This window comes from Methylobacterium sp. Leaf118 (genome assembly GCF_920984675.1).
Classification (GTDB): domain Bacteria; phylum Pseudomonadota; class Alphaproteobacteria; order Rhizobiales; family Beijerinckiaceae; genus Methylobacterium.
In genome coordinates this window covers 57,672-113,242 of the sequence record NZ_CAKLBV010000003.1, presented here as the reverse complement: position 1 = coordinate 113,242, position 55,571 = coordinate 57,672, and the positions used below count along the sequence as shown (strand labels likewise).

Annotated in this window: 54 protein-coding genes, 1 tRNA gene, 3 pseudogenes and 1 riboswitch (1 of these 59 only partly in view); of the genes and pseudogenes, 24 read left to right on the top strand and 34 right to left on the bottom strand. The window is 67.1% G+C overall.

Annotated features, from left to right (window positions below; translation table 11 throughout):
* Nucleotides 1-142, bottom strand: the 5' end (the start) of a protein-coding gene (locus tag LW587_RS02490) for an OsmC family protein (protein ID WP_232628021.1). The gene continues 425 nt to the left of window position 1, outside the view; only the first 142 of its 567 coding nucleotides appear in the window; it begins with the start codon at nucleotides 140-142; the stop codon falls past the left edge of the window.
* A 158-nt stretch (nucleotides 143-300) separates the two neighbouring features.
* Between LW587_RS02490 and LW587_RS02485 the strand changes: the two genes are divergently transcribed.
* Nucleotides 301-1,230: a LysR family transcriptional regulator gene (locus LW587_RS02485; protein ID WP_232628020.1), complete on the top strand. Its 930-nt coding sequence runs from the start codon at nucleotides 301-303 to the stop codon at nucleotides 1,228-1,230.
* A gap of 56 nt (nucleotides 1,231-1,286) precedes the next feature.
* Here the strand turns inward: LW587_RS02485 and LW587_RS02480 are convergent, their stop codons facing one another.
* The 3 genes from LW587_RS02480 to LW587_RS24120 are packed head-to-tail and all read right to left on the bottom strand — an operon-like array spanning nucleotide 1,287 to nucleotide 2,500.
* Nucleotides 1,287-1,637, bottom strand: a complete 351-nt coding sequence (locus tag LW587_RS02480) for a 4-fold beta flower protein (RefSeq protein ID WP_232628019.1) — start codon at nucleotides 1,635-1,637, stop codon at nucleotides 1,287-1,289.
* 49 nt (nucleotides 1,638-1,686) lie between these two features.
* Nucleotides 1,687-2,175, bottom strand: coding sequence for a universal stress protein (locus LW587_RS24125; RefSeq protein WP_332839816.1), 489 nt, complete (start codon nucleotides 2,173-2,175; stop codon nucleotides 1,687-1,689).
* 4 nt (nucleotides 2,176-2,179) lie between these two features.
* Nucleotides 2,180-2,500: a hypothetical protein gene (locus LW587_RS24120; protein ID WP_332839815.1), complete on the bottom strand. Its 321-nt coding sequence runs from the start codon at nucleotides 2,498-2,500 to the stop codon at nucleotides 2,180-2,182.
* 165 nt (nucleotides 2,501-2,665) lie between these two features.
* Between LW587_RS24120 and LW587_RS02470 the strand changes: the two genes are divergently transcribed.
* From LW587_RS02470 to LW587_RS02455, 4 genes are all read left to right on the top strand, one after another.
* The gene (locus LW587_RS02470) at nucleotides 2,666-2,896 is read left to right on the top strand and encodes a hypothetical protein (RefSeq protein ID WP_232628018.1); all 231 of its coding nucleotides are present in this window, start codon (nucleotides 2,666-2,668) and stop codon (nucleotides 2,894-2,896) included.
* Nucleotides 2,897-2,905: 9 nt separating this feature from the next.
* A complete protein-coding gene (locus tag LW587_RS02465; RefSeq protein WP_232628017.1) occupies nucleotides 2,906-3,535 on the top strand; it encodes a PRC-barrel domain-containing protein in 630 nt (209 codons plus the stop codon).
* A gap of 63 nt (nucleotides 3,536-3,598) precedes the next feature.
* Nucleotides 3,599-4,168: a hypothetical protein gene (locus LW587_RS02460; protein ID WP_232628016.1), complete on the top strand. Its 570-nt coding sequence runs from the start codon at nucleotides 3,599-3,601 to the stop codon at nucleotides 4,166-4,168.
* Nucleotides 4,169-4,217: 49 nt separating this feature from the next.
* Nucleotides 4,218-4,463, top strand: a complete 246-nt coding sequence (locus tag LW587_RS02455) for a hypothetical protein (RefSeq protein WP_232628015.1) — start codon at nucleotides 4,218-4,220, stop codon at nucleotides 4,461-4,463.
* 369 nt (nucleotides 4,464-4,832) lie between these two features.
* Here the strand turns inward: LW587_RS02455 and LW587_RS02450 are convergent, their stop codons facing one another.
* The 8 genes from LW587_RS02450 to LW587_RS02415 form a co-directional block, all read right to left on the bottom strand.
* Nucleotides 4,833-5,183 (bottom strand): hypothetical protein, encoded by a 351-nt coding sequence (locus LW587_RS02450; protein WP_232628014.1) that lies wholly within the window; start codon nucleotides 5,181-5,183, stop codon nucleotides 4,833-4,835.
* Between the two features lie 202 nt (nucleotides 5,184-5,385).
* Nucleotides 5,386-6,996, bottom strand: coding sequence for a DUF2235 domain-containing protein (locus tag LW587_RS02445; protein WP_232628013.1), 1,611 nt, complete (start codon nucleotides 6,994-6,996; stop codon nucleotides 5,386-5,388).
* Between the two features lie 17 nt (nucleotides 6,997-7,013).
* Nucleotides 7,014-7,382 (bottom strand): DUF6527 family protein, encoded by a 369-nt coding sequence (locus LW587_RS02440; protein WP_232628012.1) that lies wholly within the window; start codon nucleotides 7,380-7,382, stop codon nucleotides 7,014-7,016.
* Nucleotides 7,383-7,384: 2 nt separating this feature from the next.
* Nucleotides 7,385-8,782 carry a ThiF family adenylyltransferase gene (locus LW587_RS02435; RefSeq protein ID WP_232628011.1) on the bottom strand — a complete coding sequence of 466 codons (1,398 nt, stop codon included), beginning with the start codon at nucleotides 8,780-8,782 and terminating at the stop codon, nucleotides 7,385-7,387.
* Between the two features lies 1 nt (nucleotide 8,783).
* Nucleotides 8,784-9,641, bottom strand: a complete 858-nt coding sequence (locus LW587_RS02430) for a multiubiquitin domain-containing protein (protein WP_232628010.1) — start codon at nucleotides 9,639-9,641, stop codon at nucleotides 8,784-8,786.
* Nucleotides 9,642-9,729: 88 nt separating this feature from the next.
* Nucleotides 9,730-13,089, bottom strand: a complete 3,360-nt coding sequence (locus LW587_RS02425; RefSeq protein ID WP_232628009.1) for a UvrD-helicase domain-containing protein — start codon at nucleotides 13,087-13,089, stop codon at nucleotides 9,730-9,732.
* 2 nt (nucleotides 13,090-13,091) lie between these two features.
* Entirely contained in the window at nucleotides 13,092-13,652 is a 561-nt protein-coding gene (locus LW587_RS02420; RefSeq protein WP_232628008.1) for a hypothetical protein, read from the bottom strand.
* Entirely contained in the window at nucleotides 13,649-14,302 is a 654-nt protein-coding gene (locus LW587_RS02415; protein ID WP_232628007.1) for an RNA polymerase sigma factor, read from the bottom strand. The genes LW587_RS02420 and LW587_RS02415 overlap by 4 nt, the downstream gene beginning before the upstream one ends.
* 236 nt (nucleotides 14,303-14,538) lie before the next feature.
* Here LW587_RS02415 and LW587_RS02410 point away from each other — a divergent pair, with 236 nt between their 5' ends.
* The 4 genes from LW587_RS02410 to LW587_RS02395 all read left to right on the top strand — a co-directional run bounded on the left by LW587_RS02410 (nucleotide 14,539) and on the right by LW587_RS02395 (nucleotide 18,552).
* Nucleotides 14,539-15,807 (top strand): phospholipase D family protein, encoded by a 1,269-nt coding sequence (locus LW587_RS02410; protein ID WP_232628006.1) that lies wholly within the window; start codon nucleotides 14,539-14,541, stop codon nucleotides 15,805-15,807.
* Nucleotides 15,808-16,333: 526 nt separating this feature from the next.
* Nucleotides 16,334-16,687, top strand: a complete 354-nt coding sequence (locus LW587_RS02405) for a hypothetical protein (protein ID WP_232628005.1) — start codon at nucleotides 16,334-16,336, stop codon at nucleotides 16,685-16,687.
* Between the two features lie 44 nt (nucleotides 16,688-16,731).
* Nucleotides 16,732-17,637: an extracellular catalytic domain type 1 short-chain-length polyhydroxyalkanoate depolymerase gene (locus LW587_RS02400; RefSeq protein ID WP_232628004.1), complete on the top strand. Its 906-nt coding sequence runs from the start codon at nucleotides 16,732-16,734 to the stop codon at nucleotides 17,635-17,637.
* Nucleotides 17,638-17,691: 54 nt separating this feature from the next.
* The gene (locus LW587_RS02395) at nucleotides 17,692-18,552 is read left to right on the top strand and encodes a transglutaminase family protein (protein ID WP_232628003.1); all 861 of its coding nucleotides are present in this window, start codon (nucleotides 17,692-17,694) and stop codon (nucleotides 18,550-18,552) included.
* A gap of 76 nt (nucleotides 18,553-18,628) precedes the next feature.
* Here LW587_RS02395 and LW587_RS02390 read toward each other — a convergent pair whose 3' ends face one another.
* A complete protein-coding gene (locus tag LW587_RS02390; RefSeq protein WP_232628002.1) occupies nucleotides 18,629-19,792 on the bottom strand; it encodes a sensor histidine kinase in 1,164 nt (387 codons plus the stop codon).
* A 144-nt stretch (nucleotides 19,793-19,936) separates the two neighbouring features.
* Here LW587_RS02390 and LW587_RS02385 point away from each other — a divergent pair.
* Nucleotides 19,937-20,317 (top strand): annotated as a pseudogene (locus tag LW587_RS02385) (response regulator).
* Nucleotides 20,318-20,405: 88 nt separating this feature from the next.
* On the opposite strand, the gene LW587_RS02380 reads toward LW587_RS02385, so the two are convergent.
* Entirely contained in the window at nucleotides 20,406-22,421 is a 2,016-nt protein-coding gene (locus LW587_RS02380) for a hybrid sensor histidine kinase/response regulator (RefSeq protein WP_232628001.1), read from the bottom strand.
* A 316-nt stretch (nucleotides 22,422-22,737) separates the two neighbouring features.
* Nucleotides 22,738-22,934: riboswitch (cobalamin riboswitch) on the top strand.
* Nucleotides 22,935-23,057: 123 nt separating this feature from the next.
* Between LW587_RS02380 and LW587_RS02375 the strand changes: the two genes are divergently transcribed.
* Nucleotides 23,058-23,303, top strand: coding sequence for a hypothetical protein (locus LW587_RS02375; protein WP_232628000.1), 246 nt, complete (start codon nucleotides 23,058-23,060; stop codon nucleotides 23,301-23,303).
* 147 nt (nucleotides 23,304-23,450) lie between these two features.
* Here the strand turns inward: LW587_RS02375 and LW587_RS02370 are convergent, their stop codons facing one another.
* The 3 genes from LW587_RS02370 to LW587_RS02360 all read right to left on the bottom strand — a co-directional run bounded on the left by LW587_RS02370 (nucleotide 23,451) and on the right by LW587_RS02360 (nucleotide 24,895).
* Nucleotides 23,451-23,843 carry a hypothetical protein gene (locus LW587_RS02370; protein ID WP_232627999.1) on the bottom strand — a complete coding sequence of 131 codons (393 nt, stop codon included), beginning with the start codon at nucleotides 23,841-23,843 and terminating at the stop codon, nucleotides 23,451-23,453.
* A 310-nt stretch (nucleotides 23,844-24,153) separates the two neighbouring features.
* Complete coding sequence (locus tag LW587_RS02365; RefSeq protein WP_232627998.1) at nucleotides 24,154-24,462, bottom strand: DUF4506 domain-containing protein; 309 nt, start codon at nucleotides 24,460-24,462, stop codon at nucleotides 24,154-24,156.
* A 70-nt stretch (nucleotides 24,463-24,532) separates the two neighbouring features.
* Complete coding sequence (locus LW587_RS02360) at nucleotides 24,533-24,895, bottom strand: hypothetical protein (protein ID WP_232627997.1); 363 nt, start codon at nucleotides 24,893-24,895, stop codon at nucleotides 24,533-24,535.
* A gap of 595 nt (nucleotides 24,896-25,490) precedes the next feature.
* Between LW587_RS02360 and LW587_RS02355 the strand changes: the two genes are divergently transcribed.
* On the top strand, nucleotides 25,491-25,733 hold the full coding sequence (locus LW587_RS02355; protein WP_232627996.1) for a hypothetical protein: 243 nt from the start codon (nucleotides 25,491-25,493) through the stop codon (nucleotides 25,731-25,733).
* Between the two features lie 668 nt (nucleotides 25,734-26,401).
* Here the strand turns inward: LW587_RS02355 and LW587_RS02350 are convergent.
* Nucleotides 26,402-26,590, bottom strand: coding sequence for a hypothetical protein (locus LW587_RS02350; protein WP_232627995.1), 189 nt, complete (start codon nucleotides 26,588-26,590; stop codon nucleotides 26,402-26,404).
* Between the two features lie 226 nt (nucleotides 26,591-26,816).
* Between LW587_RS02350 and LW587_RS02345 the strand changes: the two genes are divergently transcribed.
* From LW587_RS02345 to LW587_RS02320, 5 genes and pseudogenes are all read left to right on the top strand, one after another.
* Nucleotides 26,817-27,329 (top strand): DUF3280 domain-containing protein, encoded by a 513-nt coding sequence (locus tag LW587_RS02345; RefSeq protein WP_232627994.1) that lies wholly within the window; start codon nucleotides 26,817-26,819, stop codon nucleotides 27,327-27,329.
* A 347-nt stretch (nucleotides 27,330-27,676) separates the two neighbouring features.
* Nucleotides 27,677-28,638 (top strand): IS630 family transposase gene (locus tag LW587_RS02335; protein ID WP_232627992.1). Its coding sequence is split into 2 segments (ribosomal slippage): nucleotides 27,677-28,028 and nucleotides 28,028-28,638, totalling 963 coding nucleotides; the frame shifts between segments, so codons are not numbered across the junction.
* Entirely contained in the window at nucleotides 28,635-28,868 is a 234-nt protein-coding gene (locus LW587_RS02330; RefSeq protein WP_232627991.1) for a hypothetical protein, read from the top strand. The genes LW587_RS02335 and LW587_RS02330 overlap by 4 nt, the downstream gene beginning before the upstream one ends.
* 1,778 nt (nucleotides 28,869-30,646) lie before the next feature.
* Nucleotides 30,647-31,246 (top strand): phasin family protein, encoded by a 600-nt coding sequence (locus LW587_RS02325; RefSeq protein WP_232627990.1) that lies wholly within the window; start codon nucleotides 30,647-30,649, stop codon nucleotides 31,244-31,246.
* A 238-nt stretch (nucleotides 31,247-31,484) separates the two neighbouring features.
* A pseudogene (locus LW587_RS02320) lies at nucleotides 31,485-31,676 on the top strand (integrase core domain-containing protein); the annotation flags it as partial.
* Between the two features lie 151 nt (nucleotides 31,677-31,827).
* Here LW587_RS02320 and LW587_RS02315 read toward each other — a convergent pair.
* Entirely contained in the window at nucleotides 31,828-32,073 is a 246-nt protein-coding gene (locus LW587_RS02315) for a hypothetical protein (protein ID WP_232627989.1), read from the bottom strand.
* 504 nt (nucleotides 32,074-32,577) lie between these two features.
* On the opposite strand from LW587_RS02315, the gene LW587_RS02310 reads away from it, so the two are divergent.
* Complete coding sequence (locus LW587_RS02310) at nucleotides 32,578-33,291, top strand: Crp/Fnr family transcriptional regulator (RefSeq protein WP_232627988.1); 714 nt, start codon at nucleotides 32,578-32,580, stop codon at nucleotides 33,289-33,291.
* A 158-nt stretch (nucleotides 33,292-33,449) separates the two neighbouring features.
* On the opposite strand, the pseudogene LW587_RS02305 reads toward LW587_RS02310, so the two are convergent.
* From LW587_RS02305 to LW587_RS02260, 10 genes and pseudogenes are all read right to left on the bottom strand, one after another.
* A pseudogene (locus tag LW587_RS02305) lies at nucleotides 33,450-33,644 on the bottom strand (integrase core domain-containing protein); the annotation flags it as partial.
* Between the two features lie 304 nt (nucleotides 33,645-33,948).
* On the bottom strand, nucleotides 33,949-34,380 hold the full coding sequence (locus LW587_RS02300) for a hypothetical protein (protein ID WP_232627987.1): 432 nt from the start codon (nucleotides 34,378-34,380) through the stop codon (nucleotides 33,949-33,951).
* Nucleotides 34,381-34,506: 126 nt separating this feature from the next.
* A complete protein-coding gene (locus LW587_RS02295; protein WP_232627986.1) occupies nucleotides 34,507-36,387 on the bottom strand; it encodes a hypothetical protein in 1,881 nt (626 codons plus the stop codon).
* 925 nt (nucleotides 36,388-37,312) lie between these two features.
* Nucleotides 37,313-37,537 (bottom strand): hypothetical protein, encoded by a 225-nt coding sequence (locus LW587_RS02290; protein WP_232627985.1) that lies wholly within the window; start codon nucleotides 37,535-37,537, stop codon nucleotides 37,313-37,315.
* Nucleotides 37,538-37,732: 195 nt separating this feature from the next.
* The gene (istB, locus tag LW587_RS02285) at nucleotides 37,733-38,464 is read right to left on the bottom strand and encodes an IS21-like element helper ATPase IstB (protein ID WP_232628064.1); all 732 of its coding nucleotides are present in this window, start codon (nucleotides 38,462-38,464) and stop codon (nucleotides 37,733-37,735) included.
* Entirely contained in the window at nucleotides 38,464-39,963 is a 1,500-nt protein-coding gene (gene istA, locus LW587_RS02280; RefSeq protein ID WP_232627984.1) for an IS21-like element ISMdi27 family transposase, read from the bottom strand. The genes istB and istA overlap by 1 nt, the downstream gene beginning before the upstream one ends.
* A gap of 58 nt (nucleotides 39,964-40,021) precedes the next feature.
* Nucleotides 40,022-40,264 (bottom strand): hypothetical protein, encoded by a 243-nt coding sequence (locus LW587_RS02275; protein ID WP_232627983.1) that lies wholly within the window; start codon nucleotides 40,262-40,264, stop codon nucleotides 40,022-40,024.
* Between the two features lie 3 nt (nucleotides 40,265-40,267).
* Nucleotides 40,268-41,194, bottom strand: a complete 927-nt coding sequence (locus LW587_RS02270; protein ID WP_232627982.1) for a three-Cys-motif partner protein TcmP — start codon at nucleotides 41,192-41,194, stop codon at nucleotides 40,268-40,270.
* The gene (locus tag LW587_RS02265; protein ID WP_442919080.1) at nucleotides 41,191-42,123 is read right to left on the bottom strand and encodes a DUF5131 family protein; all 933 of its coding nucleotides are present in this window, start codon (nucleotides 42,121-42,123) and stop codon (nucleotides 41,191-41,193) included. The genes LW587_RS02270 and LW587_RS02265 overlap by 4 nt, the downstream gene beginning before the upstream one ends.
* A 132-nt stretch (nucleotides 42,124-42,255) precedes the next feature.
* Nucleotides 42,256-42,329, bottom strand: a tRNA-Gly gene (locus tag LW587_RS02260).
* Nucleotides 42,330-42,528: 199 nt separating this feature from the next.
* Here LW587_RS02260 and LW587_RS02255 point away from each other — a divergent pair.
* The 3 genes from LW587_RS02255 (at nucleotide 42,529) to LW587_RS02245 (ending at nucleotide 46,436) form a co-directional block, all read left to right on the top strand.
* On the top strand, nucleotides 42,529-43,587 hold the full coding sequence (locus LW587_RS02255) for an ABC transporter ATP-binding protein (RefSeq protein WP_232627981.1): 1,059 nt from the start codon (nucleotides 42,529-42,531) through the stop codon (nucleotides 43,585-43,587).
* Between the two features lie 137 nt (nucleotides 43,588-43,724).
* Nucleotides 43,725-44,702 (top strand): extracellular solute-binding protein, encoded by a 978-nt coding sequence (locus LW587_RS02250; RefSeq protein WP_232627980.1) that lies wholly within the window; start codon nucleotides 43,725-43,727, stop codon nucleotides 44,700-44,702.
* Nucleotides 44,703-44,798: 96 nt separating this feature from the next.
* Nucleotides 44,799-46,436, top strand: a complete 1,638-nt coding sequence (locus tag LW587_RS02245) for an ABC transporter permease (protein ID WP_232627979.1) — start codon at nucleotides 44,799-44,801, stop codon at nucleotides 46,434-46,436.
* Between the two features lie 455 nt (nucleotides 46,437-46,891).
* Here LW587_RS02245 and LW587_RS02240 read toward each other — a convergent pair whose 3' ends face one another.
* From LW587_RS02240 to LW587_RS02225, 4 genes are all read right to left on the bottom strand, one after another.
* Nucleotides 46,892-47,161 (bottom strand): hypothetical protein, encoded by a 270-nt coding sequence (locus LW587_RS02240; protein ID WP_232628062.1) that lies wholly within the window; start codon nucleotides 47,159-47,161, stop codon nucleotides 46,892-46,894.
* Nucleotides 47,162-47,334: 173 nt separating this feature from the next.
* Complete coding sequence (locus LW587_RS02235) at nucleotides 47,335-48,522, bottom strand: GNAT family N-acetyltransferase (RefSeq protein ID WP_232627978.1); 1,188 nt, start codon at nucleotides 48,520-48,522, stop codon at nucleotides 47,335-47,337.
* Nucleotides 48,519-49,823 (bottom strand): lipopolysaccharide biosynthesis protein, encoded by a 1,305-nt coding sequence (locus LW587_RS02230; RefSeq protein ID WP_232627977.1) that lies wholly within the window; start codon nucleotides 49,821-49,823, stop codon nucleotides 48,519-48,521. Before LW587_RS02230 ends, LW587_RS02235 begins: the two co-directional genes overlap by 4 nt.
* Entirely contained in the window at nucleotides 49,820-50,974 is a 1,155-nt protein-coding gene (locus tag LW587_RS02225; RefSeq protein WP_232627976.1) for a glycosyltransferase, read from the bottom strand. Before LW587_RS02225 ends, LW587_RS02230 begins: the two co-directional genes overlap by 4 nt.
* 6 nt (nucleotides 50,975-50,980) lie before the next feature.
* On the opposite strand from LW587_RS02225, the gene LW587_RS02220 reads away from it, so the two are divergent.
* Complete coding sequence (locus tag LW587_RS02220) at nucleotides 50,981-52,255, top strand: DUF1972 domain-containing protein (protein WP_232627975.1); 1,275 nt, start codon at nucleotides 50,981-50,983, stop codon at nucleotides 52,253-52,255.
* A gap of 1 nt (nucleotide 52,256) precedes the next feature.
* Nucleotides 52,257-53,516, top strand: a complete 1,260-nt coding sequence (locus LW587_RS02215; RefSeq protein WP_232627974.1) for a glycoside hydrolase family 5 protein — start codon at nucleotides 52,257-52,259, stop codon at nucleotides 53,514-53,516.
* A gap of 7 nt (nucleotides 53,517-53,523) precedes the next feature.
* Here LW587_RS02215 and LW587_RS02210 read toward each other — a convergent pair whose 3' ends face one another.
* Nucleotides 53,524-54,519 (bottom strand): Kelch repeat-containing protein, encoded by a 996-nt coding sequence (locus tag LW587_RS02210; RefSeq protein ID WP_232627973.1) that lies wholly within the window; start codon nucleotides 54,517-54,519, stop codon nucleotides 53,524-53,526.
* Between the two features lie 248 nt (nucleotides 54,520-54,767).
* Here LW587_RS02210 and LW587_RS02205 point away from each other — a divergent pair, with 248 nt between their 5' ends.
* Nucleotides 54,768-55,493: a sulfate transporter family protein gene (locus LW587_RS02205; protein ID WP_232627972.1), complete on the top strand. Its 726-nt coding sequence runs from the start codon at nucleotides 54,768-54,770 to the stop codon at nucleotides 55,491-55,493.
* Nucleotides 55,494-55,571: the final 78 nt, after the last annotated feature.

Below are 55,571 nucleotides of genomic sequence, written 5' to 3'. Positions count from 1 at the left end.
GGCGACCCTGCGCCACCGTACGGCACCGCAGCGTCCGTACGGCGGTCGGATCGGCCTTGCCGTCGGAGATCACCGCTTCCAGCCGGTGCCTGTCGCTGGGCGTCGGCGAACCGCCGTCGGATCTCGTCGGTGGTCGTGCCATGAGATTTCCCCTCGTACGGATGGCGAGCGCGAAACATCTCAAATGACTGAAATATTTCCTGCGTGGTTATTTCGCGAGGAGGAGTATAGGCTTACTGAAATGAAAGTCGGCCACCAAAGCCGACGACGGGAGATGCATAAATGGATGGCAGGTGACAGATGCTCGATTGGGACGACTTGAGATTTTTTCTCGCCCTCGCCCGACACGGCACCCTCTCGTCAGCCGCCAAGGTGCTCCATGTCTCGCAATCGACGGTCGGACGTCGCCTGAACTCGTTGGAGGCGACCCTCGCGGTGCGCCTGCTCAACCGCACACCCGAGGGCTACGTGCCGACGCTGGCCGGCAAGGAGGTCCGAAGGAAGGCCGAAAGCCTAGAGGCGGAAGCCATCGCCCTGGAACGGGACGTCACCGGACGTGATACCCGCCTGCGCGGGCTGGTGCGGGTGACCTGCGCCGAGACCATCGCCGCGCACCTGCTGGCCCCAAGCTTCGCCAGGCTGCACGCCGGGCATCCCGACATCATGATCGAGCTGATCCCCAACCCGCGGGAACTCAGCCTGGCGATGCGAGAGGCCGACATCTCGGTCCGCATGCGGCAACCCGAGCAGCACGACCTCGTGGTGCGGCGCATCGGAGGCATCGCCTTCGGCCTTTACGCGACCGCGGGCTACATCCGGGAGCGCGGCGAACTGAACTTCGATGACGGCTGCCCCGACCACCACCTGATCACGCAGATGGAGGACAGCCAGGAGATGACGCAGTCGGCCTGGCTGACCGAGATGGCTCCCATGTCCCGGGTGGTCCTGCAGACGAGCAGCCACGAGGCCGCCGTGCTCGCGGCCGCCAACGGCGGCGGGCTGGCCTGCCTGGCCCGGTTCCGCGGCGACGAGGAATCCCGGCTTATGAGGATAGAGGTCCCGACCGAGCCTCCCAGAGCTGACATCCTGCTGCTCGTGCACAAGGACAACCGCGACACGCCGAGGATACGGACGGTGCTGACCCACATCAGCGAGAGCATCCAGGCGCTCGGCCAAGCGCTTCAGCCTTCCGGTAAGAAAGAGGAGGACGTTAGCGGCGTGGGCGCGTGATGCATGGTGGGAAGCGTGTGCGTCCATGCCGAGGGACGGTACGGACGGCACCGGGGTCAGACGAGTTCGGCGAAGGACCGGTCGGACCATGCTTGCGACGGGGCCGGGCGGGGCGAGACGGGCTCCGGCGTTCCCTTGGCCGGCTTGGTGCCTCTCGGGCCCGCCGTGGTCTTGGTTTGACGCCTCGGCTTCTCCGGGCCGCCGACGGCGTCGAACTCGAACAGGAGGCGGGCGCCCGCCTCGTCCGAGATCCATCCGTCCCTCGTCCAACCGATGAGCCGGCCGGAATAGGAAAAGACCGCGTCGCCGTCGATGTAGGCCGCGGGGGTTCCGTCCCAGAGGTAGACGGAGTGCCCGTCGCGGCAGAAGGCGGCTTCCCGGCCCTCTCGGTCGAACAGTTCTATCATGTGGGGCTCCGTTGGAATGGAATGGCGGCTCCCGCCGGTCGGGGGACGTTCAATTGCTCATCAGGCAGCAGACCGGGGTGTTCTGCAGGACGTCCCGGGTGACGCCGCCGAACATCCACTCGCGCATTCTCGAATGCCCGTAGGCTCCCATGACGAGGAGGTCCGCGTCCTGCCGTACCACGAAACCGAGGATCGCCTCGCCCGCGCCTGCATCATCGCTTCCCAGCCTGTGTGGCGTGACGGCCTGGCCGTGCCGGGAAAGGTAGGCGGCCACGTCGTCCAGGCCTTCGCCATCCCCCGCCGGACCGACGCCGACGAGGAGGATCTGGTCCGACCGTTCGAGGAACGGCAGGCTGTGCAGGACTGCGCGGCGGGCTTCCAAGGTGTCCTTCCAGGCGACGACGACACGTCGAACGCGCAACGACTCCATGCCGGGCGGGGCGATGAGGACCGGGCGTCCGGCCTCCACGACGAAGGGGCCGGGCAGCACGGTGAGGAGACTGGGCTCGGGATCGGGCGTGCCCGAACGGCCCACCACCACGTCAGCCGCCCTGGCCTGCCTGGCCAGGTAGGTCGAGGGATCGGCTAGGTCGGAGCGCCAATCGGTCCGGGCGACGCCCCCGACGTTGCGGTCGAACGTGAGCCGGGCCTGCTCCAGGTCCTGCCCCGCCCGGGGCAACCTCGACGTCCGTGACCTGGAGCGACGCGTAGATGCTGGTCGCGTAGGTCGGAGACGAGATCTGGCGGGCGGCCACGCCGACGAGTTCGGCCTCGAACCGCATGGCGAGGGAGGCCGCGAGCTGGATGCGGTCCGCCGCGGCGGGGCCGAGGTCCACGGAGACCATGATGCTGGCCACGTTCATGTCGGCGCTCCGTCCTTGAGCCTCGGAGTCGATGGCCGGAAGGAAGCACGGTCGATGGTGGGTCGGCCTTGATCCAGGACAAAGTATCGAGGCGGCGGAGCGGTCAGACAGGAGGGGTGGACGGGGCGCACAGCCTTTGGGTGCCCGCCATCCCGGAAACCGATCATGAAACGGCCAGCTAGATCCATCGCCCTCGGGGCGGTCCTTTCGCTCTCCCTGATGGCCCAGCTCCAAGCCGCGGAGGAGCCGAAGGCCGGACCCATGGCAGAGGCGGAGGCCAAGCCGGCTCAGGCCTGCCTCGACCACCTCAAGGCGCTCGACACCCGGATGGAGAAGGACGGCTACTGGCTCGGCGGGTCGGGCTACGGCTACGGCTATCCCCTCGGCGGCTACTGATTCGGCGGCATGGCCGGGAACAACGGCATGGCGATGGGCGCCGCGTCCGCGATGATGGGGTACGCGAACGCCCGTCCCGGATACGAGGTACGGGTGCTCCTCTCCGCCGCGGACATCCTGGCGCGCCACGGCAGGCAGCAGCCGTGCGAGGACGTGCTGGTCCAGATCCAGGCCAGCTACGACCAGTACAAGACCGGCATGCAGGGTCGTGACCTACGGGTCGCGAACGCCCTCGGCTTCCGCAATCAGGAGCTTTCGCTGGCGCAGCCGGTCGTGGGCCGGGCCGCCGCCTTCCGCTCGGACGACCTGCTCGGGAGCGAGGTGCGCACACCGGGCAATGTGGCGCTCGGCAGCGTCGACGACATCGTCATGGGGGCCGATGGCGGCGGGATCGCCTACCTCGTCGTCTCCCGCGCTGGTGTCTTCGGCCTCGGCGAACGCCACGTCGCGGTGCCGTGGGACCAGTTCAAGGTCTCGCCGAACCTGAACATCCTCGTCCTCGACACGACTAAGGACGCCATGGACCAGGCCCCCCGCATCGTCGAAGGCAGGTTCGTGAAGGCGGAGCCGTTTGCCCAACAGACGACTAAGGCGGACGCCTACTGGACCGCCGCCGTGAAGCCCCCGCGGACGGACTGAGCCGCGTATCGACCGGCCGACGGCCACGGCCTCCCATCCCCGAAGACATGATTGGATCTCACTATGCGTACGACGACGGCACTGACGGCGACGTTCCTCGCCCTGTCGACGACGACAACCGCGATGGCGCAAACGCCGACGGCACCCTCGACGGATGCCGCAGCGACGATGCGGGAGGCCGGCCGCGAGGCGAACAAGGCCGCCGATGCGGCCCGCGAGGCGGGCCGGCTCGCAATGCAGGCCTCGAAGACGGCGCTGAAGGACGCCCCGAAGCAGTCCGCCGACATGATCGGCAAGTTCGCCACCGACGCCGCCGAGGCCGCGACCCGCGCCGAGACAAAGATCGGCGAGGCCAACCGGGCGGCGGGGGTCGCGGCGAATGCCTCGATGCGCAGGGCCGCGGATTCGGCACGGAAGTCCGTCGAGGCGACGCGACTGGCGGTCCGAAAGTCCCAGGAGGCCGTCGGGGCTTCGATCAGCTCCAACATGGCGGCGATGCGCCAGGCGGCATCCGGGGCGCGCGCGTCCATCGTAAGGGCCGCCACGGCCACTGCGAACGCCGCACGCGCCGCCCGCGAGGCTGCCAGGACAACCTGGGACCGCGACATGGCGCAGATCCAGGTTCGCGGCTGAAGACGGTTGAACGGGGCCGGCGGAACGCGCTCTTCGAGGGAGTTTGACGATGCCGATGAGCAAGATGGCACGGGCGTGCGAGGAAGCCGGGCACCAGCACGACAGGGCCGCCGTCCATTACCGGCATTCGGTAAAGCACCTTTCGAACGGCGAGCACGTCGCCGCCGCGAAGGAGCGGAACCTTGCCCTCGGCCACTCCGAGAAGGCCCAGATCGACGAGGTCGGCCTTCGACCCGATGGGGTGGCCGACGATGGGCGGACCAGGTCCGAGGCGGCCTGGCACTTCATGGGCTGACGCGGCCGCGCGTTGGGGTTCCTACCACCAGCGAACAGGAATCCCCCCATGGCGAACTTAAATAGTCCCGACCGCCCGAACCCGACGTTCCCCGACCCGTCGCTAACGCATCCGCCCAGTCCCGACCAGAGCCTGCTTCCCGAGCCGAGCGGCGTGCCTGACTTCGGACCTGACGAGATACCGTGCGGCCGCCGCCGGGTCAGTCATGGCCGCCGCTTTGAAGTCCGCTCTTACCTTCAAAGCGGACATCCGAACAGGCAGAGAGGAAGGTCCGAAAGGGGTCAGAAGTTCGCACGCCGCTTATGCTGCTGTGCGCCATCAGTGGACCTTCAGCTGCAACCACGCGAATGGCCGCTTAAAGCCTGATAGCTACCATTGAGATGGAATGGTCGCTCCGGCGGCCACATCCAGGACCTTGGCTGCCTCCTGAATCTGCCCGCTGGCCTCGTCGATGGCGCGCCGGACCGAGAGGGCCGTCAACGCACAGGTGATGGCCACCGCCATGGCCGCCAGCAGCGCCCCGGGGGTGAGGAAGCCCGCCACCGGTGCCGGTTCAATGATCTTGGGCCAACGGCCGTCCGAGGCTGCGTCGAGGCAGCCGTGCCGGTCGAGTAAGTAGACGGTGCGGCCGCAGGCGTTGCGCCGCTGGACTGCACGGTCGCGCGGTACCGCCGCGTCGTGCCGGTTGCCCCCAACCGACCCGTGCGGGTTGCATAGCATCCTGCGGCACCCGACGAACCGGTGCCCTCCACCTGCCGCCAGGCCCTCCACTGTGAGCCTGTTCCGACCACCTGAGCAGGATGACCGGTCACGCTCCGCCCAACCTCTGGGAGCTGCCGGCATTCCAGGGCGTGCAGAGCCAGGATGCCTCGACGGACCGCCCCGGGGCCGCCCCGCGTCGCGCCAGGCAGTTTTCTGACGCTCACGACACGGCCGCGGCAAGCGGTTCCTCCTCGGGAGCCTGCGCTCCCGTGGCTCCCTCATAGTAACGCCTGAACCGCTCATGCCGGGCCAGGACGTCGGGCCTGTAAGGCCTGAGCCCGTCGCACTGGACCACGGGCCCGGCGGCGAAGCGCGCGTCGACGCTCGGGTGGACGGGGGCGTCCGGCTTCAGGTCGCGGGCTTCCTCCTCCCACGACTTGCCCTGCGCCCACCGCCGGATGCTGGCCGGCACCCACGAGGCCTCGGTGCGCGCGGCGATGGTGTCGCGCATGCCGGCCACCTCGCAGTGCTGCGCGCCGGTCGGCGACGGGTGCAGCCGCAGGCGCGGGATCGACATGACCTCGACCGGATGGTGCATGTCCGCCACCGCCGGCATGCCGTCGACCTTCAGCCCGTCCGGGATGCCGACCACCTGCTCCAGCATCCACTTCAGCGCAATGTCGGACAGGCGCGATTCGGTCTCGTCGTAGCTTCCGCCGATGTCGGAATGGTTGCCCGCGAACCAGACCTGCCGGAACTGGCCAGGCACGCCGGCGGGGCGCGGGGGGCTCGCCTCCGTGGTGCCCCACTTCACACGCCGGAAGTCCGCCCGGCGCTCGTCGATGGCGATGGCCGCCCGCGCGTAGCCGACCTGCGCGCTCAGGTAGCGGTCGAAGTTCTCCCCCTTCCATTCGGCGACGTGGCTGCGCTCCTGCCCCGCGGCCGGCCAATTCTTGATCGTCTTGGTCCTGGCCGCCCGGAGCCGGCGGGCCACCACCCAGGCAACGCCACCGGCGGCGAGCGAGAGCAGCGCGGCGACGCCGATGTCGACCTTCCAGAACGGGCCGCCGAGCAGGAACGAGAGACCGCCGGCGAGCGCCGCTGTTGCGGTGATGGCGAGGCCGACCGGGATGATCACTGCGGCCGCCAGACCGGCCTTGATCAAGGACCGCTTCGCCCCGGCGACGCCGAGGGCCGCGACCGTGTCGAACGTCCCGATGAAGTACGGCTCGACGTTGGACTTGCGGTCGGTCGGGTCGCCGGCGTGATCGGGATGGTGCGATGCGTAGGTGTCGCGGAAGCGGCGGGCGAGCTCGGCCCGTTCGGCGTCGAACTCGGCGCGCGGGTGGCCGGCACCGTGCTCCAGCACCGTCCCTACCGCCTCCCTGGCGATGTCGGCGGTCATCTTGCGGAACGGCAGGAGCGGGCCCTCCTTCCCCCGGGTCGGGACGCCGCAATACATCAGCAGGTTCGCCACGCACCGGACCGTGTAGGCCCCGCGGCTGAAGCCGATCAGGAACACCCGGTCGCCGGGCTCGTAGTGGTCGATAATGAATTTGTAGCAATCGGCGATGTTCTGGGCGATGCCCCGCCCCGAGAGCGAGGCCGCCATCTTTTGCGCGAACCGGACCGGCGCCGTCAGGGCGGTGGCGCCGATGTCGGTGCCGAGGCCGGGGTCGTAGAATGCGACCTGCTCGGCAGGGTCGATGCCGCTCTCCGGCCCGACCTTGCACACCCGGTACATCTTGTAGACGTTGCTGACGCGCTGCTCGGGGCGGACGCCGCCGTCCTGCCCGGTCCCATCCGAGAAGACCACGATGTTCTTGGGCATTCGTTCCTCCTCCGTCTTCAAGTACGCGCGCCCCGACCGAGGGGCCGACCGCCCTCGCACCAATCCACCCGCCCACCGTTGACGTGAAAGTGGCAGGCGCAGTCGTTCGTCTGATGGACCGAGGGCCGCACGGTCGGGCGGTGGAGCCAGTCGAGCGCGACGGACCAGCGCGGTCGACGCCGCGGGTTGAGCGAAAGCGGGATGAGCGCGCCGCAGCCCCCGGGGCAGCGGAAGCACGCCCATTTCTCCACGCCCCCGTCGACGACGAACACGAGCTCGCCGTCCCGGACCGAGGCGTCGTCGGGGTAGCGGGACGTTCGGCGCGCGATCAGGTCGTAGCGGACGAGGCCGAGCGCACGAAGGAGCCCTGCGAGGTGGCGCATCATCGTCAGCCCGCCCTGTAGAGGAAGGGGAGGACGTCGCCCCGGCCCCACAACCCCGTGCCGGCGCACACCTCGCATCCCGCACGCGGCGTGCACGTGGTTGCCCGATCCTCGACGGCATCGAATCGACGCTGTCGCCCCGTGCGCATGCCGCCGTCGCCCCGGAAGCCGGTGAGGGCCTGCAGCAACTCGTTGACGGCCATGCAGGCGGTCTCGGTCGTGAACGTCACGACAGCCGGCGCCGGATCCCCACCTCCCAAGACGTAGGCCTCGGCCTTCCTGGCCTCGTACGCGGCCGGGTCGGTCCGGCGCAGGGCCTCCTCCATCGCTCGCCGGGGATCGACGAGACCTCGGCACATGAGACAGGGGGCACCGGGGCCGGCCAACGTCACGCGACCGGCCATCTCGTAGGGCCGACCGTCCCGCGCCGGCATAATGCGCAATCCCATGTCGATGACGGGGATGCCGTAGAAGTAGGCGAGGCGGTTTAGGAAGAGCCGACCGTCGTGGTCGTCCGTGCACCCGAAGACGACGTCGCAGGACCGGAGGGCGTCGCGAGCGGCGGCGTCGCCGACCCAACCCTTGAACGTGGTGACCTCGACGCCGAGGCCCGCCGCCTCGATCTCCCGCCGGAGCACCTCGACCTTCGGCACCCGGCCCTCGACGTCGGTGCGCCGCGAGCCGTGCACCCGGTTGAGGTTGGTCAGCTCGACGACGTCGTCGTCCACCAACAGGACGTGGCCGATGCCCAGGCGCGCCAACAGCAGGGCCGTCGGGCTCCCCGTGCCCCCGCAGCCGACGACGCCAACTTTGAGCGCCCGAACGAGGCCGTTGAAGGTCGGACCGAAGAGCCGGGCCTGCCGGTCGAGCAGCGGGTCACCGTCGCCGCCGGCGAGCCCGTGAAGCCGGATGCCGCGGCCGACGACCGCCACCCGTTCGCAGGGCTCGGCTGTCGCGGGGGCCGTCCAGCGCCGGGCGCATACGCTCCCGTCGCCCCCGAGCACGACGCTGGCGAAGCCGTGGCCCGCTCCCGAACGGTTGCCGACGATGCGGAGCAGGTCGCGCTCGTTCGCATCGTCCTGATCGGAGAAGAAGGCATGGCTACCGGGGTGGGTGTGCACGATAGCCAACGTCAGGCCCTGCTCTTCGGCGGCCTTCAGGAGCCGGACGAAGGAGCGCGTCGACCAGGTGACGTGCAGGCCTGAGGCCGAGACCTTGTCCTCTTCGGGCACCGGGACGGCCCGGTGCGAAACCATGCGATGGCGCCGGCGCCCCGACCAGGGATCGGACCCGATCTCTGCACGCCCGAGGAGGAGGTAGGCGGCGGCCTCCGCGCCGTCCGGCGTAGCAAGCAGCGACCGAAGTTCGGCCGCGTGGGCCTCCAGAAGGACGAGGTCGAGCATCTCAGGCGGCCTCGTCGAGGGCGCGCTCGATGCGCTTGACCATCGTGTGGATGCCGTCCGTGCCGGGACGCCACTCGTAGTTATGCCGGGACCACCGCTGCCACGTCCGGCCGCCTGCCACGTGCGGGACGGAGGTCTGGCGCGGATCGATCCCGGTCGCGGTGAGCTTCAGCCACGGGTAGGCGTACCACATGTCGATCGGGCAGTCGGGATAGCCGGGCGGCAGCAGGAGGAGGATGTCGGCCTTCTCGGCGCCGAACTTCCCCGCCGGCAGGGGGAAGTCGCGCAACACGATCCCGCGCTGGCCTCCCTCGACGAGGTCCTCGTAGGCGATGCCGCGGTTGTCGAGGTAGGCCGCGTCCCGGGGCGGGAGGAGGACCGAGAGGCCCTCCGTCGTCTGCGCGATGGCGGTGAAGAAGCGCTCCACGCCCTTCTTGGTCAGGTCGACGAGGTCGGCGTCGCGGATCAGCAGGTCTTCGCCGCCGCGGATCTCCTGGTAGATGTCGTGCCGGGCCGGATCGACGCCGGCCAGAATCTTGAGGACGCGTCCGCTGACCACGGTCTTCCAGACCTTCTCCTCGCTGTCTAGGATGAAGCGGTAGGTGGCGTCGGCCTTCAACACGACGACCTTCTCGGCCCCGTGCCCGCGGAGGTCGAAGAGCTCGTCGAGGCCGACGTCCTCCAGCCGTCCGTCGGACAGCATCGCCAGGGCGACGTAGTCCTCCACGGGGCGCATCCCCGCGGCCTTGATCAACTGACGCCCCGCGACCTTCGGATCGTCGATGACGTGCTTGGTGAAGTTCAGGTTCTCGTCGCCGATCTCGACCTCGAAACGGTCGCGGCCGTGCTGCATGTTCATGATGGTCCTCTCGTTTCGCCTGAGGGCCATCGCGTCGGACCGCCCCTAACCCCTCAGCGAAGCGGGACCGTTGGATTCGGTAGTGCCGTCAGAAAGAATCCTCCGCGGTGCAGATGAAATAGAATTGGCAGGTCGGGCAGTCCCGGCTGGTGCGCGTCCGGAAGTCCCCGCGCGCGATGCCATCCAGCGCCGCGACGTAGCCGTCCAGCTCCGTGCCGTCACGTTCCGGTTCGATGGGATCCGTCTCGGCGGATGCGGGGTAGAACGCCTCCAGCCTGACCGTCCGACCGGGGAACGTCGCCTCGCCCGCGGCGGCAAGGAGCGCCCATATCGGCTTGCCGGCCTCCCCCTTGGTCTTCCGCCCCGTGCGGAAGCGCCGGATCACGATGGTCCCATCGGGCCTCTCGACGACGCGGTCTGGCCTGACCACGACGGTCTGCCCAGCAAGGACGACCGAGAGGACGCTCTCGATCGGTGCATCGTCCGCCGACGCCGCTCCCACGGCGTTCACGACCATGCGGCGCGCCTCGGCGAGGTAGATCTTGGAGAAGCCTCCGACCGGCCCGCGCTCGGGCCAGACGGCGGCGAGGCGGTCCAGCGCCGCCGCCGGCGTCACGATCTCGCCCGCGACGGTCCTGTCGCCGATCCAGGCGAGGATCCGCCTCACGCAGCCGTGGAAGCGGAGGTAGTCGCTCTTCGCCGCCAACGCCGCCAGCCCCTCGACCACCTCGTGACGGTAACGGGCGGGGCATTTCGCGTACGTCTCAAGGTGGCGCTCCTCATGCGCCTCGCGCGGCGGGACGACGACGGGGTCGATCGGGCGCGCCGCCGGGACGTAGGCGGCGACCGTCCGCGTGGCGCCGAGCACGGCGGCCAGCGAGCCGAGGAACTTGGACGGGTTGCTGTTGCGCTTGTCCGTGTACCGCTTGGCGCTGCTGACGGTCAGCACGTTCCTGGCGCGGGACAGGGCGACGAAGAACAGGCACTGCTCCTCCGCGGCGTGGTCGGGCGGCGGGATGTCGAGGCGCTCCAGCCCGATCGGGGCGGGGCACGGCACTGGTCGGCGCGAGCCAGGGACGTAGTAGGTGGCGACTTGCGGCAGGTGCACCGCCGCGAACTCCAGGCCCTTGGAGGCGTGGATGGTCATCATCCGAACGGCAGGGAGGCCGTCCGCCTCCGGCGGGATAGTCCGGAACTGCCGATCGTCATCCAGCCGTTCGAGCCGCCGGATCTCCTCCAGGAACCGGCGCCGTCCCCCGCGACCCTTGGTGGCGTCGCGATGCTCCCGGGCGAACTTCAGGAGCTGGTAGATCGCGACCAGGCTCTGCCGCGAACGGACGTCCGAGGCCTCCAACAGCGGCCTGAGGTAGTCGCTCGCCTCCAGCAGGTAGTGAGTGAGCATCTGCCCCGCTGTGGTGGCCCACGTGGTCCCGGCGAGGTGCTCCGCCAGCAGGGCGAGCCCAGCGGCCCCGCGCGGCGAGACGCCTGGGATGGCGTCGGCGCGGGCGCAGGTCGCGATGACGTCCTCGTCCCGTTCGGCCGCCGCGGCGATGACCTTCAGCGCATCCTCGCGCGACGCACCGTACTGGGGAAAACCGGCCACGCGGACCAGCCCGGCGCCGGCCGGATCGGACCCGAGCGACACGAGGGCGAGGAGGTCCCTGATCTCCGGCCGCTCGAAGAGGTCACCGAGGTAGAGCACGGGCACGCCGAGATCCTGCAACAACCGGCCGAACCGGGCGAGGCAGAGGTGCGTGCGGGCCAGGATGGCCTGCTGGTCGTAGGGGATGCCCCCGGCGCGCAACCGCTCGATCCGGTCGCGGACCGCCGCCGCCTCAGACGCGAGGTCGGGCGCCTGGAACACCTCCACGGAGCCGACCCGTCCCCGATGGGCGGTCCAGCGCGCGGCTGGCTTCGGCGCGGCCGCCATGCCCTCGCCGAAGCGCTCGAAGACGCGCACCACCGTCTCGCAAGACCGATAGTTCGTCTTGAGCTGCAGGCGTTCGGCCCCGGCGTACCTATCGGTGAAGCTGCTGGCGTTCGCCGGGGCCGCGCCCCTGAAGCGGTAGATCGACTGGCGCGGATCGGCGACGACCCAGACGTTGCGACCGTTCTCCGCCAGCTGGTCGAGCAGCGACGTGCTCGCGGAATTGACGTCCTGGTACTCGTCGACCAGCACCCGGCCGAACTTGCCGCGGACGACGTCGCGCACGTCGGCTCGCTCCGCGAGCAACCGGGCGGTCCGGTAGACGAGGTCGCCGAAATCTACGGCCTTCCGCTCGCGCAGGGCCCGCTGGTACGTCGTATAAACGCGGGCGACCTCCATGGCCTTGTCGCCCCGGACGACCTCCTCCGGGGAGACCGCGGCGGCGCGAGTCGCGCGGGCGGCGGCCTCGTACTCCTCCTCGGAAACCATCTCGTCCTTGGCACGCGAGATGGCGCGCAGGATCGGCCTGAGCTCGACCGTCGGGTCCCAGAGGCTCAGGTAGTGTCGGAGGTCCAGCTCGGGGAGCATGCCCTCCAGCATGCCGAGGGCGCTCGTCTCGTCGAGGACCTCGAAGTCCGGGGGCAGGTCGGCCGCGCCGTGGTGCAGCCGAAGTAGTTCAAGGCCGAAGGCGTGGAAGGTGCCCACCCAGATCAGGGGCGCCGCGGCCGGGTCGAGCGTCTCGATCCGCTCGATCATTTCGCCGGCCGCCTTGTTCGAGAAGGTCAGCGCGAGGATGGACGATGGCGGTGTCTCGGCGTCGAGCAGGAACTTCACGCGCGCGACGAGGGTGCGCGTCTTGCCGGTCCCAGGACCGGCATCGAGGATCAAGGGACGGTCGTCCCACTCGGCCGCCTCGCGCTGCTCGGGATCCGGCGGGGGACCGGAGCCGGACCGACCCTCGACGTCCGGCGGGACCAACGGCGGGAGCAAGAGCGCCCGGATGGCCTGCATCCTGACGAACTCGACGGGCAAGCCCATCTCCGCGGCGATCGCCGAGGGCCTGTCCCGGCCGGCGACGAGGCGGTCGCGCAACCGGTCGGCGGGTAGGAGGAATTCCTGGGCGAAGACGTCGGCCTGGACCTCCAGCCGCTGCTGGGGCGAGTAGGCCACGATGCGATCGGCGCCTGTCTCGACGGGACTGCCGCCGAAGCCCGCCTCCGTCGACCGGATCATGAACGCCGATTCGTCGTGGAGCCAGTGGTGGCCGATCTCGTGCGCGGCGACGACCGCCTCCTGGCTCGGGTCGAGGCCGCGCGCGAGGCGGACGAAGCCGCCGTCCCGCTCCAGCGCCCCGAGCACGCCCGGGCCATACACGGTGCCAGGCTCGAAGCGATCGACTTGAAGCCGCGCCTTCCGTAGCCCGGACTTCACGAGAGCCGCGGCCGGCGTCAGCCCGTTCGCGGCCGAAGCCTCTTGGTGGCGCTGGCGCGCCTTCAGCCTGATGTCGCGCCAGATGTCCACCGCTATGGCCCTTCAGCGAGCCAGAACGCCTTGCGTTCCGGTTCCATGTCGGAATCGTTCACGGCCTCCTCCCAGGTCCTGCGCCGGCCGGCCTCCGGCGTGCCGGTGGCCTTGAACGCGGGGCTCGCCGAGCGATCGTGACTGTTCGCGATGACGGCTGCGAGCCACTCCTGAGCTTGCCGGAGGCGCTCCGCCGCCAATCGGGCGAACCGGGCCGGGACGGTCAACGGTTCGATGCCGCCGGCGTTGAGGTCGAAGACGATGGACCGCGCGATGTCGAGATCGTCCGCGAGGTCGCGCAACGACGTGCCGGCTTTCCCCGTTACTTCCCGGAGGCTGGGGTGGACTGCCTCCGCCTGCGGGACGGCCACGGCGTCCGCCGCGGGCGGTTCGTCCGCGAGCGCAGCCCGCTGCTGCATATCGACGATCTCGACCGCGTGGGCCCTGATGTCGTCGGCGAATTGGGGATACCGTCCGGTCCAGCGAGCGACGAGCTCAGGCGTGACCGCCTTGGCGGCACGGTGGAACTGGAACAGGACGTCGTCGAGATCCTCGGTATTCATGGCTTCGATCCAAGCTGTTCGCGCAGAAGCGCGACGGCCTTCTTGATCCAATCCTCCGCCGTTTTGGGCGAGACGCCCAGCATGCGCGAGACGCACTCGCCCTTCGACGAGACCGGGAAGCCGGCACGGTGGAGCAGGAAGGCCCTGCGGAATTTTTCCGGGAGGTTCGCGATCAGGCTTTCGACCGTCGCGGCCTCTTCCGGCGTGAGGCCGACGGCGTCGGCCGGTTCGAGCGTCTCGCCCGTCTCCTCGTCGAGCGGCAAAGGCTCGACGCGCGCCTGTTGCACCCGCCAAGCCCTGTGGCGGTCGGTCAGGCGCTGCTGGAGCTTCGTGTAAAAGGCCGCCTCGTAACCCGCACCGTCCTTGGCCGCGGGGTCGAGGATGGCCGTGGACATATTCGAGACGATCTCGTCGACGGCGTCGAGACCGCCGTTCGGCATGTCCTTGCTCGCCCGTTTCGTCAGAAACGGGCGAGCAAGGGCGCGCAGGTGTTCCAGGAGCCTGCCCCGAAGGCGCTCGTCCTGGAGCTCGTCGGGACGACGGCACGCCGCCACGATTTCCTCAGGCCCACAATCCGCAAGCCGTCCTGCCTCGGCCAAGTCCTTCCAGTCCTGCCGGGATCGGCGGACCGGACCATTTTCGTCTTCCAATGGACGCTCCTGCGGGGAGGGCCTGCCGCATGAGCGAACGGACGGACCCGTATTCGGTAGGCGGTCGAAAAAAATCTTGGTCGGACCCGCGACGCGGATAGGATGCCACCACACCGCTCTGTTATTCAACTTGAGCGTATGCGCAGTTCGTCGCGGACCCGAGTGGGCATACGTCGAGGCGGCGAAACTTTCGGCGGTGTCGAATGACTGCCGCCCGGGCGGAGGACGGTGTTCACGTGCCGCGCATTCACACGAACGGCCCTGGCAAGGATTATGTCGTCAAGCCGTTTGAGCGGCTCGCCCAGGGGGCATTCCAAATACAGCTCGCCGCCCCGTACTTTACGCGCCACGACCTCGTGCTGGCGGCCGCGAAGGCTGGCAAGACGGTGCGGCTGCTCATCGGCCTCAACGCCGCCACCAGCCCAGCGGCCGTGTCCGCGGTCGTCGATGTGCCGAACCTACAGGTCCGGTTTCTTACGGATCGATTCCACGCGAAGGTCTACCTATTCGACGGGGTCGCGCTCCTCGGCTCGTCGAACCTGACGGACGGTGGCCTGATCCAGAATCGGGAAGCGGTCGTCAGCCTGGATCGGGAGGAGGATTTCGAGGCCGTAGAGGAGGTCCGGGCGCTGTTCGTCGAACTGTGGGAGGCCGCCGACGTCCTCACGCGGGAGAAGGCGCGCGATTTCCGGCTGGCGCACGAACGGGTGAAGCGATCCGGGCCGGCCCCCGACGCAATGATCGAGGCTGCCGTCGGGCGCGCCCATCCACCCAACGTGCACGTCGCGAGCTTGGTCCGAAATCGCGAACGCATGTTCCTGGAGGGGCTGCGCCGGACCGTCTACGAGGAGTACCGTCCCGCGTTCACAGAGGTCGACGGGCTCCTCGATGGGGCCGGCTTCCGCCGTAGCGAGCTGGCCGGCATCGGTTCGCTCAACGAGACGAACCGCTTCCTCAACTGGGTGCGCCTGAGCCATGTCCAGGGCGATGCCGCCTGGCGTGCCGCGCCAGTCCTTCCTCCCGTAGAGCGACGCTCACGGATCCTGGCGCTCGGCGCGGAATGGGCCACGACATCCGACAGCAAGGTGTATGACGGCTACGTCGATACGGTTCAGACCGTCCGCCGCGTCTTCGGCTCGCGCGAGGTCATCGATGGCTCCGGGCGTGAGGATCTGACCGAGGGCCTGATGGCCCTGCACGCGTTCTACGAGCAGCTGCGCTTCGTGAAGGGCGGGGCTGCGAACCTGCCCGCGGCGTTCTGGACGGCGAACGCGAACGACGTCAGGAAGGTCCAGCGCGGTCTCGGCAATCTGCTTTATGGCAGCGGCGACTTCGTCGAGCGTCTGCACGACGCGCTCTACGATCCCGCGCTCAAGCTTGGATACTTCGGGCTCTTCTGCGCCCTTGAACTGTTCGGCACGGTCCGACCCGAACTCTGCTCCCCCGTCAATGGCCGCATGGCCAAGGCGTTGAGGTACCTAGGGTATGCCGTGCACGCGACTTGATGGCGACGATCGCGCTTCTTCTGCGCTGACGCACATCTTTAGCGATAGCTTTGACGGGCCGGCAATCGCGTCACCGCAGGGGCGGGCTTCAATTATTAGTCGCGCGTCAAAGGACCCATGCCCTATCTCGTTCGTAGCACGAATCCTTCTGATGTTATGGCCGCTCGCGAACCGTCTGCTCCAGATAGAAAAGCAGACTTTCTAGATGACACCGTGCGAGGTCAGCAAAGGGTCAGGAGTTCGCGCTCCTCTTGTTCAGCAACGCGCCACAAACGGACCTTCGCTTGTGGGCGGTTGAAGTTCCGCTCCTGGAACGAGACCGTACCAAGCCTCGGCCGAGACCTAGAATGTCGTGGCTGAGACGCTGGCGCGCATCTGACCTGCGTTTCATGTTGCATTGCAACAGGTGGGGCCGAAGGCCGTTGTATAAGGGCTACCCTCGCATCGATAAGTGAGGGACGGCTTCGGGGCGTTCGCTCGCCGAGCGAAGCCACGGAGCTGCCACCTCATTGAAAGTCCCCTTCCGATGCGCTTCGTAGCCACCCTCACGACGCTTGCACTCGCCCTTTCGCCGCTTCCGGCGCTGGCATCCTCCTGCGCCGAGCAGATCGGGACCATCGAACGCCGCCTCGACAGTGCAGGTGCTGTGGAGATCGCAGGCCTTAAGGCGGGCCATTCGCTCCAGGCCGGTTCGCCCCGGGGCGTGCAGGGTGCTCGCCTCGACGCACCGAGCGACCCCGACTTGATTTCGACGGCGAACCGTGTGGCAGCGGCCAGGACCCTCATCATCCGCGCGAGCGACGAGGACCAGCGGGGCGATCAGCGCGCCTGCGAGAACACCATGACCGAGGCCAAGGGCATGATTGGCGCCCTGCCGTAGTCAATCTCGTCGCCGTCGGCCGATCCCTTCTCGAAAGCACCGCGATGACACTCCTCGCAGACGCGTCGACGACGATGTCGGGGCTGGCCATCGACCGGCCCCGCGCGCTCGCACGCCGGTTCGGCAACTCTGCCGGGAGCCGAGCTTACGACCTCTTCGTCCCCTCCGGATACGAGGGAGCCCCCCTCCCGCTGGTGGTGATGCTGCATGGCAGCTCTCAATCATCGCGCGACTTCGCCATCGGCACGGGGATGGATCGGTTGGCGGAGGAGCAGAGCTTCCTCGTTGCCTACCCCGACCAACCGAGGTCGGCCAATCTCGGCAAGAGCTGGAACTGGTTCAGGAATGGGGACCAGAAGCGCGACGAGGGCGAGCCGTCCATTCTTGCCGGCCTGACGCGTGAGATCATGGCTGAGTTCAATGTCGATCCCGCGAGGGTCTACGTCGCTGGCCTGTCCTCAGGTGGGGCTGCCGCGGCGGTCATGGCGCTGGCCTACCCGGACATCTATGCTGCCGTGGGCATACACTCTGGGCTGGCGGGTGGTTCGGCAGGCTCGACGTCCGTGGCCTTCTCCACGATGCGCCGAGGCGCCTTGCTCCGGCCGCGTCAAGCAACGCATCCGCTACCGACTATCGTCTTCCACGGAGACCGCGACACGACCGTCTCACCGGTCAACGGCGATCAGGCCATCGCCCAGGCGCAGCCCGATGGGGACCTGAACATCACCACCGTCGATGGGCGTTCCAGCGGCGGAATGGCGTACACGCGAACGATCCTGACCGAGCCGGATGGCATGTGGTCGTCGGAACAGTGGGTCCTGCACGGCGGTGGTCATGCCTGGGCCGGCGGCCACCCGGCCGGCTCTCACACCGATCCGACCGGTCCTGATGCCAGCCGCGAGATGCTGCGGTTCTTCATGACACACGCGAAGGACGGCGGAGCGTACTGACACTGACTGCCCGTCCGGATGAAACAGCCCGAAGCGGTTCCTGAGGAGCGTCCCTTGGTCGATCTACGCATCCACCACCGGACGACCTACCGTTACAGGCAACCTGTCGAACTTGGCCCGCATCGGCTGATGTTGCGCCCGCGAGAAGCTCGGGACCTAAGGCTCCGTTCGAGCGACATCACAGTGACGCCGGATGCAACGGTGACTTGGGCCAGCGACGTTGCCGGTAACGCGGTCGCGACCGTTACCTTTGCAACACCGTCCAGCACACTCGTCATCGATAGCGCAGCTCAGGTCGAGCTTTCCGCGGCTGCCTACCCGGTCTTCGACATCGCCGCCTCGGCCATCTCATTTCCCTTCCGGTACTCCGATGACGAGTGGACGGACCTCGGAGGACTCACGGTTCGGCAGTACCCTGATGGGGATCGCCTGCAAAACTGGGCGCAGGGCTTCGTTGCCGGCTACCCCACCGATACTCTGTCGCTTCTTAAAGACATCAATGCCGGTGTGGGTGCCAGGGTCACCTACGAGGCTCTAGAGGACGAGGGCACACAGTCGCCGAGCCAAACCCTGTCATCAGGTCTGGGCTCATGCCGGGATCTGGCCACGCTCGTCGTCGAGGCGGTCCGGAGCCTCGGCTTTGGTGCAAGGGCTGTCTCAGGCTACTTGCATGACCCCACACGTCGCATGCTTGGATCGGCCGATGCCGGGTCCACTCATGCCTGGGGCGAGGTGTACCTACCCGGCGCAGGGTGGGGCACCTTCGACCCGACGAACGGCAGGGTGGGCGGTGCGAACCTGATCCCGGTCGCTGTGGCGCGTGACATTCGCCAGGCCATGCCGGTGATTGGCAGCTTCATTGGGCCTGCTGATGCCCTCCTGGATATGTCCGTGGCCGTCGAAGTTCACGACTAACGTGCTGCTGAAGTCGTGCATGTCAGGTAGGCTAGCTCTAGCTTGAGCGAGTTGAGGCAGCCAATCCCTACGGCGCCTAGCTCGCCGCCTGGCGCGGCGGCAAATCCGGGAAGGAGATTGTCACGGTCACCCCGGCATCGTTGCGGATGTCGATGTCGCCCGCGATCTGCTGCACCAGCGAGCGCACCAGCCCATAGCCGAGGGACCCCTCTCGCACGCCCGCCATGCCGACTCCGTTGTCCTGAATCACCAGTTCGATCCGACCGGGCTGCGGCCGGCGGACCTGGGCGCGGATCGTGCCGGAACGTGGAGACGGAAACGCGTACTTGACCGCGTTGGTCACCAGCTCGGTCAGTGCCAAGCCCAGCGGAATAGCGCGGTCGGCGCTGACGAAGATCCCCTCCTCCACCTGGGCCTCCAGCCGGATGCGATCATCGCCCTCGGTCAGCGCCTCAAGCGCGGCACAGAGGTCGGCTACGTAACTGCCGGCATTAACCTGCTGCACATGGTCCGACCTACTCAGCAGGTCGTGCGCTCGTGCCATAGCGTTGAGCCGCTCCTGCGTCTCGGCGAACAGCGCTTTGACAGCCGGATCGGCTTGGCGGCGTCCCTGTAGGTTTAAGAGCGCTCCAGCGATCGACAGGCTGTTCTTGGCCCGGTGATTGACCTCGACCAGCAACATCTCGCGCTCGGCCCCGAGCGCCTTCAGCCGCGCATTCGCCGCCTCCAACTCGCGCGTCCGGTCAGCCACGCGTTGCTCCAGCTCGGCAGCTAGCGCCTGCAGCTCTGTCTCGGCCCTAACGCGACGGGTAATATCGAGGTACGACAGGAAGTGGTTGGTGACCGTGCCCTGCCCGTCATCGAGGGGGCTGGCAAACAGCATCGCCTGGAATGGCTTGCCGTCCTTGCAGTACTGCAGGATCTCAAGCGTCGCGTTGCGGCTCTCGCGGATTGCCGCCTCATACTCCTGGACCGTCGCCGGATCGGTCTCTGGGCCGTTCATAAAGTGCGGATCCTGCCCAAGTAGCTCCTCCAGGCTGTAGCCCGACAGCTCCATGAAGGCCTGGTTGGCAAAGACGATTGGGTTGCCCGGCAGGGTGGCGTCGGTGACCATCATCGGCATTCGGGTGAGCCGCACCGCATCGACAAAGATGCCACCGTGCTGGCGGATTGCCTCGATATGCCGCTCGGCGAGGGTGCGCGCTGGGGTCCCAGATAGATCCTGCTGAAATTCGTTCATAGCGGACCCTAGGTGATCCTGCGCGCAGGGGATACTTTTCCGACGCGTCCAAGCAGGTAGTGTGCGACCTCAATCTGGCGGGCCCCCCTCGGTGAATGACGGCGTCCCTGAAACCACGCGCTCCTGACCTCGTTTCCCTCTTCGATGGCCAGCACTAGAACCCCTTCGTCCTCCCTCGTCCTTATTGTTGAGGATGAGGACCTTGTACGCATGATGGCGACTGACATGCTGGAAGACGCCGGGTTCACCGTCCTCGAAGCAGCGAGCGCCGACGAGGCCTTAGAAATCCTGGAAAACCGCAGCGACATTGGCCTGCTGTTCACCGACATGGAAATGCCGGGATCGATGAACGGCTTCGCGTTGGCCGCTCGGGTTGCTGAGCGTTAGCCGCACATCCGCCTGGTGATCACGTCGGGGCGGTGTCGCCCCGCGCCGCGCGATGTGCCGGACCACGGTATGTTCGTGCCCAAGCCCTATCTGGTCGAACAGGTGCTCAACGCCTTTGACAAAGCCGGACCGATTTAGCGGCCTCCCTGGCCACCGTTCAGGAGTAGGGAGATCGGCAGGCTTTCTCCTGCTTGTTCCGCCTGACGGCAGGCAGTACTCGCCTGCGTCAGCTCTGCTTAGGCCTGAACGGGAGCACTTCGCCGGACGGCCGCATGATCGTCACCAACGCGCGGGCGAGGTCGGCCTGTTCGAAGGGCTTGCCCAGGCGGACGAGACCCGTGAGCTTGCCCTCCGGCAGCTCGGTATAGCCACTCGCGAGGATCACCGGCAGTTCTAAGTGAGCCGCGCGGATCGCCTCAATCAGCTGAACGCCAGTCATACCCGGCATAATCTGATCGGTGATCACCAGATCGATGATTTCGGCGGAACGGCGCAGTATGCGCAGGGCCTGCTGGCCTGAGGTCGCCTCCAGCACCTCGTGGCCAAGGTCCTCCAGCATCGCTGATATGTTCATCAGCACCAGCGGATCGTCATCGACCACCAGCACCGTCATCGGGTTCAGGATCGGGAGGTCCGGGTGAGGCGTCTCGTCCTCCTGGCGCAGGAGGTTAGCCTCGGCCACAGGAAGCCACAGCTCAGCAGTCGTCCCCTGGCGCAGCGTGCTCTTGAGTACCAAGCGTCCACCAGATTGTCCGGCAAAGCCGTGGATCATGGAGAGGCCTAGGCCCGTACCCTTGCCAACACCCTTCGTGGTGAAGAAGGGCTCTGTGGCTTTGGCGAGCGTCTCTTCGCTCATGCCCATGCCCGTGTCGGTGACCGACAGGCAGACGTAGCTGCCCGCGGGAAGTCCGGCAGCCTCTCTGGTGCTAATTCGTTCCTCCCGCGCCGAGATCGTGATCGAGCCGCCGTCCGGCATCGCATCGCGGGCGTTGACGGTTAGGTTGAGCAGCGCCAGCTCCAGCTGGCTCGCATCGACGAAGGCGAGCGGCAGCCGTAGCGGAAACCGCGTGCTGACTGGGATGTTCGAACTGATCGAACGCTGCAGCAGCTCAGCCATGCCACGCACGAGTTCGGGCACGTCGACAGGCCCTCTGGTCAGCTCCTGCCGGCGGGCGAAGGCGAGCATGCGCTTGGTCAGCGTCGCACCACGCTCGGCCGCCTGGATCGAGTTCTCGATCAGCTGCAGCAGTTTGGGGTCATTCGGCAAACGCTTACGCGCGAGGCTCAGGTTGCCCAGCACGACCGCCAGCAGATTGTTGAAGTCGTGGGCCACGCCGCCGGTAAGCTGGCCGATTGCCTCCATCTTCTGGGACTGGATGAACCGCGCACGTGTCGCTTCGAGTTCTTGCTGGACGTTGCGCCGCTCGGTGACGTCCCGAGTGATCTTAGCGAACCCTACCAGCTCGCCGTGATCACCGCGGATGGCGTCAATCACGACGTGCGCCCAGAAGCGGGTGCCGTCCTTGCGCACCCGCCAACCCTCGGCCTCGAAGCGGCCTTCCGTGGCGGCGGTCTGCAGGGCGCGAGCGGGTAAGCCCGTGGCCCGATCCTCCTCTGTGTAGAACCGCGAGAAGTGCTGGCCGATGATTTCCTCGTCGGTGTAGCCTTTGAAGCGGTGCGCGCCGCGGTTCCAGCTCGACACCGCACCATGTGGATCGAGCATGTAGATGGCATAGTCCTGAACACCCTGGACGAGCAGGCGGAAGCGCTGTTCGCTCTGCTTCAGCGCGTCCTGCGTCGCCTTCCGCTCGCTCAGGTCACGCGTGATCTTAGCGTAGCCGACAAGCTGACCGTCCGGGCTGCGAATCGGATCGATCAGCACGTGCGCCCACATCAGGGAACCGTCCTTGCGAACGCGCCACCCCTCCTGTTCGAAGCGGCCATCGGTGGCCGCAATGTGCAGAGCTCGGGCAGGCAAGTCCGTGGCCCGATCCTCTTCGGTGTAGAACTGTGAGAAGTGCTGCCCGATGATCTCGTCGGTCGTATAGCCCTTGAAGCGCTGAGCGCCGGGGTTCCAGCTCGCGATATTCCCCTGAGGGTCGAGCATATAGATTGCGTAATCGACAATTGACTCAACCAACAACCGGTAGCGGTCATCACGATCAGCGGCCGTTTCGAGGATCTGAGCAGCCTTTACAACCTGGTTCTGCTGCGCATCAGGGCGAATCTGTTCGTCATTCATAAGGACGACCCTACCACGCCTGATCCGGTATGTTGGATCTTTTGCCAGGTCCGGGGGAAACGTGCGCTTGCCGTTATCGGTGCAAGAGATACGACTACCTCGCGCTAGGAGCTGACGCTGGGCCGACAGGCCCTGAAGCGCCGCTTCCGACCCCGAGCAGACCTACGAAGCCAGCTGGGTATTAAGCCACTATCAAAGTAAAAGTGGACCTTCGCGGGTTACCGCAGGGGACGCGGTCGAGCCGTCCCCATGGTTGGGTACGAAAAGGGTTCTGTGTTTGGTGTTGCTGCAAAGCGACGGATTGCGCAGACGACGGCGGTAACATGCGCGTGACGGTCCCCCTCGGGGATCAAAAGGGAACGCGGTGAGGACGTCAGTCCGATGCCGCGGCTGCCCCCGCAACTGTAAGCGGCGAGCCTTCCGCCACCATGTCACTGGGCAGCCTCGCCCGGGGAAACGGTGAAAGGGCAGCGACCCGCGAGCCAGGAGACGTGTCGTCAGTCGAGGTCACACGCGAAACGCGTCGGGCGAGGTTTCCTGGCGGGTGTCGAAGCTCTTCCTTCCTGCGAGGAGGCGGTGAGCTGAGGCCTCGTTCGCGGCGACGTGCCACTGCCGTTGCCCGAGGCTCCATGTTCCATGCTTTCCGACGCACTCGCTCGTCAATCGAGCGCTCACGTTCGGCCAGGGCGCACGAAACTCACGCCGCTCGCCGGCGTGCTGGTGGGTGAGGAGGTGCGGGCTAGCTCGGGCCTGCTCAGCGGCTTCATCGGAAAGTTCGTCGGCACTGCAGCGGGCGGCGCCGTTGGTGTCATCTCCCTGGAAGTGATGGGCTCGCCATTCGACTATCGGCTGCCGATCGAGGACATACAGAGGGTGGCGTGATACACCATTTCAAATTAAGTCTACATACCGTTCTCCCTACGAGGGCCGCTTAAGATCCCATCTAGAATTTAGATCAGGCACCTCGCGAGGAAAGCAACGACCTGAGGAAGAGACAACGGATGCGGATTGCTGGCAGTTATATTACTACTATTCACGACCAATATTAAACCATACGCTCTCCAGCACCATAGCGCGCCAGTCTGAATGCTGGGAATCCATATGCACAATGTACATGTTGGCTTCATCTAAGGCATCAAGGCCGCCAACAGCGTGAATACGCTCGCCGAGCCGGAGGAGTTCCCGCCAGTAGGAGTCTCCAGTTAGGTCTGCGCCGACACGGCCGAGATCCGGCCCAAGCTGTGCCCTTCCGGGTACCTGCCATGTAGTGAGTACTCCTCCGTCGCGCACGGCACTGAAGGTTGCGCCAACGCGCTCACTCTCAACCATGCTCCGCAGTAGAGCGTCGGTGGCGACCTCCGTGTCAGAGCCCTCATTTCTGTGCACGAACGCCTCCTCAAACCGCTCAACAAAGGCGTTCATCGCCCGATGCCGCCTAGCCCATTGCCGCGCTTATGGCGGTACGTCCGGTCAGGCTTCGATCGCTACCGCAGCAATGTGGAATGCTTGATGTAACGCGCAAATAGCACACTTATGTCATCGGCGTGTGGAGCCGGCGGCGATGGCCCGGCTTCCGACAGATCAACCCCGAACTCTGGTGAGAGCAATTGCACGTGATAGCTACTGATGGCCGCCAGAAATACTCATAAAAAACACGCGGCGAGCAAATTAGTCGCTCACACAAACATTTGCAGCATAGTAACCGCTTTAATAGGCCCGATATTTGCGATAATCAGAGCAGCAGCCGGCCTTGAATCACAATTTCGACCGCTGAACTGCCCTTTGGGTCAGCGAGTACGACCCCGACAGATCGGCCTTTAGACAAAAAGATTCGGGCGGCACCGGCGTCGAAAGCTCGCATCAAATGCGCGGTATCGCCCTCGATCTGCCCGTCTCCAGAATATGTATTTCGGTCGAGATAGCTATCGATCTCATAGCTGACGATGCCGAGGTTGAGCAGATCATCCCCAATCGTGAGATCCCCCCGTCCACGTATTGTACCGAGATATCTAAGCATAGACCGCTTACCAATGCTAGTCATTGCATTAAATTTCCTAATTTCTAGCGATGGAAGTTATCGTAACGTTAAGAAGAATCGAGCCTGTACCAAATTATAGTCGCTCTTTTTCTGCTTGGAGCTCGTCGGCTGTTACGAAAAACAGGGAGGAAAGACAACGCATCGCTTCCACACGGCGATTATTTTCTACATTCTTCCCGTCATTAGGTACCGCCAGCGCTTCCATGAACGCAGCGTCGACTGATTCGTTATCTAGGCGTTCGGCTAGTCGCCGCAACGATTGATGGCCAGTATAGCATGTTCTTGCATCTATTTTTATCGCGAGAACAACATCTGCGACAGCTGGTCCGAGTTCCATGCTTCGATGTCGTGAGTACGCCGACACAAGTGATTGACTTTTCCCAAACCAGTAATATTCAAGACCTGTCAATCTTGGGAGTGCCATGATCAGCTCCATCTTTACGGATTTATCAGCAGCATACTAAGTGGATATTGTTATTATGGTCACTAGCACCGCAAATGTAATTCTAACTTTTTTTTCTACGATTTGGGCCGAGTTCCGCCATGATAGCCGCATCATGGTACCAGGCCGAGCCGGACACCTCAGGTTGTTTTGTTTCTGATTCAGTTATCTCCTCCGGCTTTCTCCGATCGAGGCGTGAAGCCTTCTGATTCGAGTTTGCCGGTTCAACCTTGCCGCCGAAGATCGGAGGCCTGAACAAAGATATGCTCATAGATCGACTCTTTGTTATAAAACTGGCAATTCATTCAGCTTAATATTTAGTGATGATTGGATCGTATTCAACCCGCATAAAATATTAATTTCATAAATAATCGTATTTTTCTTTAGGCGGTCATTGGCAAAAGTTTGTGGAACGAAGGATGTCTCGCAGCGTTGTTTATTAGGGATATAAAATATATGCTAAACTCTTTCCGCTCATATGGCTGGAATTTGTCGTTTACTCAATGTAAGGACGGAAGTCATGGCGACAATACTACGGTTCGGACGTAAAATGCGGCTTCCATCAACATTCGAGATAAAGCGAGAGCTCATGATGATGGTCAAGGCGGATGCTATTGCTGCTGCATTGAAGGCCCAAGAATGTAGTGCAGATGATTTTGCGGACATATTGGAAGAGTTGAATATAAAATATCAAGTTTCGCGAGACAGAGTGAACATGCTTCTCTGTCGTTTCGGGCCAGGGCGGTCCGAGGCGATGGAGGCGGCAAAAAGTCTCAATGCGCGGAAGCATCAGTACGACTTTAGGAACAATGGGCCAAAGGATTTTGCCTAGCAGCCTGCTGCTTACGAAAAGTTGGATGCAGCATGTCGACAACGCTTTTCATCCAGGCGGCGGGCACCTGCGCGGTGCACTCAACTGAGTCGATTGGATTCGTGCTCTGCGTGAGCGAGGCCGGAACGAGCCAATACTGAAGGTAATGCGTCCCAACATCGCCGTGGTGAGGTATGGCAACGAACTTGCAACTCGGCAGCCCTTATCGAAGGTCCGGGAGCGACACGATCCTGCCGTTCAGCATCCACCGGCCGAACCGTCGCTTTCCACCTCAAAGCCATCCTCTGACGGTCAAGCTCCTGAAATTGCGATCGCTCCCAAGTTCGAGAATATGAATTTGATCTGCATGACGGCTATCGCGTGATTGACTTCGGATAGAGCGCCGCTATTGTCTGTCCTGCACCAATCGACGAAGAATATGCGCGGGTCGGGTGCGAGAACGGATGTGAGGTCGCCGTAGGCCCTGCCGCTTCTCACGTTGGAAAGATGCGCTCCGATCGGATGACCCGCTGCGGGGCTTTTTCATCCCCGGCGCATCATGAGCCGCTGCGTCATCCGACAAGCCCAGCTTGAGCCAGGTCGCCCGCATGCAAGTGGAGCGGTGACGAGGGTTGAAGCAGCCTGCTGGAGTTATTGGCGCTACCGCAGCAGGTGGGTGACGAGGCCCATCAGGCGAAGGACCCAAATCCTTCGAATGCATTCGTCGGCGGTGCAGTCGGCTTGCTGCCGTCCTTCGGCAGGGCATCTGCGCCCTCGGTAAGCTGATGGACCATTTGATTAGGTTCGCTTGGGTGGATCTGGTTCGAGACAGAGGCGAGCGGCGAGGCAGAGCGATCGAGCTGCGTGTCTGAAGTCATCCGAACTCCTTGAAAATGCGACCGCGGAAACGGCCAAGCTTCGGATATGCCATGGCGGCTGATTTGCAAACCGTTGCGGGTGTGAACTGCGGGCGGGCGCACTTAGGCAAGGGTTCGTAGAGCTCGGCCGCCTCACCACTCCCGCCCTGCGTCTCGGCACCCTGGATGCGACCTATCTCTCGTTCGCGCGTTCCTTCAGGAGACAGAAGTCTCAGGAGGAACATGCATGAAGCAATATCACGTGTTGGCGGCATTCTTGGCAGTACTAATCGTGGCCACGGCAGCACACGCTGAACCACCAAAAGCGGCTGTTTTCGACTTTCAGCTTGCGAACCTCGGCGCCCAAAGTCCAACCGATGAGGACCAAGCCCGCCTCGGCCCCCTCACCGATTTGCTACGTCAGCAGCTACAGGAGAGCGGTCGCTATCAGATCGTGTCCACGGATCTCGTAAGGGCTGAGGTCGAGAATGGATCCGACCTGCGCAAGTGCGGTGGATGCGCCGAAGATTATGCTCGCAAACTCAAGGCGGATGTCGCCATCACTGGCGAGATCCAGAAGGTCTCCAACTTGATCCTCAATATCAACGTCTACGTGAAGGACCTGAAGGCCGACACGCCAGAGCAAGCTTACAGTGTCGACATCCGCGGCAATAATGACACCTCGTTCGATCGCGGTGTGAAGTACCTCGTGAAGAACAACATGCCCCCCGCAACTGAGGCAGTTTCACCGCAGAAGTGAGGCTGGCTGTGTGCTTGCGGTCTGTGCCGCTATACAGCCCTTAGGAGCCTATCGGCTCCCGAACCCAGTCTGATCTTTCTCAGTCGCTCTCAACGCGTTCTCGAACGCCTTGGCCTCGGTGGGGAACGAACGGTCGGACCTCTCGGTCAGCTTACTGTGCTTCCTGAGGGCCCATCCGAAATGGCCTTCGGGTTTCTTCAGCGGCTCGACCGTGATGGAATAGGGGTGCGGGACTTCGTTCGTCATAGCACCGGTATGCCATGCGGGTCGTCCAGCCACTAGAGCCGTGCCCAAGCGGTTTGGGACGGCTGGAGGGTCGGGATGTTGAGGGGTGAAGGAGGATGCCGATGCCTTCACCGTTGTCCGTCGATCTACGCCAGCGTGTCGTGTCGGCCGTAGCCGCGGGCGCGTCCTGTCATCAGGCTGCAGCCCAGTTTGGGGTCAGCGTGTCCAGCGCCAGCCGCTGGTCGGATCGGTTTCGCCAGGAGGGACAGCTTGCGCCCAAGCCGTCGGGTGGCGATCATGCCTCGCACTGGATCGAGGCGCAGGCCGACCTGATCCTGACAATCTACGAGGCGCGGCCCGCCATCTCCCTGCACGAGTTGCGCGACGCCCTGGCCGAGCGCGGCGTACAAACCAGCACCAGCAGCTTGTCCCGCTTCTTCGCCCGGCACGGCATCACTCGTAAAAAGGGGCGATCCACGCCGCCGAGCAGGCGCGCGAAGACGTAAGGGCCGCTCGCGAGGCGTGGTTCGAGAACCAAGACGCCCTCAATCCCGACAGGCTGGTCTTCCTCGACGAGACCGCCGCGGCCACCAACATGGCACGCCGCTACGGTTTGGCCCCGCGCGGCGCGCGCTGCCGCCTCGCCGTCCCGCACGGGCACTACAAGACCGTCACCGTCACCGCCGCCCTGCGCAGCGATGGCCTGTGTGCCACTGCCCTGTTCGACGGCGCCACCAACGGCACACGCTTCCGAGCCTACGTCGCCGACACGCTCGTGCCTGTGCTCAGGCCCGGCGACACCGTCATCCTCGACAACCTGCAGGCCCACAAGGTGGCGGGTGTGCGCGAGACCATCGAGGCCGCCGGAGCGAGGCTGCTCTACCTCCCGCCCTACAGCCCGGACTTCAATCCCATCGAGCAGATCTTCGCCAAGTTGAAGGCTCTGCTCCAAACCGCGGCGGCCCGCACTGTCCCAGATCTGTGGAATGCCATCCGGCAGGCTTTGGCTCGCTTCACGGCCAACGAGTGCCGCAACTCCCTTGCTGCCGCCGGCTACGATACCGACCTGGCCGTTGCTACGTGACCGGGCACGGCTCTAGCGCCGCGGTGGACTGGACACCGACAGGCCGCCATCACGCCTTCTGCGCCCGCGCCAGCAGGATCGCGGTGCGGATCGCGCCGCACTTCAGGACCGCGCTCGACTCGGGATTGGCCATGACCGAGATGGCCCAAACATGCCCGGCGACGATCCTCGGCCTGATCGCGCGCGAGAAGGCGATCGAGAACCCGTCGCACGAGAGAGAGCGGCCGTGACCCCCTGCTTCGTCGCAGTCACCCTGGCCGGCCTGCTCGCGAGCGGAAAATCGGCAAAGGACGCCCGCGCCTACCTATACATTGGGCCGAGCACGCGCATCAGCCCAGTGGTCACAGCGCCGGGTGATCGGCCCCATGCAAGCACAGAGATCACCATCGGGCCGATCGCGACGTTCGCGCTTGAGACGCCTGAGGAGGCGGTGCAGGCACCGTGCGTGAAGCGTAGGCCGCCGCAGTGATCGAAAACTGACACAGAGACTGTTTTTGACCCGAAGTGCCTATCAAAGCTCAATGAATTGTATTTCAGCTAGAACGGCAACCGAATCGATCCCTGAATGAAAGCACGATTTGGTTATCACCTTGTGCATATTTCTAAAACATACATTATATCAGTATCGGGTCTTATTTTATCGGCGGCACAGATTGTATCATGACTTTGCCTGAAGAGCTGTACAAACAATTAATTCAGAACCCGTGCCCATCTTGCGGCACCATGCATATACGGACAGGAAGATGGTTTGCAATAGCTCCAAAGTACCAATGCTGCCAATGCGATACTACAATATTTTTAACTTATCCGCGTAAGATTGAATCATTCCGCTCGCATCAAGTCAACAAAGAAAAAATTGAGAATTATATAAATATTATAAATAAATATACCCCTTTTGTATCCTTGCTGTACTGACCGATTTTTAGCGATTTGTTCCGAATCAAGGTCAGCAACTCGTTGTAATAGATCTTCATCACGTTGATCGGGGCCGCGGCATCCAACAATCTGAAGACATCGGCCCGGCGCTTGAGTGGACCTGGCCGTACTTCGAGGACTGGTGGTGGACGGGGGCACTTTCGTGTAGAGGTGCGGCGCCGGTGTGACGCGGCGGACTATCGACCCGCCGCTATCCGTCTACCTCATGCCCGCCCTCCAGCGGGCTCTTCCATCTCGATACCCACCTTGCCCCGTTCCGCTCAGCCGCAGCGGAGCTTCCTCTGGCTGCCTCACGTCACAAATCAGACCCCGAATACCGCTACCGTCCGATTTCGGACTGACCTGTCGGCCAACGGGGTTCCTCCGCCGCACGAACTGGAGCAATCATGAAGCCCACCCAACGACGCTACGGGCGTGGCGCGCCTGTACGTCATGAGGCTTGGATTGATCGAAGATCAGCCCGAACGGCTGAGACAATAAGGTGGGCGAGGCGCAAGGGGGCCTCGGTACGTATCGACAATCATCACCCTGCGCTCAACGACAACGTCGTGCAATTCGTGGCTATCGATATAATCTGAGGCTCTTCCAGCCCCGCTCGAATCAGCCGCAGGGGGGCTTTTTGTTTTCCGACTATCTCAGTTCTCCAGGCAGGTAGGTCGGATCGAACTCGGCCGCATCATAGCGGCGCCTCCAGTTCTGGATCACCAATTGGCGATCGTCCAGCCTGACGAGTCCGTCCGTGCGTAGCGTCTTCACCACCCGGATGACATGCACCGTCGTCAGTCCCGTCACATCGGCCAACCAGTCCGGCCATGGGTGCGAAGATATCAACGCAGCCCGAAGGTAATTCTGCAATGAGACCAGCGTGTTAGATTCGAGTATAATTTCTGATTGTTTTCATTTTTCTTCAATTGTATAAAAATTGTGTCGTGGAGGGTTGAAATAGCCCATAAAGGCACGACTTAGGTGAAGTGCAGCAATCGCAGTAGACTGCTTCGCCAGCAAGGTGATCGGTCGAATTCGTCCGCTTGCTTTGTAGAAATATTTTCATGAATACTGGAAGGAAGTCCGCATGGCCCATGAACAGAACGTCAGCACCGCCAAGCAGAACGGTCAGGACGCGCGCATCGCTGAGGCCGCAAAGGCTAATTTCGACAAGGCTGCCGATAAGACCAACGAGCAGAACAAGCAAATCTCCGATGCGGCTCGTGAGGGCGCTAACAAAATCGTTGACTTGCACGAGCGGGCAACCGAGACCACCAAGCAGGTGATGCAGAACAGCATCGAGACAGCCTCCCAGCACACTCGTGAGGCCGCTGATCGCTTCTCGAAGACCCTGGGCTTCTCAGGCCAAGACGGTGAGCGTCTGGCTCAGCAGTCTAAGCAGAACATCGAGGCGGTCACCCGCTGCGGCACGGTGCTGAGCCAAGCCCTCCAAGATGCCTCGCGCAGCCTGTTCGAACTTGGCCAGAAGCAATTCCAGCGCAATCTGGACGGCCTCACCAAGCTGACTCAGGCCAAGACGGTTCAGGAGTTCGCCACCATCCAGAGCGATCTGATGCGTGAGAGCCTGCAGCACATGGTCCAGGACAGCAAGGCGATCACCGAAACCTCCGCCCGTGCTGTCAACGAAGCCAGCCAGACCTTCTCCAGCGTCGCTCCGGCTCGCTGAGATCGGCTGCTGCCGCCAAGCCCGGCAGTAAATTTCTTAACGATGCCAACCTTGACCTGACCGGCTGGCTTTGGACCGGGCTGATTGACATGATCAGCCTGGATCAGAGGAGTTGGGAATGAAGCGAGGACGGGAAGCCGAGCGCGGAGCAGGTCTTGCTGATGCTGCGCCAGATCGAGGTAGAGACGGGGCAAGGCAAGAGCATCGCCGTCGCGTGCAAGGAGGCGGATGTCTCCGAGCGAAGCTACGTGACGAGTACCTACGCCAGGAGATCTTCTACTCGCTGAGAGAAGCACAGGTCGTGATTGGCCTATGGCAGAACACCTACAACCCTGTCCGGCCGCATTCGGCGCTGGGCTACCGGCCGCCCGCGCCTGTCAGCTTCCCGGATCTGGCCTTCCGGCTACCCACGGCCACTACCATGCAATAGCCTCACAACTGGCCCGGTCCAAAATACCGGTCAGGTCAGTGCCACGCCGGACAGCGCCGTCGCGGTCTCGCCCTCGGCGACCCAGTCGGCGACGGTGCGGTCTCTAATCCCCAGGCAAATTATCGCGAGGAGGACGGCACTGCGAGGCCAATTAGGTGGCGAGTTGCCGAACCTCTCCAGCACGGATGTTCATGCGGGCGACGGCCTCTTTAGTCAGGGTGTCCCTGGTCAACTCCGCCCGCCAACCCGCCGGAATCGCCTTCTGAACGGCCTCCTCGGCTTGGTCACGAGGCACGGCGGCCACCCAAAGCTGCACGGTGGGTATGCCGCCGACGCCGCTGTCCATGTAGACGCGAACAATGTGGATGCCGGCGGCAACGTCGTTCAGTCTGTCCATGTGACGAGGATGGCACGATCCCGCGCCGTCACCAAGACCGAGACACGGGTGTGCTCCCGTTCGGGGCAACAGCACACCCTGTCTCCCAAGCGACTGCGCCCGATCAGTGGCAGCCGATCGCAGGCACTAGGCGATCACACCCGTGCAGTTCAATGAACCGAACGGCTTGTGTACCATTCCGGACCATCTCGATTATCAGCTTTCCTACCGAAGGTGGTAGCCGTCTACACGTTCTACGATCAACGTCTACAACTTCGGCCAATGAGTCTTGCTCCGACGGGAAGGCGAGCGGCTCAGCCTGCCGGAGTTTGCATAACGAGCCTCGATGAACAGCCCTCCGTCCTACTGGTGGAAGAGCTTCCGCTAGTGGGCATGGACCCCTCAGCGGTACCCTTGAGCAGGCGGGCTACCGTGTGCTCGGGCCGGCCGCTACGGCGGCCGAGGCGCTGAGCCTGCTGGAGCAGGAGACGCCTACACTCGCCGTCATCGGCATCGCTCTTAGGGATGAGCTCTGCGCCGAGCTGGTGCGCGCTGCGGCAGCGCGGCGTCGCCTTCCTCATGCATTCCGGTTACCGCCAGGACGACCCGCTCGCTGATGCCTTGGTCGATGTGCCCTGGATCATCAAGCCGGCTCCGCCCGAGGACGTGGTGTCGGTCCTCGACGAGCTGTCGCTCACGGCTGCATCCGTCGGACAGGAAGCAGCTGCGGCCCCGCCACCACGACGGGTCGGGCCTAACGCGGTTCGTGCCAATCCGCTCGTGCGCAAGCTGGAGAGGTTTGCGCCTCTGTCGGATGCGGATCGGGCTCTGCTGGAGCAGATCTGCGCAAACCCACGGATCGTCCCGTCGCTGACAGACCTCGCGCGGGAGGGCGACAGGTCCGACGGCGTGTTCGTCGTGCTGTCGGGCTTCGCCTGCCGCCACAAGCTCCGGGTGAGCGGTGCACGTCAGATCAATGCCTACCTCGTGCCGGGCGACCTGTGCGACCTCGACGTGGCGCTCCTGGACGAGATGGATCACACCATCACCACGCTCTCGACCTGCACGGTCGTGCGACTCGCGCCCGAGCTGATCGCCGACCTGCTGACGCACCATCCCCAGATCGCCCGGGCGCTGCGCAAGAACACGCTGGTGTCCTGCTGCCCTCTGCGGCAGACGAGGTCCACTGCAGCTCTATCTGACGCGGCAGTACCAGGCGGACGGCCTCGGCCCACTTAGCGTCCGACCGGCGCTGCGCGTCGGACCGGGCGGCGGCATTGGCCTCCCTGTCCGACACCGGGGCGGGCGTCGGACGGGCCACCGGACGTGGCGGGGTCGGGGTCTCGTGACGCCGGCTGGCCGGGCGGGCCGTGACCTTGCCCCCTGTTTGCCCCCATTCATAACCAGAGTCCGTTCTGGTTTTGGTCCTGTTTTGACCGGGTTGCAAACGCGTTCGGGATGAGGCCGCCGAGGCTCGTGTGAGGGCGGCAGGTATTGTAGTCGACCCGCCACGCCTCGATGAGGGTCCGGGCCGCCGGCAGGCTCCGGAACAGATGCTCGTTCAGGCACTCGTCGTCGTAGCCGCCGCGCAAAGGTCCGCTTTTTCCTCCAAAGCGGATGTCTCAGCCGGTAGGCTCGAAGGTCCGCAAGGGGTCATGAGTTAGCATGCCGTTCGCTCGGTTGTGCGCCACTTGCAGGCTTTCGCTCTTGAGCGCCGGCAGGTCCGACGGGCGGACGATAACGGGGATGGAGCGGTAGCCGGCCATGGGATGCAACCTGATAAGGGACAGGCCGTCCTCATCGAAGGGGGCGGCCTCCCAGGCAGGAAGGACACCCCAAGGTCCGGGCGCTCCGTGCATCCGCCAACACATGCCCCGGCAGGGACGGGCGCGTCGGCTACGCCTTGGCGGCCGGGGGCTGGGCCGGGCGCAAGAGCTTCGCGGTGAGCGCCTTACTGGCCATACGGCGGTCCCAGCCGCAGATCTCAACGAGGAATCGCATGGCCTCGGCGAAAACGGGTTCGACCCGGACGGCGATGCCGCTGAGCTCCTCGCCGTCCTTCATGCGCTCGTAGACCTTGCGTTGGCGCAGGATGCACCGCAGCCCCTGCGCGACGGCGGCGTCGAGCTCGTGCACGCGCTTCGCCTTGGCCCGGGCACGCTGGGCGCGCTTGCGGGCGTTCTCCTGGCTCTGGGTCAGGCGCGTCGCCGGGGACAGGGGCATGCCCGCATCCTCGTCCTCGGGCACGAACGGGCCGGGCGAGAAGCCCGCGAGTTCGTCGGCGAAGGCACTGGCCCAGCGGGCCCGGTCGGCGATGGCGTCGGTCATGACGACAGGATGCCGGTAGGGGACGCAAGGGACCAGAACGCAGAACCCCCGCCGGCGCCGAGACGCAGCAGCGGGGGTTCGAGGCGTGGTGCGCCTACCGGGTCACCGGATGCCGCCAGTGTAGGGCTATGCCCCGCGAGGGACAATGCCGGAAGGCAGGCCGGGCGCGACTTTCGGAGGGAGCGCGGCGGGACGGGCGTAGGGGTCGTGACCCTGCGCGATGAGATCCTCCGCCATGGGACGGAGCATGATGGGCGTGCCCCGCACCTCGGTACCGTCGACGTCGTAGATGACGTGGGGGTGGGGTTCGGGGACGGTGATGACGACGGGGCGGGAGTCGGTCATGTCGAGCCTCATGGCGCAGGGGATGGCAGGGACGGCAGGAGAACAGGCGAACGGGTCTGGGAAGGGCGGCGATGCAGAAGGCGCTGTACGACCCTCCCTGGACGACGCGCAGAGATTAGGTGCGGAGACTGACGAGTACGGTTCGGGAGGGACGTCCGTAGAGGGCCAGAGGACGGCAGGGACGGCAGGTGCGAGGGACGGGGTAGAGCCCGCGTACGAACCCGGCAGGACCGTTCCAGGGCCTTCTACTAGGGGCGCGGGTAAGAGGACCGGCGGGGAGCCGGGGGGCACGGACGAGGCCCCTCCGGCAGGGGCGGCGACCTCCAACAAGGGCGGGGAAGAGGGAGCGAGAGGGACGGCCCCCAGGGGCTCCGCCCCCGGGGCGCCCCCACCAGCGGGGGCATTATGTAGGAACGAGAGAGCCGAAATCCCTGAAACCTTTGGGGAAATCGTGACACGCACACGGTACAGAACCTCGCCCATGATGGCTCGGACCTGAGCCCCCTTCGACGCCGGGACCTGGAAGGAATCGTGGACCGGCAGCGCGGGGATACCGTCCTTGCGGCAGCCCTTCAGGACGTCGAGGCACATGCAGCTGTCGAGGCCCATGAGCATGACGCCGGCGTCCGACCCGAGGTACTCGCGGATGGGCTCGTTGCGGGCCGCGACCTCGGCCACGAGCTTGGTCGTGTAGCGGTAGCCATGCCCCCAGTCCTCGCGGTCCATGAGGGTGCGGGTGATCCCCTCCAGGCCGCGCTTGCAGTTGAAGCCGATGTTGAGCGCGAGCTTGGCCTCGGCTCGGGGGAAGGCCCAGACATCGTAGGGGTCGAAGTCGAGCCAGATGCCCTTCATGGCGTAGAGCAGCGTCGGGTGCAGGGAGGCGAAATCCTCCTCAACGATGACCTCGCCGTTCAGGAGTAGCTCGTTCCGGCGGTCCTTCGGAAGCTGCTGCCACCAGCCGTAGAGGCGTCCATGCCGGTCGAGGCGCTCCCGGCCGAAAACGCGGACCACGCTGGGCACGTCGGTCGGGATCGTGCAGGCCCAAGTCTCGCGCCCGTCCTTCACCTTCCTGGCGTGGAGGTGGTAGGCAGATCGGCGCCAGTTGGCCGGGTCGGCCTTGGGGTCAACCTTGACGTCGAATGTCCGGAGCCACTCGTTCACGTCCTCGACCTCGCGCACGATGCGGGCCGCGCGCTCCGTCCGGGGGAACGGGATCGGGTCGCCGGCCTCGTTCTTCATGACGACAGGCGGGCGCTCGATGGCGTCCATGCGCAGGCCGCCGAGACGGTTCGTAAGCGCGGACCAGGCCCTGAAGGCCGATTGCACGCGCTCGTTCTCGTTGGTGAGCATGTGCGCCCCGGGCGTCTGGACGAAGGACTCGATAAGCCCCTTCGACGCCAGGTCCTCGACGGTGCGGATCATGCGCCGCATCGTGACCGGGGTGCCGTCGTAGCGGCCGGCGGCCCACCAGTCGTGCGACCGGCTATAGGAGATCCAGCGGCCGGAGCCATCGTGCTCGATGGCGGCGGCGGCGATGACCGCGGCCTGGACGGCACGGTCGGACTTCGTCCTGCCCGGCTCCAGGCCGAGGGCCTCGATGGCCGCCTCGGGGGCGGCGTAGCGGAAGGAGAAGGGGGCGTCTTGCCCCCGTAGCAGCGACATGCAGATGACCCGTGACCCGGTCTCGCGATCAGCCGAGGCACCACACCCGGCTCGCGAACCCTCAGAGGTTCGGCGCGTCGCAGGGCTTTGAGAAGGCAGGGGAATCAGCCACCTGGAGACGGCCGGGAAAGCGCCATCGCGCAGGAGGCACGGAAACGGGGGCTACGCAGGCCCGAGCATGCGGATGGGTTGCCTATCGGGATCGAAAATCACCCCGGTCAGGTGAGGCTCCCTGTGCCTCGTGGCCATCCGTTTCCGGCCATTCGCCAGCTTGGAACTCAGTAGCGGTCGGCTGCGGCGCCATGCCGCATACGGGTCGGTCATGGATAGGCCACCCGATCCGTTGTGAAGGCCCCACGACTCAAATGGATGGGCGCGCGGCTTGCACGGCCATGCTCCAGCATCAACCCCCGCCCGTGGGACCACCGTCCTTAAAGGCACTCTGTCCTCACGCCGGCGCAGATCGGCGATTCGTGTTCCGTGGTGGGGCTTCAGGGCATGTTCGAGGACACTGGCGGCAAGGGCCGTTCGCACGACGCGTTCGACGACCTCCCCGACGCCGGGGTCGAGCGCCGGCGGGACATGCGGCCCATCATGCTCACCTGCGCCACGGTGGAGTACACGAACGACAAGGCCGACATCCTCGACCTCGTCCGCCGCCGGGTGGAGCCTCGGCGACCTGCGCGAGGCTGTTGCGGACCTGACGCGGGTCGAGGCCCGGTTCCCACGAGGGGGCTGGGCCTTTCCGTTCGAGCCGCCAGGACCGTCACCAGCGGCTCGCCGGCATGCGCGACGGTGACGATGGACGGCGCCGGGCGGGCCGCGGCGACCGTCAGGCCGAGAGCGCATAGGCCAAGGGCGGCGACGAGCTCGCGGTCGATCATGGGGCCGGCCTTTCGAGGGGGACGGCCCCATGATGCCCCGGTCAGTCGCCAGTCGAAAGCTCGACCTGTCCGCGGGAGGGGCACAGGCCCGACATCGACACCATCACGTCGAGGCCGTCGCGCTCGTCGACGCTCCAGACGCGCATCTGGGCCTCGCCGTACGCGCCGCCGGGCGGTGACCACGTCCCGGCGAGCTTGCCGCCATCGAGCCATGCGGAACCGGCGCCCTGCGCCTCGATGCGCTCGCGGCCGTTGCGGGTGTCCACCGTCCCGCAGGTGACGCTCGTCGTCCAGTACCGCGTCTTCCTGTCAAACAGCGTGGAATGTTGACCCCGGATCGGCGTCCAAAATTGACCCCCTGGATGGGTATGGCGTGACGCCTCTGATCAGCCCGGCGGAGCGGGTCGGGGTGGCGCAGCCGGGCTGATCAGGGATCCGGAAGGCGCGACGGGTAGCCGACCTCAGGCGCGGTTCTTGAAGCGCCAGCTCTCGTTGCCGGTCTCGACGATCTCGCAATGGTGCGTGAGCCGATCGAGCAGCGCGGTGGTCATCTTGGCGTCGCCGGCAAACACGCTCGGCCATTCCCCGAAGGCGAGGTTGGTGGTGACCACGATCGAGGTGGTTTCGTAGAGCTTGCTGATCAGGTGGAACAGGAGTTGGCCGCCCGACTGCGCGAAGGGCAGGTAGCCGAGTTCGTCGAGCACCACGAGGTCGAGTCGGGCGAGATGGTCGGCGATGCGGCCCTGCCGGCCGGCGCGTGCCTCGGCTTCGAGCCGGTTGACGAGGTCGACGACGTTGTAGAACCGGCCCCGCGCCCCGTCGCGGATGCAGGCCCGCGCGATGGCGATGGCGAGGTGGGTCTTGCCGGTGCCAGTGCCGACGACGAGCACGACGTTGCGCTGATGCGCCAGGAACTCGCCGCCGGCGAGATCGCGCACCAGCCCCTCGTTGATCGGCGTGCCGGCGAAGGCGAACTCGGTGATGTCCTTGGCCAGGGGCAGCTTGGCGATCGTCATCTGGTAGCGGATCGAGCGGGCCTGCTTCTCGCTGATCTCGGCCTGGAGCAGGTCGCCGACGATCTGCTGCGGCTCGTGGGTGCGCTTGACCGCGACCTTGATGATCTCGTCGTAGGCCGCCTTCATCCCAAACAACTTCAGCTCGCCCATCGTGGCGAGGATCTGCTGGCGTTCCATCATCGGGCTCTCCTCAGGCTGTCGTAGCGGGCGCAGTCGGCAACAGGTTCGTGGCGCAGCCGTAGACCCTCGGGAGTCGGGAGGGTGACGGCGGCGGCGGGCTCGCGCTGGCGAGCCAGGATGTTGAGGACGATGTCGGCCGAGTGGACGCCCTCGCGCAGCGCCTCGGCACAGGCGGCTTCGACCGCGGGCAGGCCATCGCCGAGCACGGCGGTGAGGATCTCGACCATCTGGCGGTCGCCGTCGGCGCTGCCGGCAAGCTTGCGCCGGACCCGGTCGAGGGCGGCGGGCAGCACCCAGTCCTTGAACGGCGCCCCGTTGCGGAGCGCACCGGGCTTGCGGGCGAGCACGGGAACGTAGTGCCAGGGATCGAACACCGTCTGGCCACGGCCGAAGGCGCGGGCATGCTCGGCAACGATGCGGCCGTCCTGGCGGATCTCGACACGCTCGGCGTAGGCGCGCACCTCGACCGGACGGCCGATGGCAGAGGCCATGACCGAGTACTTGTTGTTGTCGAAGCGCACGAGGCAGGTCGAGGAGACGGCGGCCGGCACGGCGTGGAAGCCGTCGAAGCGGCCGGCATAGGGCACCAGTGCCGCCCGCTCGGCCTCGAACCGCTCCCAGACGCTGCGCTCGCGTTCCTCGGGATGAGGATGGGCCTTGGCGTAGGCGATCACCCCGTCGAGCAGCAGGGCGTTCAGCTCGTCGTAGCTCTTCACCCGGATGCGCGGGGTGAACAGGCGCTCGCGCACCAGCCCGACCTGGTTCTCGACCTGGCCCTTCTCCCAGCCCGAGGCCGGCGTGCAGGCCACCGGCTCGACGAGGTAGTGCGAGCACATCTGCAGGAAGCGGCGATTATAGGCGCGCTCGCGCCCGACGAAGATCGTCTCCACCGCGGTCTTCATGTTGTCGTAGATCCCGCGCTGGCAGGCACCGCGGAAGAAGGCGAACGCCCGGTCATGGGCGTCGAAGACCATCTCCTGGCTCTCACGCGGGTAGGCCCGCACGAACAGCATGCGCGAGTGGCAGAGCCGGACGTGGGCGACCTTGACCGTCGTGGTCACGCCGCCGATCAGCACGATCTCGTGGCTCCAGTCGAACTGGTAGGCCTCGCCCGGGGCGAAGGAGAGCGGCACGAAGGCCGGCGCCGTGATGGCAGTGCGCTCCCGCTTCCAGCCCTTGGCGTAGCGGCGCACCGCGTCGTAGCCGCCCTCGTAGCCGAGCCCGCGCAGCGCCTCGAACACCCGGATCAGGGTCAGCCGCTCGCGCGGCGGCCGGCTGGCGTTCGTGGCCAGCATCCGGTCGAGGTCGTCCCGCCATGGTCCCAGCTTGGGCAGCGGCTGCACCTCGCGCTCGTAGGCGAAGCTGGTGGCTCCCGAGCGGATGACCTTGCGCACGGTGTTGCGGGAGACGTGCAGGTCGCGGACGATGTCCTTGATCGACCGACCGCGGATGAAGAACTCGCGCCGGATGCGCGCAATCGTGTCCACGCCCTTCATCCCCCACCACCCGTCCGGTCGTCCCGGAGGGCAGTCTGCGAGAGCAAGCTTCAGGGGGTCAGAATTGGACGCCGATCCCCCGCATCAGGGGGTCAAAGTTGCACGCCGAAACACAGACGGCGGCGCCGATGCCGTCCGCCTCCGCCCCGTGCGGGCGGACCTCGTGCAGGATGTCGGGCTCGCCGCCGCGGCGGACGACGACCGTGCTCCGGTCCGCGCCGACCATGACGCGGACGGTGACCTCCACGACGCGCCCGGCGCCGGGGCCGTCCTGGGAGGGGTAGAGGGGTGCGTCGCTCATGCCCTACCCGGCCGCCGTGCCCTTGCGCGCTCGCGTTGTAGAGACACGGTCGCCCTTGCTCAGGATGTGCTGCGCGCCGTCCAGCCCCTTCTTATTGGGCCCGGCCCAGACGAGGTAGTACAGGTGACCGCCTTGCGTGTTCCGGATGAGGCGTCCGGGAGAGACGTGTCCAAAAGCGTCCTTCAACTGGCCTCGATACCACTCCAGCAGCCGGATGCCGGAGTCGGCGAGCTTCAGGGTCTCGGCCCCGAACAGCCCAACCCGCTCCTCGTAAGCGTGATCCCACCAGTCCGGTGACCCGAAGAAGGCGTCGAGCGTCTCCCGCCAGTTCTCGCGTATGTCGCCGCTGCGCACGAGGAAACGCTGGATGGCCATGCCCAGCGGGAAGTTCACGAACACTTCGATTGCGCCGGTCCGCGCCAAGGCCTCCAACTTCGACCACGGGATGTGCATGCCAAAGGGGTCGACGAAGACGACCGCGCGGTGGTGCTTCCAGTTGATGCCACTGTCGAGGATGGCTTGGAGTTCGGTGGCTGCATCGCCCTCTCGGACGACGATGCGGCGGGTGTCACCGTATTCCTCCGCCAGCGCCTGCAGCTCGGCAACGCGCTCCGGGTTGCGCTCGATGAAGACGTAGCGCGTGAACGGGTCCTCGATGTCCAGCGCGACGCGGGGCGAGCCTTTCAGGTACTCGACGGCCTCGGCGTCTGCCGCCGGCTCGGTGTCGAACAGGCCGATCTCTGGCGCCGCCTTGGGCTTGGTCCGAACCTTGGCCCGCCCGGGGCCGGCGAACGCGTCGACGTAGATGGTGCCTCGACACCACCAGCCCTGTTTCTTGAGCACCTTGGTGTAGAAACCGAGGTACTCCCCCAGTGCGTCCAGCTTCTCCTTAGCCCAAGGGCCGACACCTTCCTTGGGCTTCTTGCTCATGCGGCGGCAACCTTGGGTAGGCGCGGTGGAACAGGAAACTCGCTCCACTCGCGTCCGTCCAGGCTGCGACCACCGGATTTTGGGCGGGATCCACCCCATTGCTTAAAGAAGAACGCCACGCCGGCTGCGACACATTGGTCGCGGACCTCCCGGACCCACTCGGGGTCCATCGGCCTGGCCCGGGGACCGCTCTCGCCGCCCACGATGACCCAGTCGATGCCGTCGAGGTCGAGCCGGCCGACAGGGCCGATCAGGGGTTCGATGGACAGGAACCGGATGCCGGCCGGCGCTTGGCGCAGATGGCGGATACGTGAGGTCCTCACGCCGTCCTCGACCGATATGCCGCACCAGATGTGTGCCGGGCCCCGGCTGGTACCGTATCGGCGCCGGAGGAAGTCCCGCATGAGGGAGGAGCGCTTTGTCAGGACCTGGAACGTGTGCCAGTGCGCGCGCTCCATCGTATCGAAGACACGCGCGACGAACTCCTCGGGCACCTCCTTGTGGAACAGGTCCGACATGGAGTTCACGAAGATCATGCGGGGCTCGCGCCACGCCAGAGGCTGCTCCAGGCGCGCCGGGCGCAGGGTCAGGTCGAAGCCCGTTTCAAAGGGGTGGCCGGGGACGCCTCGGAACCGCTCCGAAAAGCGTTCAGCGTAGCAGTTATCGCAGCCGGGGCTGATCTTGGTGCAACCCGTCACAGGGTTCCAAGTCGCGTCGGTCCACTCGATGGCGGTCGCATCAGCCATGCTCAAATACCTATCAAAGGTCAGGTCGCCGCGCGAGGCGGGAACGGCGGCTGCGCCTCGCGATGAAGGCATGATCGCCGCCGCGGTAGCGAGGGACCAATAGGCCTCGGACACCTCTGAAATCCGATTGTTCTCACGAGTCGCGGGCGCCTCATGCGGGATCTCCGCCGCCTGTGCCTGCACTGGCTACGTCAGCGTCCCTAGCGGGCCGAAACTGGTATCAGGCTGGTATCACTCGAACGGGTCGGCCCCCGGCAAGGAAAAGGCCGGAGAGCTAAACCCCTGTGCAGGTGGAGCTTTCCGGCCTTGAAACGTTGGAGCGGGTGAAGGGAATCGAACCCTCGTATTCAGCTTGGAAGGCTGCTGCTCTACCATTGAGCTACACCCGCGGCGGCACTGCCGATATCACGCTCCGGCCGGCTTGAGAAGCGCGTGGCTTGCGTCCACAGCCTCTCCGGGGCGGCAGGATGAAGGGGGCGGCGTCCCGCGTTCTCTCTCCAGGCCCGCCTCCCGGAACGACCCTCCGTGTTTCCTCGCCGCCCGACAGTGAAGGCCGCGCCCAGAGCGGGCGCGGATGCACCGAACGCCGTGTCGGGGCTGGACGTCGCGAAGGTGACCCGCCGCTTCGGCCGGACGCTCGCCCTCGACGACGTGTCGCTCTCGCTCGGGCCGGGGGAGATTCTGGCGGTGCTCGGGGCGTCCGGTTGCGGGAAGAGCACGCTCCTGCGCCTCATCGCCGGCCTCGACGTGGCGGATTCGGGGGAGATCGCCGTCGGCGACCGGCGCGTCGCCGGGCGGGGCTGCCACGAGCCGCCCGAGACCCGCGGCGTCGGGCTGATGTTTCAGGACTACGCGCTGTTTCCCCACCTCACCGTTCTGGCCAATGTCCGCTTCGGCCTCGCCCACCTGCCGGGCGCCGAGGCCCGGCGCGTGGCGGAGGAGCGGCTCGCTCAGGTCGGGCTGGCCCACCGGGCCGACAGCTATCCGGGGACCCTGTCGGGCGGCGAGGCGCAACGGGTGGCGCTCGCCCGGGCGCTGGCGCCGCGGCCGCGGGTGCTGCTGCTCGACGAGCCGTTCTCGAATCTTGACGCAGGGACCCGCGAGCATGTCCGCGCCGACACGCTGGCCGTGCTGCGCCGGGACGGCATCGGCGCGATCCTGGTGACCCACGATTCCGCCGAAGCCATCGCCTTCGCCGATCGGATCGCCCTGATGCACCGGGGCCGGGTCGTTCAATGCGACAGCCCCGAGCGGCTCTACGATGCGCCCCGATCCCCGTTCGCGGCACGGGCGCTCGGCGACATCATCGAGATCCCGGGGCAGGCCGTCGACGGTCTCGTGACGACGGCGCTCGGCCCGTTGCCCCGGCCCGCCTCCATGCCGGACGGCGCGGTCCGGGTGTGTCTGCGCCCGGAGGCGATCCGGCTCGGGCCGGTGGGGGAGGGGGTGACCGCGACGGTGCTCGGCCGCGCCTTCGCCGGGGCGCATCTGCGCCTCGACCTAGTGGTCGCCGGTCGCGACGCCCCGCTGCGCCTCCATGTGCCGCCGGAAGCCGCCCCCGGCGACAGAGTGGGGATCCACCTCCTGCCGGCCCGCGCCTATATCTTCGCGGAGACGCCCCCCGGAGAGAGAATCTCCACAATATAATTAGAATATTTAAAAACAAACCCGCCTTGCCGGTCGGCGGGAGACTGTATAACACCCCACCGTTCGGATGGTTTGGGGGAGGTTTCGGCGTGTCGTATCTCGGCAAGACTGGATTTTGGGCAGGTCTGTGTCTTTCGTTGGGCCTGAGTGGCACGGCGGGCGCGGCGGAGGTCAACCTCTACACCACCCGCGAACCCGGCCTGATCCGGCCCCTGCTCGAGGCCTACGCAGCCAAGAGCGGTGTGAAGGTCAACACGGTTTTCGTCGAGAAGGGCCTCGCCGAACGGGTCGCCGCAGAGGGCGCGCGCTCCGCCGCCGACGTCGTCATGACCGTCGATATCGGCAACCTGATCGAACTCGTCGACCGCGACCTCGCCCAGCCGGTGCGCTCGCCCGTGCTGGAGGCGGCGGTGCCGGCCCCCTTGCGCGACGCGGACGGACGCTGGTTCACCCTGTCGATGCGCGCCCGCGTCCTCTACGCCGACAAGGGCCTGACCGACCTCAAGGCCGCCACCTACGAATCCCTCGCCGACCCGTCCTGGAAGGGCAAGATCTGCCTGCGCTCGGGCCAGCATCCCTACAACACCGCCCTGATCTCGGCCTTCCTCGTGCGCCACGGCGCCGAGAAGACCGAGGCCTGGCTGCGCGGCGTAAAGGCGAATTTCGCCCGCAAGGCCGCCGGCGGCGACCGCGACGTCGCCCGCGACATCGCCGCCGACCTCTGTGAGGTCGGGCTCGCCAATTCCTACTATGTCGGGCTGATGCGCTCGGGCCGTGGTGGTCCGGACCAGCAGAAATGGGGCGAGGCGATCAAGGTGGTGCTGCCGATCTTCGAGGGCGGGGGCACCCACGTCAACGTCTCGGGCGCCGTCGTCGCCAAGAACGCGCCGAACCGCGACGAGGCGGTCAAGCTCCTCGAATATCTCGTCTCCGACGAGGCGCAGGCACTCTACGCCAAGACCGACTACGAGTACCCGGTGAAGGCCGGCGCCACGATCGATCCCCTGCTCGCCAGCCTCGGGACGCTGACCTTCGACCCGACGCCGCTCGTCGAGATCGCCCGCAACCGCAAGGCGGCGAGCCTGCTCCTCGACAAGGTCGGCTTCGACAACTGAGCCCGAACGGGGCACAGGGCGCGGGGCACAGGGCGCGGGACGGACGACGCGGCGGGGTCATCGGCCAGGGGGATGACCCGATCCATGCGGGAAACGATGTCGGCGGCGCGCGGTCTCGGCTGGGTGGGGGCGGCGGCGCTGGCGGCGCTGCTGCTCTCGCCGGTCATCTCCCTGGGCCTGTCGGCCTCCGAGGGCGGGGGCGAGCTGTGGCCGCATCTGGCGGCCTACGTGCTGCCCCAGGCGATCCGCGACACGGCCCTCCTGCTCGCGGGCGTCGGCCTCCTGGTGATCGGTCTCGGCACCGGGGCGGCATGGCTGGTCTCAGCCTTCGACTTCCCCGGCCGGCGCCTTCTCGACGCAGCGCTGCTGCTGCCGCTCGCGATGCCGACCTACGTCGTCGCCTATGCCTATCTCGACCTGATGCACCCGCTCGGGCCGCTCCAGACCGGGCTGCGCGGGCTTCTCGGCCTCGCGAGCCCGCGCGACCTGCCCCTGCCGGATCTGCGCTCGCTGCCCGGCTGCATCGGGCTTCTCGGCTTCGTGCTCTATCCCTACGTCTACCTGCCGACCCGGGCGCTGTTCCTGATGCGGGCCGGCACCCTGCTCGAGGCCGCGCGCATGCTCGGCGCCGGGCCGTGGCGCACGTTCCTGCGGGTGGCCCTGCCGCTGGCCCGGCCGGCGGTGGCGCTCGGGACCGGGCTCGCCCTGATGGAGGCGCTCAACGATGTCGGCGCCGCGGAATTCCTGGGTGTGCGCACCCTGACGGTGCAGGTCTACGCCACCTGGGTGAACCGTTCCGATCTCCCGGGCGCGGCGCAGATCGCGCTGGTGATGCTGACCTGCGTCGTCGCCCTCGTCGGCCTGGAGCGGCTGGCCCGCGGTGGACGCGGCTATGCCGGCAACGCCCGCCGCGATGCCGCCAGCGCCCGGCGCCGGCTGAATGGCTGGCGGGCCGGCGCGGCCCTGGCCCTCGGCGCGGCGCCGGTCGCCTTCGGCTTCCTGCTGCCGGCGGGCCATCTCGCCTTCGAGGCGTGGCGGCGGATCGGCGGACACGGCCTGCCCGACGCCCTGGCGTCCCAGACCCTGAACACGATCCTCTACGCAAGCGTCGCGACCGGGGTGACCGTGGTGATCGGATTGCTGGTGGCGGCGACGCCCTATCTGCTGGGCGCCCGCGCCGGGCGGATGCTGATCCGCGCGGCCGGCCTCGGCTACGCCATGCCCGGCACCGTGCTCGCGGTCGGGCTGCTCGGGCCCCTGGCCCTGCTGGATTCCGGCTTGTTCGAGGTCGGTATCGCCACCGCGCTGGTCGGGCTCGGCACCGGGGGCGCCCTCGTGATCGCCTACGCCCTGCGCTTCCTCACCGTGACGGTGGGCGCCAGCGAGGCCGGGCTCGCCCGCATTCCCCGCGCGATTCCTGATGCCGCCCGGGTGCTCGGACGGAGCCGGCTCGCGACCCTGACCACCATCCAGCTCCCGCTGGCCTGGCCGGCGGTGCTGAGCGGCGCGCTCCTCGCTTTCGTGGATATCGCCAAGGAGCTGCCGGTGACGCTCCTGTTGCGCCCACTCAACGTCGAGACGCTGAGCACGCACCTCTACGGCGAAGCGGCGCGCGGCACCTATGAGGATGGTGCCGCCGCCGCCTTGCTCATCGTAGTGATCGGCCTCGTGCCCGTGACCCTGCTGCTGCGGCTCGACCGGGACGCGGTTCTGCGACGGGGCGAGCGGCTCTGATCCCTTGAGGGGGCGTCAGGAGCCCAGGAGGACGTTCACGGAGCCGTACACGGTCACGGCGATGCCGAGCGCGAACACGGCGATCATGGCGTAGGAAATCGGCTTCATCTGCATCGATGGATGGCTCCTGAGACGGCGATGTTTTTTGTGGTCGCGTCGGCGGCGGCCGACGCGGTTCGGGGTGACCCTCCGGCTCGCACAGGCTGTGCCAGGGGGCTTAGGTGCGCTGCAATATCCTCAGACTTGGTCGGAAACGCGACCGCGTCCAGTCTTGCGGCACCCATTCTCGAAAACGTGAGCGAATTTGATCGATAACGTTCCGATCAATCCGGAATCATGCACGATGCTGCAAGACTATCCGGCGACCGACCGTGACATCGTGACACGATTCGACCACGCGGTCGGTCCCGTGCGGCCGGTTCATCGTCGAAAGGTTCCGTCCGGATCGGGCCGTGTCAGCAGCGCGTGCCGCCGGAGGTCTGGCCATACTGCTTGACGGGAAAGTTCTGCTGGTCGGCGTTGCCTTCGGCGGCCGAGCTCATCGGGCACCGGGCGAAGGATCGGCTGTCGTGAACACCGAGCGATCCCGTCACCTCAGGCTCATAAGGCCCGACCGGGACGGACCGTTCCATCCCGGCGACGGAATGGGCGGCCAGAGCGGAGGAGACCGGAGCGCTCACGCCGAGAATGACGGCGGCAACGACGGCGGCAACTCGCATTTTCATTTGGTGTTCATACTCCTTAAGCAGCGACAACCCGGCCTTTCCCAGCTGTTTCTCTCTGCATGGCTCGAATATAGGCAAAACTTATAGTTTCGGATGTGACGCGACGCACGTGCGAAGGCGGATTAAGTCGCGCGCCGGGGTGCGAAAGGCGCGCCGCACGCGGGGTTTTGCGCTCAGTTCTCGTCCGTCGGACCCTGGGCGCGGGAACCCCGCCGCCGCAGCCAGCGCACGCTGCGTCGCACGCGGTCCGACAGAGCGGGCCGGCGCTCGAGGCTGTTCCGGATCGCCTCCGCCGCGCGCTCCAGGGCGAGGGCGGCGCGCCCGCGCAGGGTCAGGGGCACGGCCAGCCCGAGCAGGGCCCGCGCTTCCGGACGGAAGCCGTTCTTGTAGGTTTGCGCGCCGACGGTGAAATCGAAATAGGTCAGGCCCTGCGCCCGCGCCCAGACCATGATGCGCGCGGCGATGAGCAGGCCCGGCGCGAAGGTCCGCCACGGCTCCCCCGCCATGGCCAGGATGGTACCGTGGAAGGCGCCGCCATGGACGAGGCCGTAGGCGGTGGCGATCCACGCGTCGTCGGCCTTGAGGCCGAACACCCGCACGGATCCGGTCTCCGCTCCGGAGAGTGCCGCTGCGCGGTAGAAGGCGGCGGTGCCGGGCAGGTCCAGGGGCTCGTGGCGGCCGATCTCGCGGAAGCGCTCGCGCCGCTGCGCCGCGAGGGTCTCGAAGAGCTCGGCGATCTCCGCCTCCCCCTCGGCAACCACCAGGCGGACCGTGGCCCGCCCGTCGAGGCGCTTGGCCCGGCGCTGCAGGTCCCGGTGGAAGGAGGCGCTGCAGACGCGCTTGAGCAGGGTGTCGGGGTCTCCCTCCAGCGCGACCCCGGACGCCGTCAGTGCGATCGGCCGCGCCTCCGGGAGCAGGGCGAGCGGGTTGGCGACCGGACCGAGCGCCTCGGGGATCCGGGCGAGGCGCAGGAGGTCGCAGGGCGGCAGGGCCCGAAGGACCACCCGCCAGATCGCCGCCGCCTCGCCGGCCCCGGGCGCGAAGCCGGGCGCGAGCAGCGGCGCGGCGTAGTCGCAGACGCCGAGATCGAGCGCCTCGACGATCCGTACGCCCCGATGCCGCCGCTGCACCAGCGGCAGCAGCATCACCGCGTCCCCCGCGCGCCGGATCTCGAGGATCAGCGGCACGCCCCGCCGCGGCGGGCAGAGATGCGCCACGAGGCACTGCGCCCATTCGAGGCGCTGGTAGGCGGTGCAGGCGCCGGTCTCCTGGAAGCGGCGCCAAAGGGGCGCGACCGCGGCGGGATCGGCGTGGGGAACGGCCGCGAAGGCCTCGGTACCCTCGGGCACGGGCGCGCTCATGGAAGTCTCCGCACCAGGGCCGGAACAAGCCGGGACAGGCCGGCGGCGCGCGGGGCCGGCGTCGCGCCAGCCCGGCCCGGAGCTCGACGCCAGCACCAGACCAGGACGATGATTTCGGAGATCGCCACCCCGGCCATCGACCATGCGGGGGCGACGAGGACGACCAGCGCGGTCACCAAAACCATCCCGACGGTGGCGCTGGCCAGTGCCATCGCGGCGAGGTCGCGGAAGCCGAGCCGCGTCTCGATCAGGGTCTTGGGTCCGGCATAGAGCATGGTGAGGGTCACGGTCGCCCAGACCAGCCCGACGATCAGCACGAAGGGGTCCTGCGCGAAGCGGCCCGCGAAGAGATGCGCCTCGATCGGGCCGGCGAGCACGAGGATCGCGCCGCCATAGCCGAGGCAGGCGGCGGTCAGCGCCGCGCTGCCCGCCGCCGCGACGCGTCGCAGGCGTCGGGTCTCGCCGGCCGCAATGAGGCGGGCCATCTCCGGCTGCGTCAGGTTGACCACGACGGTGCCGAGGAGCCGCAGCGGGGAGAACAGCACCAGCACCGCCGCGATCGGGGCGTAGGCCGCGGGGCCGGCGAGCAGGCCGACGAGGAGCATCGGGCCCTGTCCCTGGAGGTTCGCCGTCGCCGTCGCGGCCACCGACCACGCGAAGGCGCGCCAGAGCCGGCGGTAGCGCCGCCCGGCCCGGCGCAGATCAATCCGGATCGGCTCGCGCAGGATCGCGAGGGCCGCCACGAGGCCGATCCCGTGGGCGACGGCGAGCAGCCACAGGCTGTCCCAGAGGAGGGCACCGGGCTCGCCCCACAAAAGGAGCCCGAGGAGCGCCATGCCGCTGACCGCGTAGGCGAGGTCGCTCAGCCCGGCGACGCCCGCGCGCCCGCGGACGATCAGCAGGGTGCGCAGGAAGCTGCGCAGGGACCACGCCGTCACGAGAGCGCCCGCCGCCAGCGCGCCCGCGCCGACGAAGGGCGCGAAGGCGAGGGCGGTCAGGAGGCCGAGAGCGAGCGCGGAGACGACCGCCCCCGTGCCGAAGCTGACGGCCAGCGCCCGGGCGGCCGGGCCCGAGCGCGCCTGCGGGATGAAGGTCGCGGCGGGCACGCCGGCCACGGCCCGCACGAAGGTGAGGGCGACGGCGGCAAGCCCGAACACCATGGCGAACAGGCCGTAATCATGCGCCGAGAGGGCGCGGACCAGGGCGAGGTTGAGCCCGAAATGGAACAGGCTCTGGAGCACCTCGCCGCCGAGCATCACCGCGAAGCGCTGGGCGAGACGCTGGGCCTCGGGCCCCGTCATGGTGCGGTCACCGGCGTCTCCGCCGCGGCCCGAACCGCGGGCATCAGGCGCTCGCGCAGCAGGGCCGCGACCGCGCGCCGGGCGACCGCCTCGGTGAACAGGGCCTCGTAGCGGACCCGACCCGCCGCCGGGAAGCCGCGCCACGCGGTTGGTGCCTCGACGATCCGCGCGAGCGCCTCGGCCAGAAGGTCGGGCCGGCCCGGGGGCAGGCACCAGCCGCAGCCTCCGTCCTCCACGATCTCGGTGAGGCCGCCGATCGCCGAGACGAGGGGCGGGCGTCCATAGGCCAGGGCCTCGATGGCGACGCGGCCGAGGGATTCCGGCAGGCGCGACGGGACCGCGACGATGTCGGCCCAGCGGTAATGCGGGTCGGGGTCGGGCGTGAAGGGCAGGAGCGTCACCCGCCCGGCATGGGCGGCGCTTGCGATCCGCCGCGCCAGCGTCCGCTCCCGCTCCGGATCCTGGAAGGCGCTTCCGACGATGCGCAATTCGATGCGCCGGGCGATGCGCTCGGGCAGGGCGACGAGGGCGTCGAGGAGTACGTCCTGGCCCTTGATCCGGCTCAGGCGTCCCAGCATCAGCACCCGCAGGGGCCGTGCCCCGTCATAGGACGGTGGCAGGGCCTCGGGCGGGCCGGCGATCCCGTTATGGATCACCCGGGCGGGCTGCACGGCCGGCAGCGCGAAGGCCTGCCGCGTCGCCCGGGAATTGAACACGATCTCGGCCCGGCTCCAGCGGGCGAGGCCGCGCAGCAGGGTGCGGGCCGCGCCCTGCGGGATCTCGTGCACGTGCAGGATCGTCCGGCCGGGGAAGAATCGGGCCGCCAGCAGGTGATCGGCCACGACTGCGGTGTTCACGTAGACGAGGTCGGCCGTCGCGAAGCGCCGCGCGGCGGACAGGACGGCGGCGGGAAGCCGCAGCGGACCGAGCAGGGCGAGCCGCCACAGGCCTTTCCGACGGAGAATCCAGAGGTTTGCGTAGTCCACGCGCGTCGCGAGCGGTTCCAAGAGCGTTACGATCGGTCCCGGCTGAGGCAGGACCACCGTCAGGTCAGCGGCCGGAAAGGTCTGGCGAATGGCACCGACGGTTTCGATGAAGCATCGGTCCGAGCCGTAGAGTTCGTAGCCCTGATGGATACAGACGATGCGCATGGACCCATGGCTTTCGAAACGTCCCGGTTCGGTACCGCTCCGGCCGCGGCGGAGCTGTCCGAGCAAACCGCGGGCCTGATCCCGCGGGAGGACGGGTCGCACCGTCCGGCGGTGGCGATCCTCGGCACGCGAGGCATCCCGGCGGCCCATGGCGGCTTCGAGACGCTGGCCGAGCGTCTGGCGTTGTACCTCGCCGGCCGGGGCTGGCGCGTGACGGTCTATTGCCAGCGCGAGGTCGACACGGTCCGGCAGCGCTTCGCCACCACGATGTGGCGGGGGGTCGAACTCGTCCATGTGGAGGTCGGCCTCACCGGGGCGGCGGCCACCCTCGCCTTCGACGGGCATTGCGCGCGCCACGCCGCGACGCGGACGGTCCCGTGCCTCGTCCTCGGCTATAACGGGGCCGTGTTCCTGCCCTGGCTGCGCCTGCGCGGCTGCAAGGTTCTCACCAATATGGACGGGATCGAGTGGCGCCGCCCGAAATGGGGCCTCGCCGTGCGCGCCTACTTCTTCGCGAGCGAGTGGCTCGCGGCCTGGGCCTCGCACCGGCTGATCGCCGACCATCCGGCCATCGCCGATCACCTCGCTACCCGCCGGCCCCGGGGGGCGATCGCGACCATTCCCTACGGGGGCGACCCCGTCGCGGCGGCCCCGACCGCGCCGCTGGAGGTCCTCGGGCTGGCGCCGGACGGCTACCTTCTCAGCGTCGCCCGGATCGAGCCGGACAATTCCATCCTCGCCATCGTGCGCGCGTTCTCGCGCCGCCGCCGCGGGGCGCGCCTCGTCGTGCTCGGCTGTCTCGATCCGGCCAATCCCTATCACCGTGCCGTGCAGGCGGAGGCCGGCGACGAGGTGCTGTTCACTGGCGGGATCTACGATACCGCCATCGTGCAGGCGCTGCGCTTCCACGCCCGCGCCTATCTCCACGGACACCAGGTCGGCGGCACCAACCCGTCGCTGGTCGAGGCCCTGTGGGCGGGCAACGCGGTGATCGCCCACGCCAACCCGTTCAACGCCTGGACCGCCGGACCGGAACAGATCCTGTTCCGCGACGAGACGGAGCTGGAGGCGGCGATCGACCTCGCCCTGACCCAACCGGAGCGCCTCGCGCCGGCCCGGGCAGCGGCGCGACGGCGGGCCGTCGAGCGCTTCCAGTGGTCCGAGGTTCTGGCGAACTACGAGGCGGAGATCTACGTCCTCGCCACCGGTCGGCACGCGTCCCCCGGTCCGGCATCCCGGCCGGCCCTGAACCGCCCCGCGGCCTCGCCCGGCGCCCGCTGAGATGATCTCCCGGCGCGCCCTCCTCGGTTCCGCGGCGCTCTCGGCCGTGGCGCCGGTTCCGACCCCGGCCGCGGGTCCGGCCCGGGCAGCGGGTCCCCGGCTGCGCCGCGGCATCAGCCTGTGGCCCTGGTTCTCGCTCACCAAGGAATATTCGGCCCCGCGCACCGACTATGCGTGGCCGCCGTTCCAAGATCAGCGGCCGGTCCCGCGCCGGGCCGATCTGCAGCGGATCGCCGAGGCCGGCTTCGATTTCGTGCGCGTGCCGGTCGATCCCGGGCCGTTCCTCGCCTTCGAGGGCACGCCGTTCCGCCGCCGCCTCCTCGAGGAGCTCGACGCGGCGGTCGGCCTCTGCCTCGAAGCCGGGCTCGCCGCCGTCGTGAATCTCCAGATCAACGAGGCCACCCATCACTGGACCTCGCGCCGGTTACTCGCAGACCGGGAAGCGCCCGGTTTTTCCGCCTACCGCGCCCTCGCGGCGGAGGTCGCCCGGCGGCTCGCCGGGATCGACGGCGCCCGGACCGTGCTGGAACCCGTCAACGAGCCGCCCCAGTCCTGCGGCGCGCCGGCCTGGGAGGCGGTGCAGCGCGACCTCCTGACGGCCGCCCGCGCGGCGGCCCCCGGGCTCGCGCTCACGGCGACCGGGGCCTGCGGCAGCATGGTCCCGGGCCTGCGCGCCCTCGATCCCGCCCCCCTCGAGACCTTCGCGCCGCTCACCTACGTGGTCCATTTCTACGAGCCCTACCTCTTCACCCACCAGGGCGCGCCGTGGATGCGCGGCGAGCCGTTCTACCGGTCGCTGAACGCGGTGCCCTGGCCGGCGAGCGCCGGGACGCTCGAGGCGACCCTGGCCGCCACCCGCCGCCGGATGGCGGAGGATTCCGGACGTTCCGCCGCCGAGAAGGAGGCCGCCTGGACCCAGACCGAGGCCAAGATGCGCGAGTATTTCGCGGCCCGGCCCGACCGTCGGTTCCTAGCCCAGGGCCTCTCAGGTGTCCGCGATTGGGCCCGGGCCCATGGCATCGCGGCCGACCGCGTCCTGATCGGCGAATTCGGGGCGCTCCGCAGCGACGCCCGCTACGTCGCCGCGGGCGCCGCCGACCGGGTGCGCTACCTGCGCGACCTGCGCGAGACGATCGAGGCATACGGCTTCGGCTGGGCCTACTGGAACTTCTTCGACGGGTTCGGCCTCGTCACCGACGACGCCACCCGCGTCTTCGACCCGGAGATCGTCGCCGCCCTCGGCCTGCGGATGCCGGGGTGAGGGGGCTTCACCGCGCCGGCGGCGCACCCTTCGGGTCCAGCACCTCGACGATTCCGGACTTGTCCCCGCCGGGGCGCGGGCTGCCCGTCAGGGTGTAGATGCGGCCCATGTAGGTCACGGCGCCGAAGCCGTGGCGGGCGGTGGGCAGGCGGGCGAGACCCCGCCAGACATTGGCCGGAAGGTCGAAGGCCTCGACCGCGTCGTAGGTGCGGGTGTTGGATTCGCCCCCGATGACGAAGACCTCGCGGCCGAGCACCGCCGAGGCGACACCGCTGCGCGCGGTGGGGAGCGCCGCCGCCTCGCTCCAGCGATCGCTGCCCGGATCGTAGACCTGATTGGTCGCGAGGTTCCTGCTCGACTCGCCGTCGACCCGGCCGCCGGTGGCCACGACGCGCCCCTCCACCGTCTGGACCGCGAGATGGTCCCGCGGCGTCGGCAGCGGGGCCGCGCTCGCCCAGGAATCGGTCGCGGGATCGTAGATCTCGTGGGCCGCCACGTTGCCTCGGCCCGAACCGCTGCCACCGACCACGTGGATTTTCCCGCCGAGCAACGTCGCCCCGCCCGCAGCCCGCGGCGTCGGCAGGTCCGCCCTCCGCTCCCAGGCATTCGCCTTCGGATCGTAGGCCCAGACCTTCGGGCTCGCCTCCCAGCCGTTCACGTAGCCGCCGAACACGTAGATCCGGCCGCCCTGCTCGGCCGCCATGGTGTGGTGGACCGGATAGGGAAACGGCGCGCCCTTGCTCCAGCGATCGGCGGCGAGATCGTAGATCAGCAGCTCGGTCGCGCCGTTGTAGTCGCCGATGACGTAGGCCTTGCCGTCGAGGGCCGCGACCGCGACCTCGGAGCGTTCGGCGGGGGCCGAACTCCCACCGGCCCAGACGCCGACCTCGTGGGACGCCGCCGGACCCGCCGGCAGGAGCAGCCCGAGGAGGGCGAGGCGGGCAAGGAGGCGAGGCGCAAGAGGGCGAGGGGCAAGAGGGCGAAGGGCAAGCGGTCGGATCATGGGCGGGTCTCCGGCGTCGGGCCTGCACCAACGCGGCAAACGGCCCGCGGAGCCGGATTGCGCCGGGTCTTGCGTCCGCGAACGGTTGCGGCCAGAACCCCGCCGAGGCGGGCAAGGGCGCGCTCGCCGCCACGGCGGAGGCCGGTTCGGCGGGGAACGGGGCGCGGTTCATCAACGACCGGGAGAGGCGGGCCGACCCGGCGCGGTCGGGCGCGGCTCCGGACATTTTCGAGGGATGGGTCGGCGCGATGATCTTCAAGGCCGCGGCCGCGGCTCTGCGCCAGGTCCTGTCCCCGGCGCTGCGCGGCATCCTGCTCAAGTCGCTGGCGCTCACCATCGGCCTTCTGGTCGCAGTGTGGTTCGGGCTCACCCGCCTGATCCAGGCGTTCCAGGCGAGCCACCACATCTCCGCGGATTACCCCTTCCTCGACACCCTGGCCTATTTCCTGGCGGGGGCCGGGTTGTTCGTGGCCTTGGCCTACGTGATGCCGGCGGTCTCGATCCTCGTCGCGGGCTTCTTCCTCGACGACGTCGCCGAGATCGTCGAGCAGACCGATTTCCCGGCGGAGGCCCGCGGCCGGGCGCTGCCCTTCGGCGCGGCGATGGGCTCGGCATTGCGCTTCGCCGGGCTCGCCCTGCTCGTGAACCTCGTCGCCCTGATCCTCGTCTTCGTGCCGGGGGTGAACCTCGTCGCGTTCTTCGGCGCCAACGCCTATCTGCTCGGGCGCGAGTATTTCGAACTCGCCGCCGGGCGGTTCCGGCCGCTGTCCGACGCCCGGGCCATGCGCGAGCATTTCGGGTTCACGGTGATCCTCGCGGGCTGCCTGCTGGCCGGGCTCATGGTGATCCCGCTCGTCAACCTCGTCACGCCGCTCTTCGGCGTGGCGCTGATGGTCCATCTCCACAAGGCTCTGGAGCGCAAGGCCGCGCTCTCTGGCCCGGCCGGTCCGAACGCGCGGCTGCCGCAGCGCTGAGCGTCCCGGATCGGGACGCCGCCCCCCCGGCCGCGCCGGATTCGGGACCGGAATCCGCCCCCGACCCGCGCATGCCGA

Coding starts and splice junctions, on each gene's coding strand:
- LW587_RS02485 (WP_232628020.1), top strand. CDS start 301: ATGCTCGATTGGGACGACTTGAGATTTTTTCTCGCCCTCGCCCGACAC.
- LW587_RS02480 (WP_232628019.1), bottom strand. CDS start 1,637: ATGATAGAACTGTTCGACCGAGAGGGCCGGGAAGCCGCCTTCTGCCGC.
- LW587_RS24120 (WP_332839815.1), bottom strand. CDS start 2,500: ATGAACGTGGCCAGCATCATGGTCTCCGTGGACCTCGGCCCCGCCGCG.
- LW587_RS02470 (WP_232628018.1), top strand. CDS start 2,666: ATGAAACGGCCAGCTAGATCCATCGCCCTCGGGGCGGTCCTTTCGCTC.
- LW587_RS02465 (WP_232628017.1), top strand. CDS start 2,906: ATGGCCGGGAACAACGGCATGGCGATGGGCGCCGCGTCCGCGATGATG.
- LW587_RS02460 (WP_232628016.1), top strand. CDS start 3,599: ATGCGTACGACGACGGCACTGACGGCGACGTTCCTCGCCCTGTCGACG.
- LW587_RS02455 (WP_232628015.1), top strand. CDS start 4,218: ATGCCGATGAGCAAGATGGCACGGGCGTGCGAGGAAGCCGGGCACCAG.
- LW587_RS02450 (WP_232628014.1), bottom strand. CDS start 5,183: ATGCTATGCAACCCGCACGGGTCGGTTGGGGGCAACCGGCACGACGCG.
- LW587_RS02445 (WP_232628013.1), bottom strand. CDS start 6,996: ATGCCCAAGAACATCGTGGTCTTCTCGGATGGGACCGGGCAGGACGGC.
- LW587_RS02440 (WP_232628012.1), bottom strand. CDS start 7,382: ATGATGCGCCACCTCGCAGGGCTCCTTCGTGCGCTCGGCCTCGTCCGC.
- LW587_RS02435 (WP_232628011.1), bottom strand. CDS start 8,782: ATGCTCGACCTCGTCCTTCTGGAGGCCCACGCGGCCGAACTTCGGTCG.
- LW587_RS02430 (WP_232628010.1), bottom strand. CDS start 9,641: ATGAACATGCAGCACGGCCGCGACCGTTTCGAGGTCGAGATCGGCGAC.
- LW587_RS02420 (WP_232628008.1), bottom strand. CDS start 13,652: ATGAATACCGAGGATCTCGACGACGTCCTGTTCCAGTTCCACCGTGCC.
- LW587_RS02405 (WP_232628005.1), top strand. CDS start 16,334: ATGCGCTTCGTAGCCACCCTCACGACGCTTGCACTCGCCCTTTCGCCG.
- LW587_RS02400 (WP_232628004.1), top strand. CDS start 16,732: ATGACACTCCTCGCAGACGCGTCGACGACGATGTCGGGGCTGGCCATC.
- LW587_RS02390 (WP_232628002.1), bottom strand. CDS start 19,792: ATGAACGAATTTCAGCAGGATCTATCTGGGACCCCAGCGCGCACCCTC.
- LW587_RS02380 (WP_232628001.1), bottom strand. CDS start 22,421: ATGAATGACGAACAGATTCGCCCTGATGCGCAGCAGAACCAGGTTGTA.
- LW587_RS02375 (WP_232628000.1), top strand. CDS start 23,058: ATGCTTTCCGACGCACTCGCTCGTCAATCGAGCGCTCACGTTCGGCCA.
- LW587_RS02370 (WP_232627999.1), bottom strand. CDS start 23,843: ATGAACGCCTTTGTTGAGCGGTTTGAGGAGGCGTTCGTGCACAGAAAT.
- LW587_RS02365 (WP_232627998.1), bottom strand. CDS start 24,462: ATGACTAGCATTGGTAAGCGGTCTATGCTTAGATATCTCGGTACAATA.
- LW587_RS02360 (WP_232627997.1), bottom strand. CDS start 24,895: ATGGAGCTGATCATGGCACTCCCAAGATTGACAGGTCTTGAATATTAC.
- LW587_RS02355 (WP_232627996.1), top strand. CDS start 25,491: ATGATGATGGTCAAGGCGGATGCTATTGCTGCTGCATTGAAGGCCCAA.
- LW587_RS02350 (WP_232627995.1), bottom strand. CDS start 26,590: ATGACTTCAGACACGCAGCTCGATCGCTCTGCCTCGCCGCTCGCCTCT.
- LW587_RS02345 (WP_232627994.1), top strand. CDS start 26,817: ATGAAGCAATATCACGTGTTGGCGGCATTCTTGGCAGTACTAATCGTG.
- LW587_RS02325 (WP_232627990.1), top strand. CDS start 30,647: ATGGCCCATGAACAGAACGTCAGCACCGCCAAGCAGAACGGTCAGGAC.
- LW587_RS02315 (WP_232627989.1), bottom strand. CDS start 32,073: ATGGACAGACTGAACGACGTTGCCGCCGGCATCCACATTGTTCGCGTC.
- LW587_RS02310 (WP_232627988.1), top strand. CDS start 32,578: ATGAGCTCTGCGCCGAGCTGGTGCGCGCTGCGGCAGCGCGGCGTCGCC.
- LW587_RS02300 (WP_232627987.1), bottom strand. CDS start 34,380: ATGACCGACGCCATCGCCGACCGGGCCCGCTGGGCCAGTGCCTTCGCC.
- LW587_RS02295 (WP_232627986.1), bottom strand. CDS start 36,387: ATGTCGCTGCTACGGGGGCAAGACGCCCCCTTCTCCTTCCGCTACGCC.
- istB (WP_232628064.1), bottom strand. CDS start 38,464: ATGGAACGCCAGCAGATCCTCGCCACGATGGGCGAGCTGAAGTTGTTT.
- istA (WP_232627984.1), bottom strand. CDS start 39,963: ATGAAGGGCGTGGACACGATTGCGCGCATCCGGCGCGAGTTCTTCATC.
- LW587_RS02275 (WP_232627983.1), bottom strand. CDS start 40,264: ATGAGCGACGCACCCCTCTACCCCTCCCAGGACGGCCCCGGCGCCGGG.
- LW587_RS02270 (WP_232627982.1), bottom strand. CDS start 41,194: ATGAGCAAGAAGCCCAAGGAAGGTGTCGGCCCTTGGGCTAAGGAGAAG.
- LW587_RS02245 (WP_232627979.1), top strand. CDS start 44,799: ATGTCGGCGGCGCGCGGTCTCGGCTGGGTGGGGGCGGCGGCGCTGGCG.
- LW587_RS02240 (WP_232628062.1), bottom strand. CDS start 47,161: ATGAAAATGCGAGTTGCCGCCGTCGTTGCCGCCGTCATTCTCGGCGTG.
- LW587_RS02235 (WP_232627978.1), bottom strand. CDS start 48,522: ATGAGCGCGCCCGTGCCCGAGGGTACCGAGGCCTTCGCGGCCGTTCCC.
- LW587_RS02230 (WP_232627977.1), bottom strand. CDS start 49,823: ATGACGGGGCCCGAGGCCCAGCGTCTCGCCCAGCGCTTCGCGGTGATG.
- LW587_RS02225 (WP_232627976.1), bottom strand. CDS start 50,974: ATGCGCATCGTCTGTATCCATCAGGGCTACGAACTCTACGGCTCGGAC.
- LW587_RS02220 (WP_232627975.1), top strand. CDS start 50,981: ATGGCTTTCGAAACGTCCCGGTTCGGTACCGCTCCGGCCGCGGCGGAG.
- LW587_RS02215 (WP_232627974.1), top strand. CDS start 52,257: ATGATCTCCCGGCGCGCCCTCCTCGGTTCCGCGGCGCTCTCGGCCGTG.
- LW587_RS02210 (WP_232627973.1), bottom strand. CDS start 54,519: ATGATCCGACCGCTTGCCCTTCGCCCTCTTGCCCCTCGCCCTCTTGCG.
- LW587_RS02205 (WP_232627972.1), top strand. CDS start 54,768: ATGATCTTCAAGGCCGCGGCCGCGGCTCTGCGCCAGGTCCTGTCCCCG.